The 46,818-nt window shown below is 66.2% G+C and carries 46 protein-coding genes, 3 tRNA genes and 1 riboswitch; of the genes, 28 read left to right on the top strand and 21 right to left on the bottom strand.

Annotated elements, in window-relative coordinates:
• Positions 1-256 precede the first annotated feature (256 nt).
• On the top strand, positions 257-568 hold the full coding sequence (locus CXY91_RS26695) for an Rdx family protein (protein WP_100964855.1): 312 nt from the start codon (positions 257-259) through the stop codon (positions 566-568).
• A 153-nt stretch (positions 569-721) separates the two neighbouring features.
• Here the strand turns inward: CXY91_RS26695 and cysE are convergent, their stop codons facing one another.
• Together cysE and CXY91_RS26705 are read right to left on the bottom strand one after the other, a co-directional pair.
• A complete protein-coding gene (gene cysE, locus CXY91_RS26700) occupies positions 722-1,570 on the bottom strand; it encodes a serine O-acetyltransferase (RefSeq protein ID WP_100964857.1) in 849 nt (282 codons plus the stop codon).
• A 173-nt stretch (positions 1,571-1,743) separates the two neighbouring features.
• Complete coding sequence (locus tag CXY91_RS26705) at positions 1,744-2,511, bottom strand: alpha/beta fold hydrolase (protein ID WP_100964859.1); 768 nt, start codon at positions 2,509-2,511, stop codon at positions 1,744-1,746.
• A gap of 257 nt (positions 2,512-2,768) precedes the next feature.
• Here CXY91_RS26705 and CXY91_RS26710 point away from each other — a divergent pair, with 257 nt between their 5' ends.
• From CXY91_RS26710 to CXY91_RS26725, 4 genes are all read left to right on the top strand, one after another.
• Positions 2,769-3,743 (top strand): acetyltransferase domain-containing protein, encoded by a 975-nt coding sequence (locus CXY91_RS26710; protein ID WP_100964861.1) that lies wholly within the window; start codon positions 2,769-2,771, stop codon positions 3,741-3,743.
• Positions 3,744-3,864: 121 nt separating this feature from the next.
• Entirely contained in the window at positions 3,865-4,119 is a 255-nt protein-coding gene (locus tag CXY91_RS26715; RefSeq protein ID WP_100964863.1) for a zinc-finger domain-containing protein, read from the top strand.
• Positions 4,120-4,155: 36 nt separating this feature from the next.
• A complete protein-coding gene (locus CXY91_RS26720; protein ID WP_100964865.1) occupies positions 4,156-5,352 on the top strand; it encodes an FAD-dependent monooxygenase in 1,197 nt (398 codons plus the stop codon).
• A 91-nt stretch (positions 5,353-5,443) separates the two neighbouring features.
• Positions 5,444-5,755 (top strand): hypothetical protein, encoded by a 312-nt coding sequence (locus CXY91_RS26725; protein WP_091841294.1) that lies wholly within the window; start codon positions 5,444-5,446, stop codon positions 5,753-5,755.
• Here the strand turns inward: CXY91_RS26725 and CXY91_RS26730 are convergent.
• The 4 genes from CXY91_RS26730 to CXY91_RS26745 form a co-directional block, all read right to left on the bottom strand.
• Positions 5,752-6,384: a pyridoxamine 5'-phosphate oxidase family protein gene (locus CXY91_RS26730; RefSeq protein WP_091841292.1), complete on the bottom strand. Its 633-nt coding sequence runs from the start codon at positions 6,382-6,384 to the stop codon at positions 5,752-5,754. The two genes, CXY91_RS26725 and CXY91_RS26730, sit on opposite strands and share 4 nt — an antisense overlap.
• 96 nt (positions 6,385-6,480) lie before the next feature.
• The gene (gene chrA / locus CXY91_RS26735) at positions 6,481-7,878 is read right to left on the bottom strand and encodes a chromate efflux transporter (RefSeq protein WP_100964867.1); all 1,398 of its coding nucleotides are present in this window, start codon (positions 7,876-7,878) and stop codon (positions 6,481-6,483) included.
• A gap of 10 nt (positions 7,879-7,888) precedes the next feature.
• Positions 7,889-8,707: a chromate resistance protein ChrB domain-containing protein gene (locus CXY91_RS26740; RefSeq protein ID WP_100964869.1), complete on the bottom strand. Its 819-nt coding sequence runs from the start codon at positions 8,705-8,707 to the stop codon at positions 7,889-7,891.
• A 329-nt stretch (positions 8,708-9,036) separates the two neighbouring features.
• Positions 9,037-10,314, bottom strand: a complete 1,278-nt coding sequence (locus CXY91_RS26745; protein ID WP_100964871.1) for a hemolysin family protein — start codon at positions 10,312-10,314, stop codon at positions 9,037-9,039.
• Between the two features lie 93 nt (positions 10,315-10,407).
• Here CXY91_RS26745 and CXY91_RS26750 point away from each other — a divergent pair, with 93 nt between their 5' ends.
• Positions 10,408-11,031 carry a DUF938 domain-containing protein gene (locus tag CXY91_RS26750; protein WP_100964873.1) on the top strand — a complete coding sequence of 208 codons (624 nt, stop codon included), beginning with the start codon at positions 10,408-10,410 and terminating at the stop codon, positions 11,029-11,031.
• 139 nt (positions 11,032-11,170) lie between these two features.
• On the opposite strand, the gene CXY91_RS26755 is transcribed toward CXY91_RS26750, so the two are convergent.
• From CXY91_RS26755 to dps, 6 genes are all read right to left on the bottom strand, one after another.
• On the bottom strand, positions 11,171-11,845 hold the full coding sequence (locus CXY91_RS26755) for an SH3 domain-containing protein (RefSeq protein ID WP_100964875.1): 675 nt from the start codon (positions 11,843-11,845) through the stop codon (positions 11,171-11,173).
• Positions 11,832-12,776 (bottom strand): hypothetical protein, encoded by a 945-nt coding sequence (locus CXY91_RS26760; protein WP_091841277.1) that lies wholly within the window; start codon positions 12,774-12,776, stop codon positions 11,832-11,834. Before CXY91_RS26760 ends, CXY91_RS26755 begins: the two co-directional genes overlap by 14 nt.
• Before the next feature lie 147 nt (positions 12,777-12,923).
• On the bottom strand, positions 12,924-13,505 hold the full coding sequence (locus CXY91_RS26765; protein WP_091841274.1) for a YqaA family protein: 582 nt from the start codon (positions 13,503-13,505) through the stop codon (positions 12,924-12,926).
• Positions 13,506-13,676: 171 nt separating this feature from the next.
• Positions 13,677-15,305 carry an alkaline phosphatase D family protein gene (locus CXY91_RS26770; RefSeq protein ID WP_100964877.1) on the bottom strand — a complete coding sequence of 543 codons (1,629 nt, stop codon included), beginning with the start codon at positions 15,303-15,305 and terminating at the stop codon, positions 13,677-13,679.
• 69 nt (positions 15,306-15,374) lie between these two features.
• Complete coding sequence (locus tag CXY91_RS26775; protein ID WP_100964879.1) at positions 15,375-18,203, bottom strand: valine--tRNA ligase; 2,829 nt, start codon at positions 18,201-18,203, stop codon at positions 15,375-15,377.
• A gap of 135 nt (positions 18,204-18,338) precedes the next feature.
• Positions 18,339-18,818 carry a DNA starvation/stationary phase protection protein Dps gene (gene dps / locus CXY91_RS26780; protein ID WP_100964881.1) on the bottom strand — a complete coding sequence of 160 codons (480 nt, stop codon included), beginning with the start codon at positions 18,816-18,818 and terminating at the stop codon, positions 18,339-18,341.
• 131 nt (positions 18,819-18,949) lie between these two features.
• Between dps and CXY91_RS26785 the strand changes: the two genes are divergently transcribed.
• A complete protein-coding gene (locus CXY91_RS26785; protein ID WP_091841263.1) occupies positions 18,950-19,435 on the top strand; it encodes a pyridoxamine 5'-phosphate oxidase family protein in 486 nt (161 codons plus the stop codon).
• Positions 19,436-19,445: 10 nt separating this feature from the next.
• The gene (locus tag CXY91_RS26790; RefSeq protein ID WP_091841260.1) at positions 19,446-19,661 is read left to right on the top strand and encodes a hypothetical protein; all 216 of its coding nucleotides are present in this window, start codon (positions 19,446-19,448) and stop codon (positions 19,659-19,661) included.
• Positions 19,662-19,823: 162 nt separating this feature from the next.
• Here the strand turns inward: CXY91_RS26790 and CXY91_RS31190 are convergent, their stop codons facing one another.
• The 4 genes from CXY91_RS31190 to CXY91_RS26810 form a co-directional block, all read right to left on the bottom strand.
• The gene (locus CXY91_RS31190) at positions 19,824-20,435 is read right to left on the bottom strand and encodes a PopZ family protein (protein ID WP_167561747.1); all 612 of its coding nucleotides are present in this window, start codon (positions 20,433-20,435) and stop codon (positions 19,824-19,826) included.
• Positions 20,436-20,701: 266 nt separating this feature from the next.
• A complete protein-coding gene (locus CXY91_RS26800) occupies positions 20,702-22,093 on the bottom strand; it encodes a TolC family outer membrane protein (protein WP_244544000.1) in 1,392 nt (463 codons plus the stop codon).
• A gap of 240 nt (positions 22,094-22,333) precedes the next feature.
• Entirely contained in the window at positions 22,334-22,975 is a 642-nt protein-coding gene (locus tag CXY91_RS26805) for a protein-L-isoaspartate O-methyltransferase family protein (protein WP_100964883.1), read from the bottom strand.
• 130 nt (positions 22,976-23,105) lie between these two features.
• Positions 23,106-24,230, bottom strand: coding sequence for a helix-turn-helix transcriptional regulator (locus CXY91_RS26810; RefSeq protein ID WP_100964885.1), 1,125 nt, complete (start codon positions 24,228-24,230; stop codon positions 23,106-23,108).
• A 350-nt stretch (positions 24,231-24,580) separates the two neighbouring features.
• Between CXY91_RS26810 and CXY91_RS26815 the strand changes: the two genes are divergently transcribed.
• The 3 genes from CXY91_RS26815 (at position 24,581) to CXY91_RS26825 (ending at position 26,372) form a co-directional block, all read left to right on the top strand.
• Positions 24,581-24,892, top strand: coding sequence for a hypothetical protein (locus CXY91_RS26815; protein ID WP_100964887.1), 312 nt, complete (start codon positions 24,581-24,583; stop codon positions 24,890-24,892).
• Between the two features lie 135 nt (positions 24,893-25,027).
• The gene (locus CXY91_RS26820; protein WP_100964889.1) at positions 25,028-25,618 is read left to right on the top strand and encodes an acyloxyacyl hydrolase; all 591 of its coding nucleotides are present in this window, start codon (positions 25,028-25,030) and stop codon (positions 25,616-25,618) included.
• A 247-nt stretch (positions 25,619-25,865) separates the two neighbouring features.
• The gene (locus CXY91_RS26825; protein WP_100964892.1) at positions 25,866-26,372 is read left to right on the top strand and encodes a hypothetical protein; all 507 of its coding nucleotides are present in this window, start codon (positions 25,866-25,868) and stop codon (positions 26,370-26,372) included.
• A 39-nt stretch (positions 26,373-26,411) separates the two neighbouring features.
• Here CXY91_RS26825 and CXY91_RS26830 read toward each other — a convergent pair.
• Positions 26,412-26,485: transfer RNA gene (locus tag CXY91_RS26830), tRNA-Cys, on the bottom strand.
• 192 nt (positions 26,486-26,677) lie between these two features.
• Here CXY91_RS26830 and CXY91_RS26835 point away from each other — a divergent pair.
• The 10 genes from CXY91_RS26835 (at position 26,678) to CXY91_RS26880 (ending at position 34,323) form a co-directional block, all read left to right on the top strand.
• Positions 26,678-26,752 (top strand) — tRNA-Asn (locus tag CXY91_RS26835).
• Positions 26,753-26,867: 115 nt separating this feature from the next.
• Complete coding sequence (locus CXY91_RS26840) at positions 26,868-27,239, top strand: VanZ family protein (protein ID WP_158673593.1); 372 nt, start codon at positions 26,868-26,870, stop codon at positions 27,237-27,239.
• Between the two features lie 247 nt (positions 27,240-27,486).
• Positions 27,487-28,659 (top strand): hypothetical protein, encoded by a 1,173-nt coding sequence (locus CXY91_RS26845; protein WP_100964896.1) that lies wholly within the window; start codon positions 27,487-27,489, stop codon positions 28,657-28,659.
• Between the two features lie 58 nt (positions 28,660-28,717).
• Positions 28,718-29,365: a TenA family protein gene (locus CXY91_RS26850; RefSeq protein WP_100964898.1), complete on the top strand. Its 648-nt coding sequence runs from the start codon at positions 28,718-28,720 to the stop codon at positions 29,363-29,365.
• Between the two features lie 59 nt (positions 29,366-29,424).
• Positions 29,425-29,521: riboswitch (TPP riboswitch) on the top strand.
• 100 nt (positions 29,522-29,621) lie between these two features.
• The gene (locus CXY91_RS26855) at positions 29,622-30,365 is read left to right on the top strand and encodes an ABC transporter permease (RefSeq protein WP_100964901.1); all 744 of its coding nucleotides are present in this window, start codon (positions 29,622-29,624) and stop codon (positions 30,363-30,365) included.
• A 43-nt stretch (positions 30,366-30,408) separates the two neighbouring features.
• Entirely contained in the window at positions 30,409-31,368 is a 960-nt protein-coding gene (locus CXY91_RS26860) for an ABC transporter substrate-binding protein (RefSeq protein ID WP_100964903.1), read from the top strand.
• Positions 31,369-31,546: 178 nt separating this feature from the next.
• Positions 31,547-32,770 carry an MFS transporter gene (locus tag CXY91_RS26865; RefSeq protein ID WP_100964905.1) on the top strand — a complete coding sequence of 408 codons (1,224 nt, stop codon included), beginning with the start codon at positions 31,547-31,549 and terminating at the stop codon, positions 32,768-32,770.
• A gap of 92 nt (positions 32,771-32,862) precedes the next feature.
• On the top strand, positions 32,863-33,189 hold the full coding sequence (locus CXY91_RS26870; RefSeq protein ID WP_100964907.1) for an NIPSNAP family protein: 327 nt from the start codon (positions 32,863-32,865) through the stop codon (positions 33,187-33,189).
• 294 nt (positions 33,190-33,483) lie between these two features.
• The gene (locus tag CXY91_RS30405; protein WP_143079799.1) at positions 33,484-33,885 is read left to right on the top strand and encodes a BPSL0067 family protein; all 402 of its coding nucleotides are present in this window, start codon (positions 33,484-33,486) and stop codon (positions 33,883-33,885) included.
• 15 nt (positions 33,886-33,900) lie between these two features.
• Positions 33,901-34,323, top strand: coding sequence for an STY0301 family protein (locus CXY91_RS26880; protein WP_158673594.1), 423 nt, complete (start codon positions 33,901-33,903; stop codon positions 34,321-34,323).
• Positions 34,324-34,404: 81 nt separating this feature from the next.
• Here the strand turns inward: CXY91_RS26880 and CXY91_RS26885 are convergent.
• The 3 genes from CXY91_RS26885 to CXY91_RS26895 form a co-directional block, all read right to left on the bottom strand.
• Positions 34,405-34,491, bottom strand: a tRNA-Leu gene (locus CXY91_RS26885).
• A gap of 60 nt (positions 34,492-34,551) precedes the next feature.
• Positions 34,552-35,187 (bottom strand): DUF1190 domain-containing protein, encoded by a 636-nt coding sequence (locus CXY91_RS26890; protein WP_158673595.1) that lies wholly within the window; start codon positions 35,185-35,187, stop codon positions 34,552-34,554.
• A gap of 29 nt (positions 35,188-35,216) precedes the next feature.
• Positions 35,217-36,797 (bottom strand): AMP-binding protein, encoded by a 1,581-nt coding sequence (locus tag CXY91_RS26895; protein WP_100964913.1) that lies wholly within the window; start codon positions 36,795-36,797, stop codon positions 35,217-35,219.
• 485 nt (positions 36,798-37,282) lie between these two features.
• On the opposite strand from CXY91_RS26895, the gene CXY91_RS26900 reads away from it, so the two are divergent.
• Positions 37,283-37,807, top strand: a complete 525-nt coding sequence (locus tag CXY91_RS26900; protein WP_158673596.1) for a hypothetical protein — start codon at positions 37,283-37,285, stop codon at positions 37,805-37,807.
• Positions 37,808-37,901: 94 nt separating this feature from the next.
• Here CXY91_RS26900 and CXY91_RS26905 read toward each other — a convergent pair whose 3' ends face one another.
• Positions 37,902-40,577: a phosphoenolpyruvate carboxylase gene (locus tag CXY91_RS26905; protein WP_100965157.1), complete on the bottom strand. Its 2,676-nt coding sequence runs from the start codon at positions 40,575-40,577 to the stop codon at positions 37,902-37,904.
• Between the two features lie 196 nt (positions 40,578-40,773).
• Between CXY91_RS26905 and CXY91_RS26910 the strand changes: the two genes are divergently transcribed.
• The 6 genes from CXY91_RS26910 to CXY91_RS26930 form a co-directional block, all read left to right on the top strand.
• Positions 40,774-41,160, top strand: coding sequence for a hypothetical protein (locus CXY91_RS26910; RefSeq protein WP_158673597.1), 387 nt, complete (start codon positions 40,774-40,776; stop codon positions 41,158-41,160).
• Positions 41,161-41,577: 417 nt separating this feature from the next.
• Positions 41,578-41,793 carry a DUF4167 domain-containing protein gene (locus CXY91_RS26915; protein ID WP_199777578.1) on the top strand — a complete coding sequence of 72 codons (216 nt, stop codon included), beginning with the start codon at positions 41,578-41,580 and terminating at the stop codon, positions 41,791-41,793.
• Positions 41,794-41,911: 118 nt separating this feature from the next.
• A complete protein-coding gene (locus tag CXY91_RS26920; protein WP_158673598.1) occupies positions 41,912-42,409 on the top strand; it encodes a DUF3859 domain-containing protein in 498 nt (165 codons plus the stop codon).
• 810 nt (positions 42,410-43,219) lie between these two features.
• Entirely contained in the window at positions 43,220-43,969 is a 750-nt protein-coding gene (locus CXY91_RS26925) for an AAA family ATPase (protein ID WP_100964923.1), read from the top strand.
• Positions 43,970-44,272: 303 nt separating this feature from the next.
• Positions 44,273-45,532 carry a HEPN domain-containing protein gene (locus CXY91_RS30410; protein ID WP_158673599.1) on the top strand — a complete coding sequence of 420 codons (1,260 nt, stop codon included), beginning with the start codon at positions 44,273-44,275 and terminating at the stop codon, positions 45,530-45,532.
• Positions 45,533-45,831: 299 nt separating this feature from the next.
• Positions 45,832-46,818: serine hydrolase domain-containing protein (locus CXY91_RS26930; protein ID WP_100964925.1), on the top strand; the 987-nt coding region annotated here is incomplete at its 3' end.

Here is a 46,818-nt window from a genome sequence, read left to right on the forward strand (position 1 = left end):
ACCAATCGTTCCAATGTTGCAGTGCGGCTTCGTCCGAGCAAACTTCTCTTTGGCCATGACACCTTAGTTCCTGACGACGCCCGCGCAGGGCCGGAAAACGCGGTCGCATTAGGGGGTTTTGGGGCAGGATGCAAGCCAAAGGCAAAGTATCGCGCCAGAGCGTCGCCCGCGCGGGCCGCTTGCCCTGGCGATGCCATGGCGGCAGAAGCGTTTTCGAACCCGCCGGCCCTCGCCCGGCACCGCTTCGGAGTGGACCATGACCGAACCCCAGCCCGGCCCGCGCATCACCATCACCTATTGCAGCATGTGCAACTGGCTGCTCCGTTCAGCCTGGATGGCGCAGGAGCTGCTGCAGACCTTCGGCCAGGACCTCGGCGAGGTCGTGCTGATCCCGCGCACCGGCGGCATCTTCCAGATCCACTACAATGGCGATCTGATCTGGGATCGCACCGTCGATGGCGGCTTCCCGGATGTGAAGCAGCTCAAGCAGCGCGTGCGCGACCGGCTCGATCCCGAGCGCGATCTCGGCCATCTCGACGACCACAAGAAGAAGCTCGTCGAGAGCTAAGGGGCCATATCTACAGCCCTCATCCTGAGGAGCCGCGCAGCGGCGTCTCGAAGGATGCTTCAGGAAGCTCCGGAAACAGCTGGACCATCCTTCGAGACGCGGACTGACGTCCGCTCCTCAGGATGAGGGCTGGAATAGAGTTTCGGCGCGGCCTCAGATGCCGCCGCCGCAATCGCCGGCCAGGATCTGGTCCATCGAGCGCGAGGGCTCGGCGCAGCCGGCCTCGCCCACCACCTTGGCCGGCACGCCGGCGACCGTGGTGTTGCGCGGCACCGCCGCGAGCACGACCGAACCGGCGGCGACGCGGGCGCATTGCCCGACCTCGATGTTCCCGAGGATCTTGGCGCCGGCGCCGATCAGCACGCCCTTGCGGATCTTGGGATGGCGGTCGCCGCCCTGCTTGCCGGTGCCGCCCAGCGTCACGTCCTGCAGCATCGAGACATTGTCCTCGATCACCGTGGTCTCGCCGACGACGAGGCCGGTGGCGTGATCGAGGAAGATGCCCTTGCCGATCTTGGCAGCCGGGTTGATGTCGGTCTGGAACACTTCCGACGAGCGGCTCTGCAGATAGAGCGCGAAGTCGCGCCGGTCCTGCCGCCACAGCCAATGCGCCAGGCGGTGCGTCTGGAGCGCGTGGAAGCCCTTGAAATAGAGCACCGGCTCGATCAGCCGGTAGCAGGCGGGATCGCGGTCGAGCACGGCGAGCACGTCGGCGCGGATGCCCTGCCCGATCTCGGGATCGGCGTCGATCGCCTCGTCGAAGGCCTGCGCGATCAGCTCTGCCGGCACGGCGCCATGGCCGAGCCGCGCCGCGATGCGATGGGCGACCGCGGCCTCGAAGCTCGGCTGGTTCAAGATCGTCGCCAGGACGAAGCTCGCCATCGCCGGCTCGCTCGCGATCGCCAGCTCGGCTTCGTTGCGCAGGCGGGACCATACGGGATCGACACGGTCGAGGCCGGTGGCTGGATCGCGGATCTCGATATTCGGGCGCCCGGATGGCATGGCGTTCTCCGCTACGGTTCGCTCGTAGATCAATCTGGTGCGATCAGCTCGCGCCAGAGCACGTGGTGCCGCCTTCTAGCTGAATCAAGCCGCAAAGAACAAGAATCGATTTGCGAGGCAAGTGTCGCAAGCCATTGGCGTAGAATAATATTCTACCTGAGGAGAACGTTGTTCTACGGTCGGCGGGCCAGGAACTCGACGACTGCCTGCTTGTGCGTACGATCGCCCACCGCGAGATTATGATCACGCCCCTCGATGGCGAAGCTTTGCGCGCCCGGGATCAGCGCCGCCAGCTCCGGGCCGGAGCCTGAGACGTCGTCCTTCGTGCCGACGCTGACCAGGGTCGGCACCGCGATATGGCCGACCTCCTCCTTGCTCAGCGTCTGGCGCGTGCCGCGTATGCACGCCGCGAGGGCTCTGAGATCGCTGCCGGTGTTCTCGGCGAAGGCGCGGAACATGCGCTGCATCGGATCGGACAGGTCGGCGAGCGAAGGCGCCTCCATCGCGTCGGCGATGCCGAGTGGCAGCCCGACCCCCTCGACCAGATGGATGCCGAGCCCGCCCAGCAGCAGCGAGCGCACGCGCTTGGGATGGGCGAGCGTCAGGTGCGAGGAGATCCGCGCCCCCATCGAATAGCCCATGATGTCGGCGCGCTCGATCGAGAGATGGTCCATCAGCCGGCGCGCATCCTCGGCCATAATGTTGGAATGGTAGGCCTCGGGATCGTAGAGCTTCTGGCTGCGGCCATGGCCGCGATTGTCGTAGAGCACGACGCGCCGGCCGGCATGGGTCAGCGTCTTCGTCCACTGCGTGTTGACCCAGTTCACCGCATGACTCGAAGCGAAGCCATGGATCAGCACGATCGGATCGCCGGTGCCTTCGCCGGTCGGGGCGAGGTCGAGATAGGCGATCTGCACGCCGTCGGAATCGAATGTCTGCATCGGCCCTGCCGCCAAGCTTGCTGTGATCGTCGGGTTGGTCTGCCATGGCGGCGCGGCTTTGGGTAGCATCCTCTCACCTGGGCGCTGGTCGTCCCGGGCGACCGGCGGGAGACCCGGGACCCGTTCCGGACCCTCTATCGGACAAGCTCCGGAATGGATCCCGGATCTCCGCTTCGCTACGTCCGGGATGACTCGCGCAAGTTGATGAGGAAGGGCCGCCCCTTCCCGCGACGCCGCGCGCCGCTTATGACGAGACCATGAGCGAGCAAGCCCAATCCTCGGCCGGCGGCCGTATCGAACTGGTCGATCTGGCCCGCGGCATCGCGTTGCTCGCGATGTTCGTCTACCACTTCGCCTACGATCTCTCCTATTTCCGGCTGATCCGGGTCGACGTCGTCACCGATCCGGCCTGGCGCGCCTTCGCCCGGCTGATCGCCGGCTCCTTCCTGGTGATCGTCGGCTTCAGCCTGGTGCTGGCGACACAAAAGGGCTTCGACCGCGGCAATTATCTGCGCCGTGTCGCCCTGATCGCCTGCGCCGCGGTCCTCGTCACCTCCGCGACCTGGTTCGCGCTGCCGGATGTCTTCATCTTCTTCGGCATCCTGCATCACATCGCGCTGGCGAGCGTGCTGGCCCTGCCCTTCCTGTTCCTGCCGACGGTGGTCATCGCCATCACGGCAGTCATCGTGTTCGCCCTGCCCTTCATCCTGGGTCACAACGTCTTCACCCAGGACTGGCTCTCCTTCCTCGGCTTCGGCCCCTGGCCGCTCACTGCCGATTTCGTCCCGGTCTTCCCCTGGTTCGGCTGCGTGCTCGCCGGCATGGTGCTGGCGCGGACAGCTCTGCCGAAAGCGCCGGGCAGCTTCTGGGCGAACTGGCGGGCGACGTCCGCCCCCGCCAAGGTCATCGTCCTCAGCGGCCGCAACAGCCTGTTCGTCTATCTCGTCCACCAGCCGCTCTTCATCGGCGCGCTGTTCCTGTTCATGCAGGCCACCGGCCAGGTGGCCACGCAGAAGCTTCCGGATGCCGAGGCCGCACCGTTCCTGACCGCCTGTGAGCGCTCCTGCACCGGTACCGGCACGCCGAAGGAGATCTGCGAGCGCGTCTGCGGCTGCTCGATGGACGGTCTCAAACAGGCGAATCTCTGGGTCAAGGCGCTCGCCGATGCGCTCAGTCCGGCGGAAACCGAGCAGGCGCGCGGGATCGGCCAGAGCTGCGCCCGCCAACCCTGATCGCCTCGTCGCGCGCAGCGGCGACAGGTCACGGCAGCAGCGATGTCGGTCTGCTTCACGCGCGCTGGCGCAGCCCGCGGCGAACGATTATGGTGCCGCCGAATTTGCAAGGACGAAAACCATGGCCGATCACGGCACCCCGCATTTCCACAATGATCCCGGCGTCGCCGTGATCCATGTCGGCGCGCGCGAGTTCATGTGCATCGGCGCCAAGCCGCCCTTCGACCATCCGCACGTCTTCCTCGACATGGGTTCCGACGACGAGATCGTCTGCCCCTATTGCTCGACGCTGTTCAAATACGAGCCGTCGGTCGGCCATGGCCACAGCAAGCCGGCCGAGTGCGAATACCACGACACCGCCGCCAAGGCGGCGTGAGGATATCCTGCCGGGGGCGCGGCAGGACATGACATCGTGGCCACTCTCCCGATCCTCATCGCGGGCGCCGGCATCGGCGGCTTGACCGCCGCGATCGCGCTCGCCCGCCGCGGCATTCCCGTCGCGATCGCCGAGAAGCGCACCCGCTTCGACGAGGCCGGCGCCGGCATCCAGGTCTCGCCCAATGCCGGGCGCGTGCTCGAATCGCTCGATCTCGGCCTTGCCCTGCGCCGCGCTGCGATTCGGCCCGAGGCGCTGGCGATCGGCCATTGGGGCGGCGGCAAGCCTCTGCTCGCCATGCCCTTCGCGCCGCCGGTCGAAGGCGCGACGCCCTCGCGCTCGCTGAAGCGCGCCGATCTGCACCAGCTCCTGCTCGATTCGGCCAGAACCCTGCCGAACATCCGTTGGATCATCGGCCGCGGCCTCGTCGATGCGCATGAGACCGAGGAAGGCGTCACCGTCACGCTCGGCAGCGAAAGCGGCGGTACCGAGGCGGTCGAGGCCATGGCCCTGATCGGCGCCGACGGGCTCTGGTCGCGCGCCCGCGCCCTCGTCGGCGATGCGGGCGAGCCCGGCTTCACCGGCTGGGAGGCCTGGCGCTCGCTGATCCCGGCGGAAGGCTTGCCCGACGCGCTGCGCCGCCCGGCGGTCGCGCTGCATCTCGGCTCCGCCCGCCATGCGGTGCATTACCCTGTCTCCGGCGGCAAGGAGATCAATCTCGTCCTGATTCGCGCGGCGCGCGAGGCACGGCCCGGCTGGTCGCGCGAGGGCGACGCCTCGCAGCTGACCGAGATCGCCCGCACTGCCGGCCCTGGCCTGCGCGACCTGATCGAGCGCGCGCCGAACTGGCGGATCTGGTCGCTTTACGACCGCGCGCCCGCAAGGATGGCGAAGGGCCGCATCGCTTTGCTCGGCGACGCCGCCCATCCGATCCTGCCCTTCCTGGCCCAGGGCGCGGCTCTCGCCATCGAGGACGCTGCCGTGCTGGCGCATGAGCTTGCGATGCGGCTGGCGCGCGAAGGATCAGCCGCGGTACCGGCGGCGCTGGCAGCCTATGCCGGGGCGCGGACCGAACGTGCCACGCGGGTCCAGCAGGCCAGCCGCAAGAACGGCGAGGCCTATCATCTCGGCCGGCCCTGGAGCTTCGCCCGCGACTTCGCCATGCGCCGCATGGGTCCAGACGGCATGCGCAAGCGCCACGCCTGGATCTATGATTGGCGCGCGCCGTCCTGACGAAATCGTCATCGCCCGGGCACGGCCGATCTCGTCAACGCCGCATTCGCTTCCTAGATTGTGCGCGGGTGACACGAAACGAAACGAGCCAATGATCCGTATCGACCTCAACAACGCCGCCAGCGCCCGCCTGGTCCGCTTGCCCCGCTGGGCGAGCTGGCTGGTCATGGCCGGTGCCTTTGTCGTCGGCGTGCTGATTTTCCTGGTCGCGGCCAGCCTGGCACTGATCCTCGTGCCGCTCGTCATCGCCGGCGGTGCCTTCGCCGCCTGGCAGATGCGCCGCCGCATGCGCGCGGCCGGCATCGATCCGCAGAACCCATTCGAGCGCAGGCGGCCCGAGACGGCGCGTGGCGAGATCGTCGACGCCGAATACCGGGTGATCGAGCCGGGCGAACGCCGTTAAGCGCCGGCGCGGGCCCCAAGTTCGGCCCGCAGCCGGGCATTCTCCGCCTCCAGCTCTTCCAGACGCTGCCGCACCGGCGCGAGCGCCGGCGCCAATTCGGCCTCGCTGAAGCGCGGCGTGATGTGCTGCGGGCAGTTCCAGTCAAAGGCCTCGACCTTGATGGTGACGCCGCGCTCCGGCACGGCGCGATAGCCCGGCACGATCAGGCGCTGCGCCAGCTCCGGCTCGGCGGCGAGATCGTGAAAGCTGGCCCGGCCGAAGATCTTCAATCGCGCCCGATGGCCGTAGTCCATCAGGAACAGGCAGAGTCGGTCATCGGCCGATAGGTTGCCGAGGCTGAGATATTGCCGGTTGCCGCGCAGGTCGGCGAACCCGAGCGTCGTCTCGTCGAGCACGCGCAGAAAGCCCTCCGGACCGCCGCGATGCTGCAGATAGGGCCAGCCCGTCTCCGACACGCTCGCCAGGTAGAAGGAGTCGCGCGCCGCGATGAAACCGGCCTCGGCCTCACCGAGCCGGTCATGATGCGGCTCGCCCGCCTCCTGCCTTGCATAGCTGCGCCGGCTGCCCTGTGCTTCCTGGGCAGCCTTCACGGCCGGTGTCGTCGCGATCTCTAGGAAACGGTGGGTCATCTCGGGTGCCTCCGCCGGTCGAGATGACCATTTCAGCGACGGATCGCAATCACCGCTGCGGGCAGTTCAGAATTCCAAACTGTGCAACAATCCCGCTCACGCGGTCAGCCGCACCAGCACAGCGCCCGCTGCCGCACTGGCCGCCAGCACCGGCACCATGCCGAGCTTGAAGCGAAGCAGCGCGATCATCGCTAAAGCCGCCAGCAGCGCCGCCCGCCAGTCGAGCGAAGCCAAAACCGGCAGATCCGGCGCGAGCGGGCCGATCACGACCGGCCGCACGGCCTTGAACAGCACATGCAGGCCGAACCAGAGCGCGAGATTGGCGATGACGCCGACGACAGCGGCGGTGATCGCCGTCAGCGCCGCCGAGAGTGCCTTGTTGCCGCGCAGCGCCTCGATGTAGGGCGCGCCGAGGAAAATCCAGAGGAAGCAGGGCGCGAAGGTCACCCAGACCGTCAGCAGGCCGCCCAGGCTGCCGGCGACCAGTGGATCGAGCCCGCCATGCCCGCGCCAGGCGGCGAGGAAGCCGGTGAACTGCAGCACCAGGATCAGCGGCCCCGGCGTCGTCTCGGCCAGGCCGAGCCCGTCGACCATCTCGCCGGCGACGAGCCAGCCATAGGTCTCGACCGCCGCCTGCGCGACATAGGCGAGCACGGCATAGGCGCCGCCGAAGGTGACGACCGCCATGGCGCTGAAGAAGGCGCCGATCTGGGTGAAGACATTGCCGCCGCCGAGCAGCACCCAGAGCAGCGCGACCGGCCCGAGCCAGAGCGGCAACCAGAGCGCCAGCACCCGCAGTGCCCTCCCCGCCGAGGGCTCGGTATGGGTGAGCTCGCCGCGCTCGAACATCAGGTCGACCACGCCCTTGAACTCCGGCGCGCCGTCCTTGCCGGCATGGCCACCGCCACCGAACAGGGCCGGCGCCCAGCGGTTGCCCAGCCAGCCGACGAGCCCCGCGCCGAAGATCACCAGCGGGAAAGGCGCCTTGAGCAGGAAGAGCGCCAGGAAGGCGGCGATCGCGATCACGATCATCGCCCGGTTTTTCAGCGCCCGCTTGCTGATCCTCAGGCCGGCCTCGATGACGATGGCGAGCACCGCCGCCTTGACGCCGAAGAAGAGCGCATCGACCAGCGGCACCTGGCGATAGAGCACATAGAGCAGCGAGAGGCCCCACATCACCAGTGCGCCCGGCAGGATGAAGAGCAGCCCTGCGATCAGCCCGCCGACCGTGCGGTGCATCAGCCAGCCGATATAGGTGGCGAGCTGCTGCGCCTCCGGGCCGGGCAGCAGCATGCAGTAGTTGAGCGCATGCAGGAAACGGCGCTCGCCGATCCAGCGGCGCTCGTCGACCAGCTCCTTGTGCATCAGCGCGATTTGCCCGGCCGGCCCGCCGAAGGAGAGCAGGCCGATCTTGAGCCAGACCCGCGTCGCCTCGGTGAGGGTCGGCGTGGCGGGGGCGGCCATCGCCGCCCCTTCATTCGTCACAGTCGTCATCGCCCGGTCCTCAGATCTTTCCCGGCGCGGACGGCCAGTTATGGGTTTCGTCGCCCGCGTCGCGGCACCAGCGATAGAAGGCGTCGTAGAGCAGCATGCCGGCCTCGAGCTGTGCCAGATCGTCGCGATACATCCGTGACAGGCCGAGCGACGCCGCGAGGAAGCCGGCCGCTTGCGGCACGAGATCGAGCCGCGCGGTATCGGCCGCCCGCACGATCATGGCGAGCTGGTCGAGCGCCGGCGACGACAGCCCGAACTGCTCGATCATCGTGTCGAAGCTGCAGCGCTCGCCGCGATGGCTCCAGAACACGCCGTCGATATCGAACGGCGTCGCCCCGAAGCGGTCGGCGACATCCGCGACCTCCGAAGCCGAGACGAACAGGAAGACGGCGTGAGGATCGACGAAGCGGCGGATCAGCCAGGGACAGGCGATGCGGTCGACCTTCGGCCGCGCCCGCGTCACCCAGAGCGTGCGCCCGGCTGCATCGCGCTGCGGCAGCTTGCCGGTCTCGACCAGCAGCCCGCCCGCCTCGCGCCAGGCCTCGAAGCCCCCCGCGAGATTCTCCGCCGCGACGCCCTCATGCCTCAGCCAGGCGGCGACGCCCTCGCTGAGCTTCTGCCCGCGCTGGCAGATGACGACGACCTTGCGGCCGGCATAGGCCAAGGCCCAGGCGGCAACGTCGCGATGGCTGCGCCGTTCGCTCGCCGGCAGCAGGCGCGGATCGGCGGCAACGTCCTCGTCGATGCGGACATCGACCAGGGTGGGCGCATCGGGCAGGCCGACGAGCCGAGACAATTGCGCAGGCGTGATCTGGATGTTGGAAGACATGAGCGTCCATCCTTGAGCGAAGGAGTGTGGACGCGATCCTTGGGCTGACGCCTCACGGGGCGGTCGCGATTGGCCCCTGCGGCAAGTTTAGATCACTGCATTGAGACAGGGTCAACAATCGCTCGCTTCCCTCTTGCCAAAATAAACGCGGGTCGTCCCGGGCGACCGGAGGGAGACCCGGGACCCATTCCGGAACCTTTATCGGATAGGCGCCGGAATGGATCCCGGATCGGCGCCGCTCCGCGGCTTGTCCGGGATGACACCGTGATGAATGTCGGAGCCCAACCTCGTTTCGGCTGGGCGCTCAGGATGAGGATTACGAGAGCTTCTCAATCGATCCGGCTGACCAGCAGCTTGTCGATCCGCCTGCCGTCGAGATCGACCACCTCGAAGCGCCAATGGCCTTTTTCGAAGCTCTCGCCGACGTTGGGCAGCCGATTCATCTCGGCCAGCACGAAGCCGGCAACGGTCTGGTAGTCGGCGTCGCGCGGCACATGGATGCCGAGCTCGTGCGAGAACTCGTCGACTTGCATCCAGCCGGCGACCAGGAAGGAGCCGTCGGCACGGGGGACGATCGCCGGCTCGTCGGCCTCGTCCTCCTGGAAGGCGCCGGTGATCGCCTCGAGCACATCGCTCGAGGTGATGATCCCCTCGAAATGGCCGTATTCGTCGAAGACCAGCGCGAGATGGACATTTGACGCGCGAATGGCGCGCAGCACGTCGAGCGCCCCGCTGGTGTCGAGCACCACCGGGGCCTCATGCACGAGGCTGCGCAGGTCGCGGCCGTCACCGTCCGAGAGCGCGTCGAACATGTCCTTGACAGTGACGACGCCGATGATCGCGTCGGCCTCCCCGTCCTGCACCGGCAGGCGCGAGCGCTTGGTGGCCCGGACCTGGGCCTTGATCTCGTCGGTCGCATCGGCAAGGTCGATCACCTCGACCTCGCGCCGCGGCGTCATCAATGCGCGGGCCGAGCGGTCGGCAAAGCGCATGACCCCGGAGATCATCTCGCGCTCGTCGCGCTCCAGCACGCCGGCATTCTCGGCTTCGGCGATGATGGTGCGGACCTCCTCCTCGGTCACCGTCTCCTCCGGCTCGCCCTTCTGGCCGAGCAGCGCCAGCACCAGCTTGCCCGACGTGTCGAGCAACCAGACCAGTGGCGAGGCAACCTTGGCCAGCACCACCATCGCCGGCGCGACGCGCGCGGCGACGCGCTCGGCATCGCGCAAGGCGATCTGCTTGGGCACCAGTTCGCCGATGATCAGCGAGAGATAGGTGATGAGGACGACGACGGTGCCGACGCCGAGTGCATCGGCAGCCGTACTCGACAATCCGTGCGTTCCGAGCCATTCCGACAGGCGCGCACCAAGCGTTGCGCCCGAGAAGGCGCCGGACAGCACGCCGACCAGCGTGATGCCGATCTGCACCGTCGAGAGGAAGCGGCCAGGATTCTCGGCGAGCCGGATCGCCTTCGCGGCGCCTTTGCTGCCTTGATCGCTCAGGACTTTCAGCCGTGCCGGGCGGGATGAGACGACCGCAAGCTCCGACATGGCAAGCACACCGTTGATGACGGTGAGGACGATGACGACCAGAATCTCCGTTAACAAAACCAGCTCGGGTGCTGCAGGACCGCGCTCGCTATCGGCCTGCTTCTTTGCCGCTTATAACGCATTGACGGCCGAACGCGATGGGAGAAGACGATGCCCCAGGACGATCTCCATCACCATGATCCCCGCCAGCTGGCCCCGGCGACGCAGCGCAACCGCGAGCCGATCCTTGCCGTGCTCCGCCAAGTGCTTCCGCATCAAGGGCTCGTGCTGGAGATCGCCAGCGGCTCCGGCGAGCATGCCGTCCATTTCGCCGGCGCTTTTCCGGACCTGAGCTTCCAGCCGAGCGACCCCGATCCGGCTGCGCTGGCCAGCATCGACGCCTGGGCGCGCACAAGCACCCTGCCGAACCTGCGCCCGGCCATCCGGCTCGATGCGATGGCGCCACGCTGGCCGGTCACGCAGGCGGATGCGATCTTGTGCATCAACATGATCCATATCTCGCCCTGGGCCGCCACCGAGGGGCTGATTCGGCACGCAGCGGAACTGCTGCCGGCAGGGGGGCCGCTCTATCTCTACGGTCCCTATCGCCAGCACGACGTGCCACTGGCGGCGAGCAACGCCGTCTTCGACGACAGCCTGCGCCGGCGCAATCCGAAATGGGGCCTGCGCGAGCTCGAGGCCGTCGCCGAACTCGCGCGAGCCGCCGGCTTAGGCGAGCCGCAGGTGACGCCGATGCCGGCGAACAATCTCAGCGTGGTGTTCCGGCCGATTTGATCACCCCCAAAATGGTCGTCCCGGGCAAAGCGCAGCGCAGGCCCGGGACCCATGCCTGAACCTTTTTCGGATAAGCTCAGGCATGGATCCCGGATCGGCACCGCTTCGCGGTTTGTCCGGGATGACAAGCAGAAGTCTTTCAGCCGCCGTCGCAGCTGGTTTCCTGCGTCGCGCAGATCCGGTCGACCCAGGCGCGGACGCGGCCGGCCTCGGCCCCTGCCTTAGCCGCCGGCCTGATTTCGAGCCCCGACAGGGCCTCGCTATCTGCCGGCAAGCCGTACTCGACCAGCACCCATTTGCCGCTGCAGCCGAGGACGCGGCCGTTCTGGACGAAGGCGTCGCCGTCGAAGCTCAGCCCGTCCTGGCCGGAGAGGACAGCCGGCGCCTTGGCGTCCGGGCGCAGCCGGCCGGCCGCAGCCTGCGACTTCACCGTCAGCTTGCGCCCGCTGACCCAGCCCGAACCCTTGAACATCGGCCGGGGCGGCGCGTCGATCAGCATCTCGTTGTCGCGCGCCTTGGCGATCCTGAACCAGCCATTGGCCCCGGCCGAAACCTCGACCTCGACCATGGCGCGCACCGGCGGATCGTCGCCGCTGAGCTTCACCGGCGGCAGCGTGCCGACCACCTTGTGATTGGTGCCCGGGCCGGCGCGGACGTTCAGCCCCGCCGGGTCGGTCTCGCTGACGAAGGCGCCGAAGGAGCAGGCGACCTGCCCGGCCGGCGCCGGCATGACGCCCTCCGACTGCGCCCGCACGGCAGGAACGGCGAGCAGGACGATGGCCAGGCCGGCGGCAAGGGCTTCAGGACGCAGCATTGACCAGCACGTAGTAGAAGGCGCCGGGGGTCCCGACCGCCTTGAGGAAGGTCGGGTAGCGATTCTTCGGGATGGTCTGACAGCCGGCCGACCAGGTGTTGGGCTCCAGAACATTGTCCGCCCCGCCACGGTGAATATACATGCTGGTCCCCGCCCCTGACGGGTCGATCCGGCTCTTGTCGTCCTGTGTGAAGCGCCCGTCGCCGTCGGTGTCGCGCTCGGCGACCTGCGTGCTCTTCACCTGGAAGGCGCGGTCGCCCAGGAAGCCGCCCTTCTTCTCGAAATACTGGTAGGTGCCCTCGGTCAGGCGCCCGGCATCCTTGATGCCGTCCTTGTTGATGTCGACGCCGTCGGCCTTGCTGAACTTGACGCCCTTGTAGCGCGCATCGCCGCCGCTGGCGCGCTGCGAGTACTGGGCGCCCGGCTCGGTGCAGATCGGGAAGCTCGCGAGCTCGCGAAAGCGCCCGGTCCGGCGCATCACCACGACAAGGTCGTCATAGGAGCCCTTGCCGCGATTGGCGATCGTGCTGCTTTCCTTGCGCAATGCCAGCAGGACGAGGCGGCCGAACCTCTGGTCGAAGCGCGCATCGGTCGAGCCGAAGCGCCAGAAGATCGCCGAATAGGAATCGAATTCCTGCTTCGGCGTCCGGAACTGCGGGCGCTCGGCGGAGGGGCGTCGGAAGCGGGTGTCGAGGACCTCGCCATGGAAGTCGCGCCAGTCGCGCAGGCCGCGCAGCCGCGTCTCCGCGGCCGGGCTGAGATGGGCCTCGACGACGCGCCAGAAGAAATCCTTCAGGCCGGGCGGCACCGCTTCGACGATGTCGCGCCAGCGCGAGAAGGCGATGACCTTGTCCTGCCGCAGGCAACGGTCGAACTGCCGGGCGAAATTGGCGAAATCGAGTTCGGCGAGATCCGGGCGGCGGGCGCTCATGCCTCGCCATCCGATCGTTGGAGTGGGCGCATCGAACCCTCCAGCGCTGCATCGTTCAGGGCGACCATAAGGCATCGCCGCCCGAAGGTCAGGCGGCGAGCAGCCGGTCGATCAGCGCTTGCGGAGGTCTGAGGGCTTTTTGTCTGCTCAGAGCACCATCGGCAGCACGAAGAAGCCGCCGACGACGACCACCACCAGCGCCAGCGCCGTCATCGGCAGGTGCTTCTCGATGAAGATGCGGATGTCGTCGCCATAGTAACGCAGCGCCACCGCGATCATCGCGAAGAAGGTGACGCGCGAGATCACCATGCCGACGGTGAACTTCCAGATGTCGAAATGCAGGAAGCCGGACATGATCGTGACGATCTTGAACGGGATCGGGGTCAGGCCCTTGGTCAGCAGCACCCAGAACCAGTAGTCCTGCGAGGTGTGGATCAGGTGGGCCGCCTTCTCCTGCAGGCCGTAGATGCCGATCAGCCAGGCGCCGACCGATTCATAGAGCAGCGCCCCGATCGCATAGCCGAGATAGCCGCCGGTGACGGCGCCGAGCGAGCAGACGCCGGCATAGACCCAGGCGCGGTCGGGCCGCGCGATGCACATCGGGATCAGCAGCGGGAGCGGTGGCAGCGGGCTCACCGAACTTTCGACGAAGGTGATGGCGAAGAGCAGCCAGGGCGCGGCAGGGTGAGACGCGTAGGAAACGCACCAGTCGTAAGCACGCTTGAGCATGTAGGGAAAACCGTTCCTGGGTTCTCGCGCCGGTTGCAGGGCTGCCCTGCGTCCCATGCATTAATTCAATTGTCGCGGTCAGGCCACTAATCTCTTGGGCTAGAGTCAATATGACGACAGGTTCATGGCGTCGCAGAGGCATGCTGGTTGCCGCGCCCCGCATGCGGTTCACTAAGCCGGCTTCATACCCGGCTGCCCCGCCTCGACGACGAAGCTCGCCCGGGTCGAAACCGCAGCGCCGGCCACTGTGACCTTGTCGAGAACGCGGTAATCCGCCTGCCAGCGATCCTTCGACAGGCTGTGGCGCATATAGCCGCGCTGGTTGTTGAAAAAGCCGATATGCGGGTTCTTCTTCAGCCCCGCCTGCCCCGCCTTGGTCATGTCGGCGCCATCACCGCCCGAGGTGATCGAGGTCGACACGAACTCGACGCCGAGCGTCTTCGATCTCGGATCGTCGAAATCGGCCTTGAGCTCGCCCGCCCAGTTCTGGTGGATGTCGCCGGTCAGCACCACGGCATTGCCGATCCGGGCGCTTTCCAGCGTGTCGAACAGCCGCTTGCGCGCCGCAACGGCGCCGTCCCACTTGTCCATGCTGTAGCCGGTCTTCTCCGGGTCCGGATCGCGGTCGTGGCGCATGAGCATGACCTGCTGCGCCAGAACGCTCCAACGCGCCTGCGAGGCGCGCAGGCCTTCGCCCAGCCAGGCCTCCTGCTTCTCGCCGAGCATGGTGTTCTCGGGCTTCAGCGCGTCGGCGCAGGCTGCGTGCGAGCCGTCGCCGCAAGGCTGGTCGCTGCGGAACTGGCGGGTGTCTAGCACTTCCATCTGGGCAAGATCGCCAAACTGGAAGCGACGATAAGCCTGGATCCACGGCCCGTTCGGCAGCGAGGTCCGGCGCAGCGGCATGTGCTCGTACCAGGCCTGGAAGCCGGCGGCGCGGCGCAGCGCGAAGATCTCCGGCGGGATGTTCTCCTCCGAGACCATCCCGGCGAAGTTGTTGTCGACCTCGTGGTCGTCGAACGAGACGATCCAGGGCGCCGAGGCATGGGCGAGTTGGAGGTCGGGATCCATCTTGTAGATGGCGTAGCGCTGGCGATAGTCGGCGAGCGTGTAGATCTCGTCGGGCTCGCCCGGCATCACCCGTGCCACCGGCAGCGGCCGCTCGTTCGGCCTCACCATGCGGTACTCGTAGATGTAGTCGCCATAGTGGAAGACGAAATCGAAGCGCTCGTCGGCGACATGGCGGAAGGCGGTGAAGAAGCCGTCCTCGTAGCGCTGGCAGCCGAGCACGCCGAAATTGACGCGCTCGAGGCTCGCGCCGGCAGCCGGCAGCGTCCGGGCGCGGCCGATCATGGTCCGCTCACCGCCGCAGCTGAAGCGGTAGAAATAGTCGCGATTGGGTTGGAGGCCGGCGATCTCGACATGGACCGCATGCCCGAGCTCGGGCCGCGCCAGTGCCGTACCGCGCTGGACATTGCCGCGCATATTGGCTTCGGTCGCGATCTCATAGGCGACCTCGACCGCCTTCATCGGCATGCCGCCATTGCGGGCGAGCGGAAGCGGCGCCAGCCTGGTCCAGATCACAAACCCATCGGCGGAAGGGTCGCCCGAGGCAATGCCGAGCCCGAACGGATAGGCAGCGAAGACCGGATTGGCCCAGACGCGCTGGTCGATGACGCCACCGCTTGTCAGCAGGAGGCCGGAGGCCGCGAGTCCGGTCAGGACGCGCCGCCGCGACGGCGTGCCGGCCTCGGTCAGGAAATCATCGACGCTGAACTGGCCGAAGGCGTTGCGGCGGAACATGGCAGGGCTCCAGGCTCGTTGCCTGGAACCATACCAAGTTTCGCCTGACGCGCACGTGACAGTAGCGGATCAGGCGAGCCGTTCCAGTGCCTCCGCGATCTTGAGCTTGCGCGCTTCCGCCGCTGCCTTGCGCTCGCGGTTCTCCTCGACGATCTCTTCCGGCGCGCGCGCCATGAAGTCGGGATTGCCGAGCTTCCTCTCGACCGCGGCGATATCCTGGTCGAGCTTGGCAAGCTCCTTGTTGAGACGCCCGCGCTCGGCGTCGAGATCGATGATCCCGGCCAGCGGCAGCGCCGCGACCTCGCCGCGCACGATGATCTGCGCCGACTGGCCGGGCGCCTCATCGGCGAACTCGATCGCGGAAAGCCGCGCCAGCCGCTCGATCATCGGCGCCCAGGCCTCGACCGCCGCCTTCGTCGCGGCGCTCGCCTTGACCAGCACCAGCGGCACCTGCGTCCCACCCGGCACATTGGTCTCCGAGCGGATCGAGCGGATGTCGGAGATGAGATCGACGACGAAGCCGATCTCGGCCTCGGCCGTCTCGTCGACCAGCGCCGACAACTCCGGCCAGCGCGTCAGGCAGACCAGACCCGCCTCCCCTGCCGGCACCGCGCGCGCCGCGCCGGCATGGGCCTTCTGTGCCCAGAGCTCCTCGGTCAGGAACGGCATGAACGGGTGCAGCAGCTGGCAGATCAGGTCGATGACATGCGCCACCGTCGCCTGCGTCTCCGCCCGCGCCGCAGTGCCGGCCGCGTCCAGTTCCTCGGCCTGAAGCACCGGCTTCGACAGTTCGAGATACCAGTCGCAGAACTGGCCCCAGACGAAGCGATAGGCCGCATCGGCCGCCTCGTTGAACTTGAAGCTCTCGATGCCGGCGGCGACCGCATCGGCGGTACGCGCCGCCTCGGACAGGATCCAGCGGTTCAGCGGCAGCGTCGCCGTCGCCGGATCGAAGCCCTCCGCCCGCAGGCAGCCATTGATCTCGGCGAAGCGGGCCGCGTTCCAGATCTTGGTCGCGAAATTGCGGTAGCCCTCGACGCGCGAAGTCGCCAGCTTGATGTCGCGCCCCTGCGCCGCCATCGCCGCGAAAGTGAAGCGCAGCGCATCCGCGCCATAGGTGTCGATGAGCACCAGCGGGTCGATGACGTTGCCTTTCGACTTCGACATCTTCGCGCCCTTCTCGTCGCGAACCATCGCGTGGAGATAGACGTCGCGGAACGGCACCTCGTCCATGAAATTGAGGCCCATCATCATCATCCGGGCGACCCAGAAGAAGATGATGTCGAAGCCGGTGACGAGGGTGGCAGTCGGATAGTAGCGCTTGAGCTCCGGCGTCTCCTCCGGCCAGCCCAGCGTCGAGAACGGCCACAGCGCCGACGAGAACCAGGTGTCAAGCACGTCGTCGTCGCGCTTGAGCTCGACCGGCCCGCCATAATGGCTAAGCGCCAGCCCCTGCGCCGCTGCCTCCGACTCGGCGACGAAGCATTCGCCGTCCGGCCCGTACCAGGCCGGGATCTGGTGGCCCCACCAGAGCTGGCGCGAGACGCACCAGGGCTCGATGTTCTCGAGCCAGTCATTGTAGGTCTTGGTCCAGCTTTCCGGCGTGATCCGGGTCTTGCCGTCCCTGACCGCCGCGAGCGCGCGCTGCGCCAGCGGCTGGACGTCGACATACCACTGGTCGGTCAGCCAGGGTTCGATCACAACGTCCGAGCGGTCGCCATGCGGCACCGTGTGGGTGTTCGGCTCGACCTTGCGCAGCAGGCCGCGCGCCTCCATCAGCCCGACCACGGCCTTGCGCGCCGCGAAGCGGTCCAGACCGTGCAGCGCCAGCGTCTCGGCTTCGGGCGCAGCGCCTTCCAGGAAGTCGGCATTGTCCTCAATCAGGATGCGAGCTTCACCGTCCAGAATGTTGACGACCCTCAGCGAATTGCGCTTGCCGACATCGAAGTCGTTGAAGTCGTGCGCCGGGGTGATCTTGACCGCGCCGGTGCCCTTCTCCGGATCGGCATAGTCGTCGCCGAAGATCGGGATGACGCGGCCGACCAGCGGCAGGACGGCGTTCCTGCCGATCAGCCCCTTGAGCTTGTCGTTCTCCGGATGCACCGCGACGCCGGTATCGCCGAGCATCGTCTCCGGCCGGGTCGTCGCGACAGTGATGTAGGTCGCAGGATTCTCCGGATCGTAGGTGGCGCCCGCGATCGGATAGTCAAAATAGTAGAGATGGCCGTTCGGATCCTTGGCCAGCGCCTTTTCCAGCTTGCCGGCGTCGAACGCCTCCTCGCCGCCGCGTTGCCACTTGAACGAGCCGGTCTTCTCGAGCTGCAGCACCTCGATGTCGGAGATCGCCGTCTGGAATTTCGGATCCCAGTTCACCAGCCGCTTGGCGCGGTAGATCAGCCCCTGCTTGTGCAGGCCGACGAAGACCTTGAGGACGGCGGCCGAAAGCCCCTCGTCCATGGTGAAGCGCTCGCGCGACCAGTCGCAGGAGGCGCCGAGGCGCTTCAACTGGTTGACGATCGTGCCGCCCGACTCCTCCTTCCACTTCCAGACCTCGGCCAGGAAGGCCTCGCGGCCCATCGTGCGGCGGTCGGTCTTGTTTTCGGCTGCGAGCTTGCGCTCGACCACCATCTGCGTCGCGATGCCGGCATGGTCGGTGCCGGGCTGCCAGAGCACGTCCTTGCCGCGCAGGCGCTCGAACCGGCAAAGCAGGTCCTGGAGCGTGTTGTTGAGCGCGTGGCCCATATGCAGCGAGCCGGTGACGTTCGGCGGCGGGATCACGATGCAATAAGGCTCGGCGCCAGGCGCCGCCCCGCGGCCCGCCTTGAAGGCGTCCGCCTCCTCCCAGGCCTTGTTGATGCGCGCCTCGACGGAGGCCGGCTCGAATGTCTTGTCCATCATCGCTCTGCTCGAACGCCAAACGGCCGGGGAACCTGCCCCGGCCGCAAAAACGAAAGCCAAAAAGGTCTGCGGTCTTAAGAGCGCACCGACGGGCGTCCCGTCAACGATTTCGATGCATGGCGGCCTTGTCGGTGTTCAGGCGGCGCTCGATTGCAGGAACCACAGCGCCTTGTCGAGGCTCTGCGAGTAGGCGGTGAGCAGATCGGCGGTGCCGGCATCCCCCGCCTCGTCGGTCTTGTCGATCGCATCGCGGACGCTGTTCGCGGCGCCGGCGTAGCGCTCGATCAGCGCATCGAGATGGTCCTTCACGGCGACGATATCCGTCGGATAGGGCTTCAGGCTACTGCCGGACGCCACCGTCTGGGTCGTGCCAAGGGCGGTGCCGCCAAGCTGGGCCACGCGCTCGGCGACGGTGTCGACATGCTCGTCCAGTTCCTTGCGAAAGCCGTCGAGCATCAGATGCACGCCGATGAAGCCAGGCCCCTTCAGGTTCCAGTGCGCCTGCTTGGTGGCGAGCGCCAGATCGATGCCGTCCTGCAGGCGCTCGTTGAGAATGGCGATCACTTCATTCTTGGCGTTCGACGGCATGTCGATCCGCGAGGCGGGCTTCTTCATTGGGGGACACTCCAGACGAGGCGCGCGCTTTGGCGCCGCATGCCCTCTCGAACGCGGATCCTGCCCAAGCGTTCCGCGGGAACAGACCGGCCCGACGCCAGTTGGGCATAGAACCATGTAAGGAGGCCCCGATGACCAGGAAGACCGACCAGGACCGCGCCTGGGAGCTGATCGAGGAGATCGGCCTGTGCATGCTCGTCAGCCATGACGGCAATGGCGACCAGCTGCGCGCCCGCCCGATGAGCGCCCACGCCCACCGCGACGAGGATGCGATCTATTTCCTCACCGATCTGCGCTCCCACAAGGACGACGAGATCGAGATCAACGAGAATGTCTGCCTCTGCTTCGGCGACAACGGCTCGTATAAATATGTCTCCGTCACCGGCACGGGCAACCTGCTGGATGACCGCGATCGCGTGGCCGAGCTCTGGTCGCCGGCTGCCCGTGCCTTCTGGGAAAGCAAGGATGATCCCAACATTCGCGTGCTCAAGGTGCGGCCCACCTTGGCTGAATTCTGGGACAGTCCCGGCAAGATCGTGACGTCGGTCAAGATGGCGGCCGCGGCGATCACCGGCTCGCGGCCCGATCTCGGCAGCAACCGCAAAGTCCTGCTCTGAGGGGGCGATAATGAGACTTCTCGTTCACCTGGTCGGCGCCTGGGTCGCGTCGGAAGCGGCGTCCGGCCGCTACCCCCGTCCCCTGTCGCTCGGCATGCAGCTTCTGGTCTCGCGGCTCGGCCCTCAGACCGCGCTGATGGCGCTCGCCGGCTACGCTATCCAGAGCCTCAACGAAGGCGGGGCCTTCGGGCCACGCCGCGCACCCGTCCGGAAAGGGCGCCGCTAGATCATCGCACGTCCGATCCGACGCGATCACGATGATCTATCACGTCGTTATCGCGTCGGATCGTCGAGCGAAGCGGCACCGGCTCGCGTGAAGAAACTCCGATAAAGCAAAGACCGGGAGAATTGCAGTGCTTCGGAGAGGCGCGGCAATTCTCAAGAACCCTCAGCGTCGCCCGCCGCGGGCGACGCGCTCGATCTCCGCACGCACCAGCCGCTCGACCATGGCCGGCAGGTTGTCGTCGAGCCAGGTCTTGAGCATCGGCTTGAGCATGTCCTTGACCAGATCCTCCAGCGTGCGCGCATTGTTGCTGAGCACGGTGTTCGCGAGCGCGCCGAAGGCGTTGTGCACGGCTGCGCCGGTCTGGTCGGAAATCAGCGCTGCCATGTCCATCGGCGGTGCCGGCTGCTGCTGGAACGGCGGCTGCTGGATCGGCGGCGGCACGAAGGCCTGGGGCTGAGGCGGCTCCGGTTCGGGCTCGGGCAATGCCGCTGCCTGCGGCTCGACGAAGTCGATGTCGTCCGCAGCTGCCGCAACCGGCTCGTCAACCGGCTCTTCGACGATGCGCTCGGCCTCGGCACCGAGGTCGAGCACGTCGTCCTCGATCAGCTCCGGCTCTGGTTCGGGTTCCGGCTCGGGCTGCGGCGCCAGTGCGACCGGCTCCGGAGCAGCTTCCTCCGGCGGCGCGGCAGGCTTCTCGTCATCGGCGATGATCCGCCGGATGGAGGCGAGAATCTCCTCCATCGAAGGTTCATTGGCCTTGGGCTGCGCGCTCATGCTGATTCCGGTCACTCGACGCAAGAGACGCCTCAGGAATCAGTGCGCCCCGCTGCATGAGTATTTCATCGGAAAACCGGCAGGCAAGGCGCCTGGAGGCCGGCCCACAGGAGAAATCCGGAGTGTTGCTCCGGCGCTGCGCCGCGCCGGCTTCAGAGCATGATCGAGCGAAGCGGATACCGGACGCGCGGGAAGGTTACGGCGCTGCAAAGCGCGGAAGCATGTCCGCGTGTCGAAGACGCGCGGACATGCTCGAGCGCGCCGGCTCAGCGTCCGTCCGGCGTCTGCGTGCCCCAGAGCAGGCCCCTGACCTGATCATAGTGCTTGCGCGCATCGTAGTGCTCGGCCCTGAGCTTCAACGTCTCGGACGAAAGCTTGCCGATCGCGGAGAGGACGGCATAGGACGCCACGACCCGGTCGCGCTGTGCCGTGACCAGCGTCGAGCGGGCGCTGACCAGTTCCTGCTGGGCGTTCAACACGTCGAGCGTGGTGCGCTGGCCGACCTTGGCCTCTTCGCGCACGCCGGCGAGCGCGGTCTCGGCCGCCTGCACCTGTGCCTGTGCGGCGGTGATCTGCGCCTTGGCCGCATCATGCGCGCCCCAGGCCGAGACGACGGCGGCACGAACCGTGTCGCGCGAGGTGTCGACCTCGATCCGGCGCTGCCCGGCCGTCTCCTTGGCCTGCCGGGTGCGCGAATAGACCTGCCCGCCCTCGTAGATCGGGATGGTCAGGGTCGCGACCGCGCTGGCCGAGGTGCGGTTGTCGCCGAAGAACTGGTTGTCGTAGCGCTGCGTCACCAGGCCGCGTACGCCGACCGTGGGACCGAGATCCGCCTCGGTGACCTTGACCTGCAGCTCTGCCGCATCGACGCCGTGCAGCGCCGCGATGATCGCCGGATGCGCCTGCAAGGCGCCGTTCAGCGCGGCCGGCAGCGACTTCGGCAGCAGGTTCTCGACCGGACGGCCGGGAGCGAGTTGCCTGGGCTCGGTACCGACATTCTGGCGGAAGCGCGCGATCGAGGTCTTGAGATTGGATTCGGCCAGGATCGCCTGCGACTGCGCCGAGGACAGGCGTGCCTCGGCCTGGGCTACGTCGGTACGCGTCACCTCGCCGACCTGGAAGCGATCCCTGGTCTGACGCAGCTGCTCCTCCAGAACCTCGACGTTGTTCCGGTTGAGGTTGAGGATCGCCGTGTCGCGCAGCACGTTCATATAGGACGTCGCCGCGTCGAGCAGGACGTTCTGCTCGGTGTTGCGCAGCGTCGCGCGCGCCGCCAGCACCTGCGATTCGGCCTGGCTGACGGAGCTGCGGGTCTTGCCGCTGTCGAAAATGTTCTGGTCGATCTGGACGCCGGCGCCACGTGGGTTGAGGCGGGAGAGATTGCGGCTGTGCGTGCTGCTCTGGGCGCCGGCCGGCGTGTCGCTCTCGGTGATGCTGGCGCCGATATCGGCGGATGCGGTGATGCGCGGCCGATAACCGGAGAGCGCCTGCGGCACGTTCTCGTTGGTGGCGCGCACTGCGGCGCGCTGTGCGTTCAGCGTCGGATTGGACGCGTAGGCACGCCCCAGCGCCGCTTCCATCGTCTGCGCCAGCGCCGGCGAGCCCGTCACGGCTCCCAGCATGCCGGCGAGCAGCAGCCGGCTCGCGGTCTTCTTCAAGGTCGGTCGCGTTACAATCACTGGACGCCTCTTGTGCGGACTCTAGTCACGCCCAGGCATCGCCCCAGCCTCGGCACTCGATTTAAAATCATAAGCTTCGCAGCCCGTCTCGCCAATGATGCGAGAGGAACCGGCCGCTTTTCAATTCGCAACTGCCGCAAAAATGCGACACTCCCGCCGGAATTAGTACCGACGGGCTAGCCCTTCTGGGGAAAACCGGCCTCGAGGCCGGCCTCGCCTTCACAGCGCGAACACCTCAGCCTTGCGGAACTCGCGAAGAATCGGCGCTGCCGCGTCGAAGACCGGCCTGCCGGAGAGCGATTCGCCCACCTTGCGGTGGAGCATGACGCGCGCCGCGCGCCCCACTCCTTCGACGACGATCAGCCGTCCGTCCTGGCGGACATGACGGAAGAGCGGCTCGGGCTGCGTCTCGCAGGCACCGCTGACCAGCACCGCGTCGAACTGCCTGTGCTCCGGCAGCTTCGCGAGCAGTTCGACAGCCGGCACGCCAGGCTGCGCGAAAGCGGCGCGCGCCAGTGCCAGGGCAGCCTCGTCCGGCTCCAGCAGCGTCGTCTTGGCGCCCATCGCCGCCATCAGCGCCGCGCCATAGCCCGAGCCACCGCCGTATTCGAGGGCTTCCTCGCCCGGCTGCAGGTCAAGCACCTGGATCATCCGCGCCGTCACCATCGGCGCCGGCAAGGCCCGGCTCGTGCCCGGCAGCGGCTCCTGACGGTCGAGATAGGCCAGATGCGAGAGCTCGCCCGGCAGGAATGCCTCGCGCGGCACCGTGTCGGCCGCGGCGAGCACGGCCCGATCGGTCACGTCATAGGTGCGCAACTGGCAATCGACCATCATGCGCCGCAGTTCGGCGAAGCTGCTCATGCTCAAATCTCCGGAGGAAGGCGCCCGAACGAACGCCTCGACCCTGCCCGCGGGTTTTGGGCGAGGCGGCGGCAAAAGGCAAGTCGCCGCGGTAGCGCAAGCCGGCCTCCGCCGCGGTGGAGGCCTCGCCCTATGGCCTGCGAAGCGGCAGCTCCGCCGCACGCAGCAGGGCAGCGACCTGGCTTTGCTGCCGAGTCCCCGTCTTCGAGAAGACTCGCGCCAGATGGGTGCGCGCCGTCGTCATCCTGATGCCCTGTCCCTGTGCGACCTCGGCCAATGACAGTCCTGAGGCCAGCCCCAGCGCCAGCTTGGCCTCGGCCTCCGTCAGGTCGAACATCTGCCTTGCCGCGATGAGACCGCCGCTGGCCGGCTCGACCGCGCGCGCCACGATCATCACATCGTTCACGCGCCCGGACAGGGCGTAAGCCGGGGACAGCGGCGTCACCGCGAGCGAAACGTCGCGCGCGTCCGGATTGCGCGCCGTCAGCAGCATCTGCCCCCGCATGGCAGTGCGGTCGCCTGCCTCGGTTACCAGATCCTTCAGGCGACCTTGCTCGAAGGGCGCACGCGCATGCAGCTTGCCGCCGCGCAGACCGAGCGGGCTGTCGGGAGTGGCCAGCAACTCTTCGCCAACGGCGTTCGCATAGGCCAGTTGCAGGCTGCGATCGACGATGATGATGGCGAGCGACAGCTCGTCGAGCGCCCGCCGCGCCATGTCACGCTCGATGCTGACGCGACCGAGTTGCTGGCGCAGCTGCGTCACGCGCCGCATCACCGGCATCAGTCGCTCGAACAGCGCGATGTCGGCGGCATCGAAGGGCTCTTGCCCGCGCCCACGCTGCACGTCACAAAGCCAGAAGGAGGGACCGGCCTCCAGCACGCGGCTGGCCATCCCGCCATACATGTCCTGCGGCGCCATCCATTCCCGCCAGAAGCGGTTTGAGCGAAGCTCATCACCGAACAGGGCATGATCCCGATAGACGGTCCCTACAGGCACCCCTGCCACTTGAGCGATGAAGGACTGCGCTTCAGTCATCAGTTCGCGGTAGCAGAACGCATCGAGCTCCGGATCGGAATTGTTGGTGATCGAGTCCGCTGGGTGGGTGTCTGGGCCAAAGTGGCCAAGACAAGCCTTCGAGCCGTTGAACAGCTTGCGAACCTGCTCGATCGCGCCGGGCATCTGCTCGAAATCGAGCGCCGCATCCAAAAGTCCATCGACAGCGCTGGTCACCGTGTCGAGATTCGCCCGCGCCATCAAAGTCCTCGGCCAGCCACGCGATTTGCCGGCGCGCCCCGGCCTTCCCCCCGGCCGGGCATCGTCCGCTACGGCACCGACCACGGAATGCTGGCCGGATAGCAAGGCTAACCTCGCGATCCCGCAAGGCAAAGCCCAAATCTTCCCCAAAGTCACCGGTCTGGCGAGACCTCCCGTCTCGGACCGGCCCCCGCCCCGTCTTCACGTGTCGGCCGCCCATCGCAAGCGCGAAGTCATGAACCTTCGGGGCGTCGATCGTGTCGCCGAGCCAAATCGCCTGCATGATGGTAAGCGACGAACCATCGCCTCGGCCGCGCGTTTGCGTCGGGTGGCGGCATGACCGAGGTGACATGAGTTCTCCAACCGCGCGGCAGGAACTGCGGATCGCCTTCAGGCGGATCGAGGCCGAGCTTCCTCCCCGACTCGCCAGGGCGATGCGCTGGCTACGCCATCCCGATTCACGCCTGATCAGGGTTCCGGCCGGGCTCGCGCTGATGATCGGCGGCGTCTTCTCGTTCCTGCCGATTCTCGGCGCCTGGATGCTGCCGCTCGGCCTGATGCTGCTGGCGGCCGACATACCGCCGCTGCAGCGGCCGATGGCACGTTTCGCCCACTGGTGCCTTGGGTTGCTGGAGCGCGTCAGGCGGCGGCGCCAGAATTAAGCAGTTGTGTCCGGCCACCGCCGGCGCGGCAAATCGGCAACAGGTGAGCGCAATAAAATCTGCCAGGCTCTACGAGGATTCCCTTGGCCGGAAGCCGCGTTAACCTTCCTCGGGGGGCTCACCGGGATTCTGCCGATGCGCCATGCGCTCACTTGCCTTGCCGTCTGTTTTTGCCTGCTGACTGGTCTGTCTTTCGACGTCTCCGCCGCGGATTTGGCGAACCCGCTTGCCTACGCTCCGCCGGCCGTCGCTCGATCGCTGGTTTCCGAAATCCGGGGCGGCGTCTTCGCACATGGGCCAGGAACGCGGGAAAGCGGCTCGGTCGACATCAATGGCGAGCTGCTGTTTTCGAAGCCGTTCCAGCCCGCCGATCCGTTGATGGCTTTCCTGGTCCCGCGTCTGCATCTCGGCGGAACGCTGAATACGGCCGGTGACACCAGCCAGCTCTATGCCGGTTTCACCTGGACCTATGACATCACGCGCTCCGTCTTCGTCGAGGGCAGTCTCGGCGGTGCCCTGCACAACGGCGAGACCGGCCGTTTCCCGCGGTTCGACCGCTTGAGCCTCGGCTGCTCGCCGCTCATCCGCGCGACGGGGTCGCTCGGCTACCGTTTAGACGCTAACTGGTCGATCATGGCGACGGTGGAGCATATCTCCAACGCGAACACCTGCCATGCAAACCAGGGTCTGACCAATTACGGCATCCGCATCGGCTATACCTTCTGACAGCAGGCCGAGGCTAAGGAGGCGGCAGGCATGTCACCTCGGCGGGCAAGCCGGCCGCTGCGAGCCGGAGTTTCCCATCTACGCCCGGTCGATCCGGCCAGCCCCATCTGCGAGCGCGTCGGCATCGGCGGACAGCGGCGGGAATAGCCGCAGCGCGAAACGTGCGAAACCGCCTCTGCGGCCCGCAAGCCTCGTTCGACTGCCGACATCGAGGATTCGCGACAGAACCGAACGACGGGGGCCGAGCATGTGGTATGCGCCTGGCGAAGATCCCTACAAGAGCCCGGAGATCAACCGGCAGGATCGCTTCTTCGACGACCTGAACCGGGTCAACGACCAGATCCTCCGCGATCAGGCCCGCATGTCCGAGAGCTGGGCCCGGGATATCCGGGCCATCCCCGACAGGGCGCCCGCAGCGTTGCCCGCCTTCGGCTCTCCTGCTCGCAGCGCCTCCTCACGCGCCCGCAAACGGACCACGATACGCAAGCCGCCGACCCGGGCCGAGCGCTGGCAGGCCGCGCTGAAACTGCTGGCGCTCTGCATCGTGGTGGACTGGCTGCTGATCGCCGGTGGTGCCCCCGCCTGGAAGGTCATCGCCTTCACCGCGCTCGCGGTTGGATCCTTCATCGCCGCGGCCTTCGCCCTTGCGGCGCTCGCCCGTGCGGTGGAAGCGTTCCTGCGCAGCCGTGCAGGCAAGCTCAGCCTGCTCTCGGGCGGGGCCCTGGCGATACTCTATCTCGTCTACGGAGTCTGAGCATCAACGCAGCGCATCTACCGTCGCCGCGATGGATTTTGGAGGCCTCGCCCGGAATCGAACCGGGGTGCAAGGATTTGCAGTCCTCTGCGTAACCACTCCGCCACGAGGCCATCCAGGGAGCGTGACCAAAGGCGCGCTCCACGGCTGGGCCTATAACCACATGCCGCGGCGCGCCGCAACCGAAACTCTCGCGCCACTGTGAATTGACGATAGGGCAGATCGTCTTCCTACGATTTTCTCCGGTCAGATGCCAGCAAAGGGGTTGCGTGTTCCCGGCAGCGTCGGTATACGCCGCCCACCGATCCCGGATAGCTCAGCGGTAGAGCAATCGACTGTTAATCGATTGGTCGCAGGTTCGAATCCTGCTCCGGGAGCCAGCATTTTCGAGGGCTTGAGCGATGACCGCTTGGGCCCTTTCTGCTTTCCGGGGACGGAATGGTGCAACGGCAGACGCAGAAGGCGGCGATGCGGTTCTTCGGGGACGAGCGTTCCATGCGCCGCTGGGCTGCGCTGATCGGCTGGGGCGCCGTCGCCCTCGTCGTGTTCGCGACGCTGTCACCAATCGGCGCGCGCCCGCATCTTGCGCATATGGGTCCGCAGCTCGAACGCTTCATCGCCTATCTGGTCGCCGCGGCGGCGCTCGCTATCGCCTATCCGGCCCGCAAGGGCGCGATTCTCCTGTGCATCGTCGCCGGCGCCGCCGGCCTCGAGATCGCCCAGCATTTCGAGGCGAGCCGGCATGCCCGCGGGCTGGATGCGCTGGTCAAGATCATGGGCGGCGTCAGCGGGCTTGCCGTCGTGAGCTTGTGCGAGCGGCTCTGGTCGAAGCGCGTCGCCCTGGCTGTCGGCCGGCGTCCGGACTGATTCCCGGCGCGTCCGCGCACGGCGCAGCGCTCGCAAAACAGCACACCCTGGACCGATGATTCGATCGGATGTCCGGCGTGCCGCAGGCTCGGCGGGGCTGTCCTTCCGGCTGACAGTCCTTGTCAGCAACCATTGTCGCGGCCCGTGCGGCGCCATGATCGTGCCACCCTCGCCCCTAGATTGACGCGTCCCCGAACGGCGCAGCCGCGATCGACCGTGGCGCGCCCGTCCCTGGAGACTTGATCCGATGCTCGCCCGTTCCGTGCTCGTGACCCCGCTGCTGCTGGCGCTCGCCGGCCCCGCCCTCGCCCAGACCACCACGACGACACCCGCCACCGAACCGGCCACTGCTGCGGGCAAGGCGCCCGACGCCTGCCGCCTGCTGCCGCAGGCCGATCTGGAGGCGCTCTTTCCCGGCCGACCGATAACCGCCAAGGGGCCGACGCTGAGCCCGATCAGCCGCGGCCCGCAATATGCCGAGAGCTGCATGTACTCGGTGAAGCTGCCGAGCCCGACCTCGAAGCTCGACCATGCCCGCTTCGCCTCGGTCACGGTGATCCGCTGGGATGGCGTCGCCAGGGGCCGCGAGACGCCGGCTCAGGCCTTCGCCTCGATCAAGGCGACGCGAGAGAAGGTCGCGGCCGATCCCAAGATCACGCTCAAGCTCGAGCCGGTGAGCGGCATCGGCGACGAAGCCTTCCAGGAAACCAACTCCTCGAGCGTGGTGATCCGCGCCCGCAAGGACGACCTGATCTACGCTGTCTCGCTCGACCTCTATTCCGAGCAGACCGCGCCGAACGCGCTCGCTTTGGCGAAGCAGGCCGCTGCACGGTGGCAGGGCGGCACCGGCATGGTCGACACGACCCTGCAGGTGGCGACGAACAGTGCCGTGACCGTGCCGGCGGACACCCGCCCCTCCTCCGTCGCCCCGGTCGAGCAGTGGCCGGATGCCTGCGCGCTGCTGACGCCCGAGGAGATCAAGGCCACCTTCCCCGGCATGACCATCGGCGATCCCCGCAAGCTGATGGGCAAGATCACCCATGAGAGCCGCGAGAACCGGCAGGAAGCGCTGCCGAACCCGATCGGCTGCCAGTTCGACGCCAAGCGCACTGTCGAGAAGGACGGCAAGCGTACGATCGAGCTCAACCAGATCCAGGTCAGCGTCCGCAATGTCGCCGCCAACGAGGATCTCTCGAAGCGCTGGTTCCAGAGCGCGATCAAGGTGTCCGAGGCGAAGACGCCGGTTGCGGGCCTGGGCGACGAGGCGGCGCTCGACATCATGAACCGCATCCATATCCGCAAGGGCCCGACGACGGTCGAGGTCCGCGTCTCCGGCGGCGAGCGCGATCAGGCCTTGCATGATCAGGCGAAGCAGCGCGTGGGCGAGCTCGCCAAGATCGTCGCGGCGCGGCTGAAATAGCGTGCGGTAGTAGCGGCGACGCTGATAGGGAAATCGCGATCAGCGAAAGGCCAAGCTCATGACCGAACGTTTCACCGAGACCCTGCGCCAGGCCAGCCAGCCGGCCTGGTCGCAATGCGTCGGCCATCGCTTCGTGCGCGAATTGCTGGACGGCTCGGTCTCCGACGCGGTCATGATCCGTTATCTCGTGCAGGATCACCGCTTCATCGACAGCTTCCTGACCCTGCTCGGCGGCGCGCTCGCCAGCGCCGACAGCTTCGAGGCCCGCATCCGCTTCGGCCGCTTCATCGGCATGGTCAGCGGCGAGGAGAACACCTATTTCCTGCGCTCCTTCGAGGCGCTCGGCGTGAGCGAGCAGGATCGCACGGCTCCGCCGGACAGCAAGGCGACCGCCGGCTTCAAGGCGATCATGCGCGAGGCCGCCGCGACGCGCTCCTACGCCGCCGCCCTCTCCGTGCTGGTCGTCGCCGAATGGCTCTATCTCGACTGGGCGCAGCAGGCCTCGCAGCCGCTGCCGGCGAGCTTCATTCATGCCGAATGGATCACCCTGCACGACAATCCCGACTTCCGCGACTTCGTCGGCTTCCTGCGGAGCGAGCTCGATCGCGTTGGCCCAAGCGAGGCGGAAACGAGCCGGGACTTCTTCCTGCGCGCGGTCGCGCTGGAGAAGGCGTTCTTCGATTCGGCCTATGACGGCAAAGCCTGACCCGCACGGGCTGTTCTGAGACAGGCGTGACAGCCGCCGGCCGCTCTGTCACAAGGACGGTCGAGAGACGGGGGCGTTCGCCGCAGGGCGAGCTGAGAAGCACCCTTCGAACCTGAACCAGATCATGCTGGCGGAGGGAGTCGCTCGGGGCAGCCCTTGCAAGCGCTTCTCCCCGCGCCGCCTTCCACCGGAAAGGCGGATTTTGACGACGCAGGACGCGACAGAGCGAAGGCCGGCTCCCGGCGCGAAACCGGTGATGGCCGCGCTCGCCCTTGCCTTGCGCACGGTTCTCGTCCTGATACTCGTCTGGCAAAGTGCGATCTGGCTGTTCCAGCCGCCGCGCTACATCCTGCCCTCGCCGCTCGATGTCGCCCTGGCCTTCCAGCGCCAGCCCGGCTTCCTCTTCAACAACAGCCTGACGACCATCGCTGAGATGGCGCTCGGCTTCGTGCTCGGCTCGGCGTTCGGCGCGCTGACGGCGCTAGCGATCGTGGCGCTGCCGCGGCTCGGGCGCCTGCTCTGGCCGATCCTGCTGGTGCTGCAATCCTTCCCGGTCTTCGTCATCGCGCCATTGCTGGTCGTCTGGTTCGGCTTCGGCATGGGCTCGAAGGTGATCATGGCGACGATCATCATCTTCTTTCCCGTCGCCTCCGCCTTCACCGACGGCCTGCGCCGGACCGACCCGGAGCTGATCGACGCCACCGCGCTGACCACGGCGACGCACTGGCAGACGCTGCGCTATGTCCGCCTGCCGCTGGCGATGCCGAGCCTGCTCACCGGCCTCAGGGTCGCGGCCCCGCTCGCGCCGCTAGGCGCGGTGATCGGCGAGTGGGTCGGTGCCTCGGCCGGGCTCGGCTTCGTCATGGTCCAGGCCAATGCCCGCATGCAGACCGACACGGTCTTCGCCGCGATGACCGTGCTCGCCGTGCTCAGCCTCGTCCTGCGCCATCTCGTCGATGCGCTCGGCCCGCGCCTCATTCCCTGGGCGAGCGAGCCGTGACGCCGCCTCGTTTCAAGCCGATCTCGCAGAAGGATTTCGCCTGATGACCCTCCGCGCCCTCACCCGACGCGCTCTGCTCGCCAGCGGCCTCGCTTTGGTCGCCGGCCTCGCCGGCCCGGCCCGCGCCGCCGATAAGCTCACTGTGATGCTCGAATGGTTTGTCAATCCGGATCATGCGCCGCTGGTCGTCGCGCAGCAGCTCGGGCTGTTCAAGGAGGCCGGGCTCGAGGTCACGATGGTGCCGCCATCCGACCCCTCGGCCGTGCCGCGCCTCGTCGCCGCCGGCCAGGCCGATATCGGCATCCACTACCAGCCCAATCTCTATCTCGACCATGCCGCCGGCATCCCGATCGTCCGCGTCGGTACATTGGTCGAGACGCCGCTCAACAGCGTCATCGTCAAGGCCGATGGCCCGATCAAGAGCCTCGCCGACCTCAAGGGCAAGACGGTCGGCTATGCCGTCTCCGGCACCGAGACCACCCTGCTCGGCCAGATGCTGGCCAAGGCCGGCCTCAAGCTCGACGACGTCAAGCTGGTCAACGTCAACTTCGCACTCTCGGCCGCGCTGATCGGCGGGAAGGTCGACGCCACCATCGGCGGCTACCGCAATTTCGAGCTGACCCAGATGAAGCTCGAAGGCCATCCCGGCACCGCCTTCTATCCGGAGGAGCACGGCGTTCCCGCCTATGACGAATTGATCCTGATCACCCGCCGCGACGCCGTCGGTGACAGCCGCCTGCCCCGCTTCCTCGCCGCCATCGAGAAGGCGGCGCTCTATCTCACCAACCACCCGCAGGAAGCCTGGAAGCTCTTCATCGCCGCCCACCCCGATCTCGACGACGCGCTCAATCGCCAGGCCTGGACCGACACGCTGCCGCGCTTCGCCAAGCGCCCGCGCGCCCTCGACCAGGGCCGCTATGAGCGCTTCGGCACCTTCCTCGTCGAGCGCGGCCTGATCCAAAAGGCCCCGGCGCTCGCCGAGATCGCCGGCGAAGTGAAATAGCGGGCGGATCGCGGCGGCGGCCCTCGACCGCCGCCGCGCCCGATCCCGCGTCCACATCAGGGCGGACCTGTGCTGTGGGCTCTGGGTTTTCAGCCGAACACGGTGGTATGAGCCGGCTTTGCAGCTATCGGGCGGCCCTCGCCCGCCATCCAAGCTTGCGCCCGGATCGATCATCCGCATGAACGTCAGCCAGCCGATCGCACAGACCCGCCGCGCCGACCTGCCGGTGCTGTTCGTGCTCAGCGCGACGCATCTGCTCAACGACATGATCCAGTCGCTGATCCCGGCGATCTACCCGATCATCAAGACGGCCTACGCGCTCGATTTCGGCCAGATCGGCCTGATCACGCTGACCTTCCAGATCACCGCCTCGCTGCTGCAGCCGGTCGTCGGCCATTACACCGACAAGAACCCGATGCCCTATTCGATGGTCGTCGGCATGGGCTGCACCCTGACCGGGCTGATCGGCCTCGCCTATGCCGGCAGCTATGCGCTGCTGCTGATCTCTGCCGCCTGCGTCGGCCTCGGCTCGTCGATCTTCCATCCGGAGGCGACCCGCATGGCCCGCAACGCCTCGGGCGGCCAGCAGGGACTGGCGCAGGGCATCTTCCAGGTCGGCGGCCAGAGCGGCGGCGCCCTCGGCCCGCTGCTCGCCGCCTTCATCATCGTCCCGCGCGGCCAGGCCAGCGTCGCCTGGTTCTCGGCCGCGGCCCTGCTCGCCATGATCCTGATGGTGTGGACGGCGCGCCGCTATGCCGAGCTGAGCAAGGCGGCCGCTGCCGCCGCTGCAGCGAAGCCCGCCAAGGCCGCGGCACCCGCCCCGGCGGCGCCTGCGCACACCAAGGGCCAGATCGCCTTCGCGATCACCATCCTGGTGATCCTGCTGTTCTCGAAGAACGCCTATTCGTCGAGCTTCAGCTCCTATTACACCTTCTATCTGATTGGAAAGTTCGGCATCTCGGTGCAGGGCTCGCAGCTGATGCTGTTCCTCTTCCTCGCGGCCGCCGCCGTCGGGGCGCTCGCCGGCGGCATCATCGGCGACCGGATCGGCCGCAACCGCATCCTCTGGTTCTCGATCCTCGGCGCCCTGCCCTTCTCGCTGATGCTGCCCTTTGCCGACCTGTTCTGGACCGGCGTGCTGACGGTGGTGATCAACCTGATCATGGCGAGCTCCTTCGCCGCGATCCTGATCTACGCGATGGAGCTGATGCCGGGCCGGATCGGCCTGATCGGCGGCCTGTTCTACGGACTCTCCTTCGGGCTCGGCGGCCTCGCGGCGGCGATCCTCGGCGAGGTCGCCGACTGGATCGGCATCGAGGCGGTCTACCGGATCTGCGCCTTCCTGCCGGCGATCGGCCTCCTGGCCTGGTTCCTGCCGAAGGTGGAGCACAAGCGGGGCTAGACCGCGCGACCGGGGCTGGGCCACTCTATCGGAACAGACTAACCTTGCGGCCAGTTGCCCTCAGCAAGACCAATGACAGGACGTGATTTTCGATGATCTACGAAATGCGCGTGTATCGCTGCCTGCCTGGTCGGCTTCCGGCTTTGCTCGAGCGCTTTGACAAGGCCACGCTGAAGCTGTGGGACAAGCACGGTATCCGGCAAGCCGGATTCTTCACCACGCTGATCGGGGAGTCTAATCGCGACCTGACCTATTTCCTGGCCTGGGAATCGCTCGCCGAGCGCGAGACGAAATGGACGGCGTTCGCGACCGATCCGGAGTGGACCGAGGCACGCACCAGGAGCGAAGCGGACGGCCAGATCATCGAAAACGTCGTCAGCCAGATTTTGGCGCCGACGGCCTTCTCCGCGGTCAAATAAGCTCCGGACAGGCGATTGCCAGTGCCAGGACAAAAGCAGCAAGGGCGATATCGCCCCTGCTGCCAGGTGAGTTGAAGGCCTTGCGGTTACGCAGTTCGGCCGATGCAAATCAATCCAAATTTTGAACTCGCCCGCGGAGGTATAAATTTCGCGTCCCAGCGGCTGTTACTGCCGATAGTCGGTCAAATGTGCACAATGGCTCCAAAGGCCGGGCGCCAAAGTTACGTAGTTTCCTTATGAAGGAACGCGCCGGCTCAGAGCGCCCCGCGATTTAAGTATTTCACGAGGTCCAGCATGGAGCACATTCTAAAACCAGAGAGCGGCAAGACGCTCGAGCAAAGCTATGCTGGAACCTCCTATACCAACGCGAAAGGCAATGCGGAGTGCGTCGAGTTCATCCAGCAGACGCTCAAAGCCCCGCAGACCAAGTTCTGGATTGAGGGGCGCAAGGTCACCAAGGACGGCCCCGTGCTTCCGGTCGGCACGGCCATCGCGACATTCGTCGACGGAAAATATCCGCAGACCGGCAGCACCGGCAAGCACGCGGCGATCTACCTCGGTCAGGATGCCACCGGGATTCAGGTCCTCGATCAATGGCGCGCGCAAGGGGAGGTCAGACGTCGTACAATTCGCTGGACACCGACGAAATCGGGATTGAGCAACGACGGCAACGCGTTTTCAGCGATCGAATGGTAGCGGGGCGATAGCGGCATGAGCAGGATTTTGATGGCAGCGGGACTGTTCGTGGTCCTCGCCGGCGAGGCGCTCGCGGCGCCGCAATGCCCGGCCGAAGTTGAGACGCAGCAGCAGCTCACCGCGGCCATTCCGGGCTGGCGCGATCTGCGCAACAAGACGCCGCATCGCGTCAGCCAGGTCACCTTCTACGACGGCCAGCCGAGCGAGCAGGTCAGCCTGGCCCCGGATGCGACACGGAAGGTCAGGGATCGCGAGGTCTCGACCTGGCAGTTCGCGAGCTCTTCCGAACGCCGAATCTGGATCGAATGCGGCTATGCCGGCACCTCGATCTCATTGGCCCAGGAGCTTCCGGCCGGCACGAAGAGCTGTTCCGTCACCTACAATCCAAAAGTCCGCCTGTCGGGCCTGCCGCGGATCGAGCAGCTGGAGTGCAAGTAGGCTTCCGCTGAGCCAAAGGGTTTCCCGCGCGTATGGGCTGGCCTCTTCGTCTCGGGCTGGCCCTCCCGCAAAGGGGCATGATGGTGCGGACGGCGGGGATCGAACCCGCATGCCGTTTCCGGCGAGGCATTTTAAGTGCCTTGCGTCTACCAGTTTCGCCACGTCCGCGCGGCGAGACTGGTTAGCGATACCAGCGCCCGGCGACAAGCGCCGGTTGCGCATCTGTCCTCAGCGCCGATGCGCCGGCTTGTACCATTCGACGCCGTCGGGATCGACATACAGCCCGGGCGCGACGTCGGAGCCGATCTTCTTCTCCTGCATCGGCACGCGCACCGTATCGTCGCGGTCGCCGCGGCGGATATAGGGGCCGCTCGCCTGCTGGTGCTGGCCGCCGCCGCCCATCACCGCCCGGCGGGCCGCGACCTTGTCGTCGAGCGCCGCGACCTGACGCGCCGAGAAGGCGACCTTGCCCGTGCCCTCGATGATCGGAAAGGCCTTGCCCTGGGCGCCCTCGCCCGTGACCCGGATGCCGACGAAGCGCGGCACGTAGGACTGCCCGCCGCCGCCACGCGCCAGCGCGTCCCAGCCGCCGGTGGTCGAGACCTGGGCGCCGCAGCGCTTATGGACGCGCTCGCAGGCGCTGCGCGAGGCATAGCGCGGCGCCTTCTGCTCGAATTCGGCGCGGGCGTTGCGATAGGCGTGCTCGCATTGCTCGGCCGAGAGCTTACCGGCTTCGATGCATTCGTCGCGGCGGACATAGGTCTGGCCGGCGGCCTGGGCGGCAAGATCGGCAGGCGCAAGGGCGATCCCGGCCACGGCGAAGACGGCCGCGCGGGCGAAGACGAGGGGAAGAAGCGTGATCATGCGGCTTCCCAGAGCATGCGATTGTGGCGTCACAGCAGCGGCCTCATCATGATGGCGAGCTCGCGCGTGCCACCATAATCGATCTTGCCGTTGCCGAGCACAGGAATCGTGGCAGTGACGAGGAGAGCCTTCGGCAGCCATAGCTCCGGGAAACCCTGGCGCTTGGCCTCGTCCTGCAGCGCCTTCTTCTCGGCGTCGGGCTTCTCGGTGACGAGCACGAGCTGCTCGCCCTTGCGCAGATCGGGCAGCGCCACGACCACGTGATTGTGACCGGGCCAGAGCCCGGCAACCATCGATTCGACCGCTGCCAGCGAGACCATCTCGCCGCCGAGCTTGGCAAAGCGCTTGGCTCGGCCCTTGATCGCGACGAAGCCGTCATCGATCGAAACGATGTCGCCGGTGTCGTGCCAGCCGCCCTCCGGCGGCATGATCGCGCCGGGATTGTCGGCGTTGAGATAGCCGAGCATCACGTTCGGCCCCTTGACGCAGAGCCGCCCGCCCTCGCTGATCCCCTCGACCGGCTCGAGCTTCGCCGTGATACCGGGTAGGAGCCGCCCGACCGTGCCGTCGCGCATCGCCACCGGCGTATTGCAGGCCAGCACCGGCGAGCACTCGGTGCAGCCATAGCCTTCGAGGATGGTGGTGCCATAGGGCTCCCAGAGCTTGCGTGTCTCCGGCTTCACCCGCTCGGCCCCGGCGACGACATAGCGCACGCTCTTGAGGTCGCCCTCGTCGGCGGCGCGTGCGTAGCCCTGAAGGAACGTGTCGGTGGCGAACAGGAAGGTCGCCCCGGTCTCGCCGATCAGCTTGGGCACCTGCTTGTAGTGCAGCGGGCTCGGATAGAGCACGACCTTCATGCCGTGGGTCAGCGGCATCAGCAGCGCTGCGGTCAGCCCGAAGGAGTGGAAGGCCGGCAGCGGGTTCATGACGATGTCGCGCTCGCTGAGGAAGCCGGCGGCGAGCTGGAAGATCTGGTTGGCGTTGGAGACCAGATTGGCATGGCTCAGCACCACGCCCTTGGGCTTGCCCTCGGTGCCGGAGGTGAACAGCACCACGGCCGGATCGTCGGGCTTCGCCGCATGGCTGCGAAGCGCCAGCCCGGGCGCCAGCGAGGCGAGCGCACCGATCGCCTTGTCGAGGCTGGTCAATTCCTTGCGGACGTCTTCGAGATAGATCACCCGCCGCCCCGGCGCCAGCGCCTCGACGATGTCGTCGAGCTTGGCCTGGTCGATGAAGCGGCGCGAGGTGACGATGGTCGAGATCGGCCCGATCTCGCAGGCCGCGGTGAGGTTCTTCAGGCCGGCTGTGAAGTTGAGCAGCGCCGGCACGCGGCCGAACGCCGAGAGCCCGAACAGCGTCACCGCCATGCCCTGCACGTTGGGCAGCATCAGCCCGACCTTTTCGCCGGGCCTGGTCAGCGCCGAAAGCTTGCGGCCGAGCACCAGCGCGCCCAGCACCAGATTGCCATAGCTGAGCGGCTTGCGCTCCGGATCCTCCAGCGCGATGCGACTCCTGCCGTGCTTGCCGGCGGCAGCCAGCAGCGCCTGGAACAGCGTGGTCCGGGCGGCTTCGACATCGAAGGGCTGTGCCGGCAGTTCGGTTGCGGCCATTCGGCTCGTGCTCCCTTCAGCGTTCCTCTTGCGCGCAACCTAAGGCGAACGGGCCGCGATACAATCCGCTGGCGGCAACTTCCCCATCATCATCCGGCACGCTGGGTTGTGCCGCGACTGGAGACTGCTGCGATGCCTCGACTGCGCCTGCTTCTGTCATCGCCCCTCATTGTGACAGCCGAACGCGTCGGCGTGGCGCGAGCGCCCGGCCTTCGCGTTCGCGACCCTTGCGGTCTTGCCCGCGGCGCTCGAGCATCCACAGCCTTAACCCTTTGCCGGCGCATGACTGAGATGTGCGAGACGCCGCTAACACGCTGCATTGCAGCAAGGAATCGCCCGAATCCGGCTCCCGATCACCAATCTCGAAATGGCTACCGCGCAATCGCTGAAATTTGACGAAGAAGCCGTTCATCACGTCGCGCTTCCGTCATTGAGATCGGGGACGTTCATCGCTATCTCCGGTTGCGGAGCTGGGGATTGCAGCCGTGCCGACCATGTCGAAACCGATCATCGCCGCTGCTGCACTCGCAGCGGCTTCCGTCGCCCTCGCCTCGCCTGCTAGCGCGGCGGGGTTCTGGGAGACGCTGTTCGGCGTCCCGCAGCGGCCGACCTACGCGCCCGTGCCCGACAATCCGCTGCACATGACGGTGCGGCCAAAGCAGAAGAAGGCCGGAACGACGCTCGATGCCGGCAAGGACGGCCCGAAGCCGAAGCTCGTCAAGCCGATGGAGTACGCCAACGACCCGTTCTGGTACCTCAAGGACGAGACGCTGAAGAAGGGCGACATCATCGTCCTGAAGGATCGCGTCGTGGTCTTCGACGGCGGCTCGCGCGCCTATTCCAATTTCGCCAGCTTCCAGTCGAGCCCGCTGCTTTCGGCCAAGGCCAAGAGCCAGCTCAAATATCTGGTCTCGACCCCGCGGGACAACCACACCGTCTGGGAGCCGGTCCAGTCGATCTCCGACCGCAACATCAGCGCTTCGGCCGAGCTCTCGGAACGGACGCGCTGAGACAATTCGTCATTCTCGGGCGAAGCGCAGCGCGGACCCGGGAATCTCTTTCAGGAGATGGTCGGCTCAAGGTCGACCATGACGCCCACACCCCTCACCCGAACGCCCCGATCTCGTGCTGGATCGCGCCCGAGACCTCGCGCAGCAGCCCAAAGCACTCCCGCATCGGCTCGACCACGTCGCGATGGAAGGCGGCATAGGCGCCGCCCTCGCGAGGGCCGGCAGGCTCGCCGAAATCGAGCCCCAGCGCCGGGTCGGGATTGAGCGGGAAGATCTGGCCGAGCAGCGCCAGCGCCCCGGCCATGTCGAGCCGCAGGATACGCTCGAGCAGAAGTTCGCGCGTCACCCCGGCATATGGCCGGAAGTCCGGGATATGCGTGGCCGACAGCCAGATCCGGTGCAGCAGCGAGAGGCGCAGCGTATGCAGCGCCACCAGCCGGACCGGCATCGCCGGCGGCTCGCCCGCGGCCTCCTTCAGCTTCAGCCGATCGGATGCGAAGCGCCAGAACAGCCTTCGCAGCGAAGGCGCAAGATCGAGCCGCGCCAGCGTCTCGGCGACGGCGAGCAACTCGTCGCGGCGCCCCTCCTTCTCGGTGCGCCGGGCCCGGTCGAACCAGGAGCCGGCATCGAGCGTGTCGAGATAGGCGCGCAGTACGTCGAGATCGCTGTTCGCCATGGCATTGGCCGCAAGCCGGTAGGCCCGGCCGAAGCGTTCGGAGCTCTCGCGCATGCTGGCGAACAGATCCGGCGCCCGCGCTGCCGCCTGGCCGATGCCGTGCACGCTGTTCGCCAGCCAGCCGAGCTGCTGCAGGATCGCATTGTTGGGAATGGCGCGCAGCTCACGGGGATGGCGGATCACCGTCGGCCCGCCGGCATCGCTCTGCCGTGCCGCCGGGCGCGAGCCGGTCTTGTCGAGCAGAGAGGGGCCGAACGTGCCGATCAGGGCCGCATAGCCGGGATCGTCGACGAGATGGGTCATCTCCTCGCGCACGGTCTGGAAGAATTCGGTGGCGAAGTCCGGCTCGGCATAGATCGGATCGTCTGCGCCGGCAGCCGCGTCCGCGAAGACGGCTTCGGCGATGCGCGCCACCGTCGCGCCCGCAAGCCCCTTGGTGCCGAAGAGCAGATAGCCGTCGCTGCCCTGGAAGCTGGTCTCGCGGGTGACCTTGACGCCGGCCTTGGCGAAGGCGCGTCGCGGCCATTCCGGATCGAGATAGGCGAGCCGGTCGCTGAGGCTGTCGGGATGGGCGCCGCGCCCGGCCGACTCGCCATGCGTGTCGAAGATCACCAGCTCGATATCGGTGAGCCCGTAGCGCTGCAGCAGCTCGAGGATGCGGCTCCTCAGCCGCTCGACCCAGAAGGTCGCCGCGACCTGGCCGATATAGCGGCCGGAATCGGAATAGCCGAACTGGACGCAGAGCCGGCCATGACGCTTGAGATAGTCGCGCCAATGCGGGCTGCGCAGCGCCTCGTCGATGATGCGGGGCCCCTGTTCGAGCGCGTCCGACGTCTCGAAGAGCGGCGAGATCTCGACGAGATCGGCGATGCCGAAGCGCCTGGCGAGATAGAGCGCCGACAGGAGCGTGTAGCCCGTCTCGGTTTCGGCGATCAGGAAGCGCACCGGCCGCGAGCCGTCGACATGCTTCACGATCTGCGCGACCATCATCATCATTCGCGCCGCCGAGGCGCGCTCGACCGCGAGCGCGCCGAAATCGACCGGCGTCGGCTTCACTTTGGCGAGCGCCTGGTTGACGGCTGCGAGGAAGGCGCGCCGCTGTGCCGGCTGGGCCGGTTCTTCGTCGAGCGAGATCACACCGCGCATGGCGTTGTGAAGCTGCGAGGCGTTCAGCCGGAAATGCGGTAGCGCGATCGAGACGCCGTGGGCGATGACGCCGGCCCGCGCCAGGATCAGAGCTTCCGCCGTCGCCTCGTCCTCGGCCAGCACGATCGCCTTGTCGAGCGCCGCCACCAGCTTCGACGCCTCCGGCAACGCCGCCTCGCGCTCGCCGACCAGCGCCAGCGAGAATGCCTGCAGGGCCGCGATCTCCGGCTTGCTGTTCAGGGGCGGGCAGAGCGCCAGCTGCCGCTCCACCGCGGCGAGCGCATCCTCGACCAGCGCCCTCACCTCGGCGGTCGCCGGCGCCTCCGGCAGCTTCTCCAGCAGGCGGAAGAACTGGCCGCGCTTCGATTCCAGCCGGTAGCGCAGCGTGTCCCACCAGCCGATATCGGTGCGTCCATCGGTGTCGCAGCCGACCCAGGAGGCGAGCAGCAGGGCGCGCGGCCTGAGCTCGCGCCAGCGCTGCGGCCAGCGCGCCCTCGCCTCGGCCAGGAAGGCGGCATTCAGCCGATCGATCGCATCGCGGGCGTTGCGCACCGAAAAGCGCGCCTGCTCGAACTCGTCCTGCAGGGTGATCGCCGCATCCGGCCGGAAGGACAGGTCAGCGGCCCTCAGCGCCGTCGCCTCGCCCTCGTTCGAGGCGAGCTCGGCCAGCGCATGCGCCACCGCCCGGCTCATGCCGAAGGTCGGGTGCGCGGTGAAGACGGCGGCGAAGCGTACCCGCGCCAGCGCCGCCGCATAGGCCTCGAAGGGCTGCGCCGAAGCGCTCGCCTCGTCCGCGACACGCCGGGCCAGCGCGGCATAGGCTTCGCTCTCGTCGCGCTCCAGCCCGACATAGGCGGCGACGCGCGCTGCCCGGTCGGCGAGGGCGGCGCGTCCGAGCTGGCGGATCAGCGCGGCGGTATCGGCAAGCGTCACCTCGCCGCGATCCATCTTGCGGGTCAGCCAGAGCGTGACGCGCAGCACCGGATTGCCGAACGGGTCCTCGCGCGCATCCGAGCGCGCCTGCACGATCGCCGCCGACAATTCGCCCGCCAGCGCCGATGGCGACAATTCCTCCGCACCCGCCACGCCGCTCTCCGCTTTTCAATCATGTGATGAGCGGGAGCAGGTGAGCAGGATTTGGATTTTGCTGCAACTGCGAAATGAAATGCGGCTCAGCAGCGCGATGGCGGACGTGACGCCTGCGTCGCGATCCGCAGCCCGCCCTTACAATCACCGCTTCCATAGCCATATCGGCATGGACCCGGAGGAATTCATGGATACGACCGTGCGGCGTGATCTCTCCGGCAACTGGGGCGTCTCCGACCTGCTCGAACGCTCGATCTGCTCGATCATTCGCGACCCGCATGGCAGTTGCTGGATCGTTCTAGGGCAGGATCAGGTCGCGCGCCTGAGCGATATCCGGAAGGGGCCGTTCCTGTCGGTGGATGCTGCCATGACGGCCATCGAGAAGAATCTCAACGGACCATGCCGTCATCGTACGGCAACTGTTCCGACAAACTATTTCCCGTAGAATTTCGGCGGGAACCAAAAATAAAAGCGCCGCTGGCCAACTTGTTTTGGCCGCATTGTTTCTATAGACGGAATGTAGAGGCGACGATTGACCGACTGGCTCCTCTGATTGGACCCTGCGGCGCGCCTTACTCCTATCGTCGAAAACCGATTGCTGCCCTCGGCAGCACCATCGCTGCACGCACAGCGTGCCCGGCGATTTCACACACAAGACCGCCCGGCCCCGGCCGAGCGGCAAACGGATATCAATGCTAGTATCAACCGAACTGAAGTCACCCGAGACCAGGTACGTCGCCGACGCGATCGCCACCACGCTTACGCCGAAATCCGCCCCCGATTGGAAGCCGGAGCCCTGCGGCCTAAGCCGCGAGGAGCTGCGGCGCATCGTCAGGAAGATGCTGGGATGAGGAGGCCGGTCATGCCCACGCGCCAACCCGGATCCACCGCCTTCGACGATCATGTCCCCCGGACCAACCCCACGCAGCCAAGGCGGGGCTCATCCGCGCGGGCCAGTTACGAGCGCTACCTCGCTCTGGCCAAGGCCAAGGCCCTCGCCGGCGACCGGATCGAGGCCGAGCGCTACTATCAGCATGCCGAGCATTATCTGCGCCTGATCACCGGCTCGGCAGCCTGAAAAGCCGGGGCTCGCGCCGTGTCGGGCGATGCCGCGCTGCCCCCGCCACAATCTCTCCATCAGATCGCGCTTTGACGTGGTCATGCGAATGCGACGGATCGCGACGACTGGCGCTGCCATGGCGCTCATCACCATGGCGGGGCCGGCGGTTGCCGGCCCCAAGGCTGAGATCGTCGACTTCGGCGTGGTCGCCGGGCGCCTCGTCGACAGCCAGCCGGAAGCCGGTCAACGCGCTCTGGAATCGGTCCGCGCCATACAGAAGCTGCGCTATATCGAGCGCAGCGACCGGATCGAGGCTCGGCTCTGCCGGAATTTCGGAATCACGGTGAGGCTGGTTCCCACGCCGCCGTTCCGCATGCCGGACCGTGTCGAGGTGCGGGTTCTGCACCCGGACCTGACGCGCCCCGACGGCAGGCAGAGCGCCGAGACGCGCTTTCCCAGCTATGTGGTCGATGGTCTCAGCCATGCCGGCTTCACCTTCGAACATGACTGGGAAATGGCGCCCGGCCCGTGGACGATGATCGTCTCGTTGCGTGGAGACGAGATCGCCCGCAAGGATTTCACCGTCACGTTGCCGCCCCCCGGCGCGCCCAAGTCCGATTGCGGCATAGGCTGACCTTGCAAGGCCGGCGCCGCCGCGCGTGTTTGCCTGGGGTTCCAAGCCTTTTCCGTCATGGTCGGGCTTGTCCCGACCATCCACGTCTTCCTTCCTGCAATGCGATGTTCAAGACGTCATGCCCGCCACAAAGGCGAGCCTGACCGCCGGGCGAAGCGGGGATAACGCCCCAATCAATCCCCGCCCCCGAAACCCGGCTTATGCTTCCTCCCGTCCCGCCCGAACCGAGGGGGCTTCGCGAGGCATCATGAGGCCGGGCGGGAGAGCGGTGTTTCGTGGCGACAGGGCCTTGCGAGCCCGAAGGAGCCCGGTTCGGCACAAGTGCGACCCACTTCTGCGATCCGAGCCGACTCCTTCCACCACGGAGGGGTTTTCGTCGATGGGAGAGGCCCTCCCAGTCCTGCCGGACGTAACCAGACGGCGAGAACACCTGAAGAGAACCGCGGCGCGGGGTTGGGCAGTGGCCAGTGGCGCTGCCTCGACATTTCGACATCGACATTCGGCACGCAGCCGTCGACTGCGACGCCGCCTTGACCCCGCGCCCTCCCTCGGATGGCGTTCTCCTGCAAAACCTCGCGGCGGAAGCCGGCGGGGCATCACGCATGGTCGATCGTTTCGTGGCCTTCACTATTTCAGCGCGGGTCGTCCCGGGCGGAGCGCAGCGCAGACCCGGGACCCATTCCGGAACAGTCCCGATAGAGGTTCAGGCATGGATCCCGGATCGGCGCGGCTTCGCCGCTTGTCCGGGATGACTCGCGGTTTCGTCAAACATGGTACCCACTGACTGCCCCACCCCGCCCGCGAGCCCCGATGCGACGAACCCAGACCCGCCTGCCCGCGCCTTATCTCAGGCGCATCTGGCTCGACCGCGAGGCGGTGCCGGACGCCGACGCCTATCCCTGGTGCCTGCCCTTCCTGCGCGAGGACTTCGAGCTGTCCTTCGACAGGCCGATCACCATCATCGTCGGCGAGAACGGCACCGGGAAATCGACGCTGCTCGAAGGCATCGCCGTGCTCGCCGGCTATGACGAGGCCGGCGGCGGCAAGGGCTATCGCCCGGTCGATCACTCGCTGGCGCGCGAAGCCATGGGCGGCCGGCTCTCCAGCGCGCTCAAGGCGAGCTGGCTGCCAAAGGTCACCGATGGCTGGTTCTTCCGGGCCGAGAGCTTCTTCTCGGTGGCGCGCTATCTCGACGCCGTCGGCGGCGAGGACGGCCCCGATTTCCTCTCTCATTCGCATGGCGAGGGCTTTTTGCGCTTCTTCGAGGAGCGCTGCCAGCGCCGCGGCATCTTCATCTTCGATGAGCCGGAATCGGCGCTGTCGCCGGCCCGCCAGATCGAGTTCCTCAAGCTGCTGCGCCGCATGGACCGGCTCGGCCAGTGCCAGGTGATCATGGCGACCCACGCCCCGATCCTGATGGCCTATCCCGGCGCCCGCCTGCTCGGCCTGACCAAATACGGGCTCGATCCGGTGACGATCGAGCAGACCCAGCATTTCCGCCTGATCCGCGAGTTCTGCCTGGACCCGGCGACGTTTGTGGAGACGATGATGGAGGAGTGAAGCTCTCAGGCAGCTGAAATTGATGGCTAGGCTTCACTTCGTTGTCTGCCAGCCAAAGCGGTCCTACCGCGACCGATGGAACAATCGCCAGCGTTCGGTCGCGCAACTCACAGCCTAGTCAGCGCCTTCCAGAGTTGGAGTACTGTCTGTAACGAAAAAAGCCTTCATGGCCCGACATTTCAATTAGCCTATGCGGCATATTCTAAAGTCAGGCTCCATTGTCTCAGCAACTTCGATTAGAGTATGATCCCGACATAAATTGGAAATGTAGAGTCGGAACCGCGCTCAGGGCGATGAGAGACAATGGCTATTAAAATAACAGATACGCAAAAAAAGAAAATAATAGGTCAACTGCGACAGATTCTGCCGAAGGCACAACTTCGAAAGAATTACTTGCTACTAAATAATTTTAAAAATGAACTTAACGCACTGGATTCATCCATCAATATAGATGGAGAATACATGAGACAATTTAACATATTTGTTGGAGATAAACCTATAAGTAAATTTTGCTTCCAATGGCTAAAAAAAGAACTTTGGGCTCGAAAATATATTGAGACAGCAAAAACTAAATACCTAAGTGAACTCGATGACATCCCAAGTTTTGAACAAATTTCGCAAGAAATATTTGATGAACTATCAGGAATTCCTTATAGCTACACCCTTATTTATCCCTTACCCGAGCGCATGAGTACGATTGTGTTGCCTAGTGAAGATATTGTTACTCTAGGCGATCATATAGCCATTAGACGATGGTCGAAGGAAGACGCGAAAAACTTGAAGGAGGTCTCGCTTTACGAGACAGAGGTTCCCGCAAAAACCCGGGAGATTCGCGCGGTTAGATCGATAGAAGGCAAAGATCCAGAAGTGGTATTGGAAATCAAAACGAGAGGCTATTTTGATTTTGCAAACGAGTTTAATTGCGCACACGACCTAATCGGAATTATACGATCAATTGTTGGATTATATATTACTACAGGTCTCATAGATATTTCACAAGATGAAAATAAACTTGGGTCAAGCGTTATATACAAGTACAGATCCGAAGCTGACCACATCAATTTTGATGGAATACTTATTGTTACGGGCGGCCTTTACGCCACATTGGCTGACTGCGTCCCTACAAAGACTAAAGAAACAGCACTTCCGGAACGCCAGAAAGCAACAGAATTAATAATAACTGCCTTGAATTCAAAGAAATCTGACAGGATCTTGTTAGCTTCTCGCTGGTTATTTGATAGCTTTATTGGCGACAATGATCTTCTTTCATTTGTACAAACGACAATTTGTATGGAAATTCTGCTCGGCGACCAAAAGTATGCCGACCACCTTTCTGTGGGAGATATATTAAGTAACAGATGCGCATACATGATTGGGCATAACGATGCTGATAGAGACACAATTTTAAAAGAATTTAGAAAGATATACTCAGTGAGATCAGAGATTGTTCATCGAGGGAAAGCTCGCCTCAACAGCGAGGATATCGAACAATTTCTGAAGCTTCGCGAGTATGTCAAGCGCGTTATCATCAAGGAAATCACTCTACTGTCTGAGTCAGCGTGATTGACGCTAGCGATCTAGCACTGGGCGGATAGCCGTTCAGTTCGACCGAGGAAATGGATGCGCTGGCGATCAATGACTAAGGCCGGCACATCTTTGCACTTGCGAGCGTCAGCTATCGACCTTTATCCGCCGCTACACGGCGTGCCCCAGCAGGCGAGACGCCCCCTCGCGGCAATGCTAAGCCTACCGGGTCCAGTCCCGCTCCCCGAGTCCCCGCCTTGCCTCACTCCCTTTCTCCCGCCCATCTCCAGGCCGCCATCGACTTCGCGCAGGCTAACGACTCCCCCTGGCCGCGCAGCATGTTCTATCCGGACGGCGCCTATGTCGGGAATCGTGAATGGGACGAGACCGGTCCGTGGACCGAGATCGTCGGGCCGGTCGAGCCGCGCGGCGGGCCGGCCGGCGTCGTGCTGCACCGCGGCAAGGTCGTCGCCGAATGGGGCGATGTCGAGCGCGCCGACATGACCTTCTCGATCGCCAAGAGCTATCTTTCGGTGCTGGCGGGCCTCGCCGTCGCCGATGGGCTGATCGCCGATATCGACGAGCCGGTCGGCAAAAGCGTCGACGGCCAGCATTTCTCCAGCCCGCACAACGCGAAGATCACCTGGCGCCATCTGCTCAACATGAACAGCGAATGGCAGGGCGAGATCTTCGGCAAATCCGACCAGGTCGACCATTTCAGGCAGATCGGCATCGGCGCCGACAACAGCCGCAAGGGCCAGCGCCGCGAGCTCAGCGAGCCCGGCAGCCTCTACGAATACAACGACGTCCGGGTGAACGCGCTCGGCTATGCGCTGCTGCGCCGCTTCCGCAAGCCGCTTCCCGACGTGCTGCGCGAGCGCATCATGGACAAGGTCGGCGCCTCGCAAGGCTGGCGCTGGGAGGGCTACGAGACCTCGTGGGTCGAGATCGACGGGCAGCGCATGCAGTCGGTCCCCGGCGGCGGCCATTGGGGCGGCGGCCTCTTCATCAGCGCCCGCGACCATGCCCGCTTCGGCCAGCTGATCGCGCAGAACGGCGTCTGGGAGGGGCAGGAACTGATCCCGTCTTCCTGGCTGGCGCAGTCGGTCGTGCCCTCGCCGACCCTGCCGAATTACGGCTTCCTCTGGTGGCTGAACCGCGGCCCGGCGGCCAATCCCAAGCTGCCGGCGAGCGCCTTCAGCGCGCAAGGAGCGGGCAACAACCTGATCTGGATCGACCCGGAGCACGAGCTCGTCGCCGTGCTGCGCTGGATCGACAAGGCCGCGATCGACGGGTTTCTGGAGCGGCTGGTCGCGGCGGTGGAG

The organism is Allobosea sp. FBZP-16 (genome assembly GCF_002831785.1).
Taxonomy (GTDB): Bacteria; Pseudomonadota; Alphaproteobacteria; order Rhizobiales; family Beijerinckiaceae; genus Allobosea; species Allobosea lupini.

Bases quoted from the DNA above. Each gene is read 5' to 3' on its own strand.
- CXY91_RS26695 (WP_100964855.1), top strand. From the start codon at position 257: ATGACCGAACCCCAGCCCGGCCCGCGCATCACCATCACCTATTGCAGC.
- cysE (WP_100964857.1), bottom strand. From the start codon at position 1,570: ATGCCATCCGGGCGCCCGAATATCGAGATCCGCGATCCAGCCACCGGC.
- CXY91_RS26705 (WP_100964859.1), bottom strand. From the start codon at position 2,511: ATGCAGACATTCGATTCCGACGGCGTGCAGATCGCCTATCTCGACCTC.
- CXY91_RS26710 (WP_100964861.1), top strand. From the start codon at position 2,769: ATGAGCGAGCAAGCCCAATCCTCGGCCGGCGGCCGTATCGAACTGGTC.
- CXY91_RS26715 (WP_100964863.1), top strand. From the start codon at position 3,865: ATGGCCGATCACGGCACCCCGCATTTCCACAATGATCCCGGCGTCGCC.
- CXY91_RS26725 (WP_091841294.1), top strand. From the start codon at position 5,444: ATGATCCGTATCGACCTCAACAACGCCGCCAGCGCCCGCCTGGTCCGC.
- CXY91_RS26730 (WP_091841292.1), bottom strand. From the start codon at position 6,384: ATGACCCACCGTTTCCTAGAGATCGCGACGACACCGGCCGTGAAGGCT.
- chrA (WP_100964867.1), bottom strand. From the start codon at position 7,878: ATGACGACTGTGACGAATGAAGGGGCGGCGATGGCCGCCCCCGCCACG.
- CXY91_RS26740 (WP_100964869.1), bottom strand. From the start codon at position 8,707: ATGTCTTCCAACATCCAGATCACGCCTGCGCAATTGTCTCGGCTCGTC.
- CXY91_RS26750 (WP_100964873.1), top strand. From the start codon at position 10,408: ATGCCCCAGGACGATCTCCATCACCATGATCCCCGCCAGCTGGCCCCG.
- CXY91_RS26755 (WP_100964875.1), bottom strand. From the start codon at position 11,845: ATGCTGCGTCCTGAAGCCCTTGCCGCCGGCCTGGCCATCGTCCTGCTC.
- CXY91_RS26760 (WP_091841277.1), bottom strand. From the start codon at position 12,776: ATGAGCGCCCGCCGCCCGGATCTCGCCGAACTCGATTTCGCCAATTTC.
- CXY91_RS26765 (WP_091841274.1), bottom strand. From the start codon at position 13,505: ATGCTCAAGCGTGCTTACGACTGGTGCGTTTCCTACGCGTCTCACCCT.
- CXY91_RS26770 (WP_100964877.1), bottom strand. From the start codon at position 15,305: ATGTTCCGCCGCAACGCCTTCGGCCAGTTCAGCGTCGATGATTTCCTG.
- CXY91_RS26775 (WP_100964879.1), bottom strand. From the start codon at position 18,203: ATGATGGACAAGACATTCGAGCCGGCCTCCGTCGAGGCGCGCATCAAC.
- dps (WP_100964881.1), bottom strand. From the start codon at position 18,818: ATGAAGAAGCCCGCCTCGCGGATCGACATGCCGTCGAACGCCAAGAAT.
- CXY91_RS26785 (WP_091841263.1), top strand. From the start codon at position 18,950: ATGACCAGGAAGACCGACCAGGACCGCGCCTGGGAGCTGATCGAGGAG.
- CXY91_RS26790 (WP_091841260.1), top strand. From the start codon at position 19,446: ATGAGACTTCTCGTTCACCTGGTCGGCGCCTGGGTCGCGTCGGAAGCG.
- CXY91_RS31190 (WP_167561747.1), bottom strand. From the start codon at position 20,435: ATGAGCGCGCAGCCCAAGGCCAATGAACCTTCGATGGAGGAGATTCTC.
- CXY91_RS26805 (WP_100964883.1), bottom strand. From the start codon at position 22,975: ATGAGCAGCTTCGCCGAACTGCGGCGCATGATGGTCGATTGCCAGTTG.
- CXY91_RS26810 (WP_100964885.1), bottom strand. From the start codon at position 24,230: ATGGCGCGGGCGAATCTCGACACGGTGACCAGCGCTGTCGATGGACTT.
- CXY91_RS26815 (WP_100964887.1), top strand. From the start codon at position 24,581: ATGAGTTCTCCAACCGCGCGGCAGGAACTGCGGATCGCCTTCAGGCGG.
- CXY91_RS26820 (WP_100964889.1), top strand. From the start codon at position 25,028: ATGCGCCATGCGCTCACTTGCCTTGCCGTCTGTTTTTGCCTGCTGACT.
- CXY91_RS26825 (WP_100964892.1), top strand. From the start codon at position 25,866: ATGTGGTATGCGCCTGGCGAAGATCCCTACAAGAGCCCGGAGATCAAC.
- CXY91_RS26840 (WP_158673593.1), top strand. From the start codon at position 26,868: ATGCGCCGCTGGGCTGCGCTGATCGGCTGGGGCGCCGTCGCCCTCGTC.
- CXY91_RS26845 (WP_100964896.1), top strand. From the start codon at position 27,487: ATGCTCGCCCGTTCCGTGCTCGTGACCCCGCTGCTGCTGGCGCTCGCC.
- CXY91_RS26850 (WP_100964898.1), top strand. From the start codon at position 28,718: ATGACCGAACGTTTCACCGAGACCCTGCGCCAGGCCAGCCAGCCGGCC.
- CXY91_RS26855 (WP_100964901.1), top strand. From the start codon at position 29,622: ATGGCCGCGCTCGCCCTTGCCTTGCGCACGGTTCTCGTCCTGATACTC.
- CXY91_RS26860 (WP_100964903.1), top strand. From the start codon at position 30,409: ATGACCCTCCGCGCCCTCACCCGACGCGCTCTGCTCGCCAGCGGCCTC.
- CXY91_RS26865 (WP_100964905.1), top strand. From the start codon at position 31,547: ATGAACGTCAGCCAGCCGATCGCACAGACCCGCCGCGCCGACCTGCCG.
- CXY91_RS26870 (WP_100964907.1), top strand. From the start codon at position 32,863: ATGATCTACGAAATGCGCGTGTATCGCTGCCTGCCTGGTCGGCTTCCG.
- CXY91_RS30405 (WP_143079799.1), top strand. From the start codon at position 33,484: ATGGAGCACATTCTAAAACCAGAGAGCGGCAAGACGCTCGAGCAAAGC.
- CXY91_RS26880 (WP_158673594.1), top strand. From the start codon at position 33,901: ATGAGCAGGATTTTGATGGCAGCGGGACTGTTCGTGGTCCTCGCCGGC.
- CXY91_RS26890 (WP_158673595.1), bottom strand. From the start codon at position 35,187: ATGATCACGCTTCTTCCCCTCGTCTTCGCCCGCGCGGCCGTCTTCGCC.
- CXY91_RS26895 (WP_100964913.1), bottom strand. From the start codon at position 36,797: ATGGCCGCAACCGAACTGCCGGCACAGCCCTTCGATGTCGAAGCCGCC.
- CXY91_RS26905 (WP_100965157.1), bottom strand. From the start codon at position 40,577: ATGGATCGCGGCGAGGTGACGCTTGCCGATACCGCCGCGCTGATCCGC.
- CXY91_RS26915 (WP_199777578.1), top strand. From the start codon at position 41,578: ATGCCCACGCGCCAACCCGGATCCACCGCCTTCGACGATCATGTCCCC.
- CXY91_RS26920 (WP_158673598.1), top strand. From the start codon at position 41,912: ATGGCGCTCATCACCATGGCGGGGCCGGCGGTTGCCGGCCCCAAGGCT.
- CXY91_RS26925 (WP_100964923.1), top strand. From the start codon at position 43,220: ATGCGACGAACCCAGACCCGCCTGCCCGCGCCTTATCTCAGGCGCATC.
- CXY91_RS30410 (WP_158673599.1), top strand. From the start codon at position 44,273: ATGGCTATTAAAATAACAGATACGCAAAAAAAGAAAATAATAGGTCAA.